The organism is Oceanisphaera psychrotolerans, from assembly GCF_001870485.1.
In the GTDB taxonomy this organism is placed as follows: Bacteria; Pseudomonadota; Gammaproteobacteria; order Enterobacterales; family Aeromonadaceae; genus Oceanimonas; species Oceanimonas psychrotolerans.
In genome coordinates, this window is sequence record NZ_MDKE01000044.1 from 57672 (window position 1) to 113376 (window position 55705).

At 57.2% G+C, this 55705-nt stretch carries 58 protein-coding genes and 2 tRNA genes (2 of these 60 only partly in view); 27 read left to right on the forward strand and 33 right to left on the reverse strand.

The features are described 5' to 3' along the window. The 3 genes from BFR47_RS13560 to BFR47_RS13570 form a co-directional block, all read right to left on the reverse strand. Positions 1-697, reverse strand: partial view of a carbon starvation CstA family protein gene (locus BFR47_RS13560; RefSeq protein WP_071473565.1) — the start only. Its footprint begins 731 nt before the window's first position; only the first 697 of its 1428 coding nucleotides appear in the window; the start codon lies at positions 695-697; its stop codon lies off the left edge, out of view. Positions 698-843: 146 nt separating this feature from the next. Beyond that, positions 844-1557 (reverse strand): two-component system response regulator BtsR, encoded by a 714-nt coding sequence (gene btsR / locus BFR47_RS13565; protein ID WP_071473566.1) that lies wholly within the window; start codon positions 1555-1557, stop codon positions 844-846. Beyond that, positions 1554-3230 carry a sensor histidine kinase gene (locus BFR47_RS13570; RefSeq protein ID WP_071473567.1) on the reverse strand — a complete coding sequence of 559 codons (1677 nt, stop codon included), beginning with the start codon at positions 3228-3230 and terminating at the stop codon, positions 1554-1556. Before BFR47_RS13570 ends, btsR begins: the two co-directional genes overlap by 4 nt. A gap of 227 nt (positions 3231-3457) precedes the next feature. Between BFR47_RS13570 and BFR47_RS13575 the strand changes: the two genes are divergently transcribed. After that, positions 3458-3664 carry a dodecin gene (locus BFR47_RS13575; protein ID WP_071473568.1) on the forward strand — a complete coding sequence of 69 codons (207 nt, stop codon included), beginning with the start codon at positions 3458-3460 and terminating at the stop codon, positions 3662-3664. Between the two features lie 45 nt (positions 3665-3709). Here BFR47_RS13575 and BFR47_RS13580 read toward each other — a convergent pair whose 3' ends face one another. Together BFR47_RS13580 and BFR47_RS13585 are read right to left on the reverse strand one after the other, a co-directional pair. Then, the gene (locus BFR47_RS13580; RefSeq protein WP_071473569.1) at positions 3710-4555 is read right to left on the reverse strand and encodes a DnaA ATPase domain-containing protein; all 846 of its coding nucleotides are present in this window, start codon (positions 4553-4555) and stop codon (positions 3710-3712) included. Then, on the reverse strand, positions 4539-5219 hold the full coding sequence (locus BFR47_RS13585; RefSeq protein WP_071473665.1) for a DnaT-like ssDNA-binding domain-containing protein: 681 nt from the start codon (positions 5217-5219) through the stop codon (positions 4539-4541). Before BFR47_RS13585 ends, BFR47_RS13580 begins: the two co-directional genes overlap by 17 nt. A 117-nt stretch (positions 5220-5336) precedes the next feature. Between BFR47_RS13585 and BFR47_RS13590 the strand changes: the two genes are divergently transcribed. After that, positions 5337-6332 (forward strand): response regulator, encoded by a 996-nt coding sequence (locus tag BFR47_RS13590; RefSeq protein WP_245748931.1) that lies wholly within the window; start codon positions 5337-5339, stop codon positions 6330-6332. Here BFR47_RS13590 and galU read toward each other — a convergent pair. From galU to rbsD, 10 genes are all read right to left on the reverse strand, one after another. Continuing rightward, positions 6326-7246 (reverse strand): UTP--glucose-1-phosphate uridylyltransferase GalU, encoded by a 921-nt coding sequence (gene galU / locus BFR47_RS13595; protein WP_071473667.1) that lies wholly within the window; start codon positions 7244-7246, stop codon positions 6326-6328. The two genes, BFR47_RS13590 and galU, sit on opposite strands and share 7 nt — an antisense overlap. Before the next feature lie 89 nt (positions 7247-7335). Then, complete coding sequence (locus BFR47_RS13600; RefSeq protein ID WP_071473570.1) at positions 7336-7626, reverse strand: ComEA family DNA-binding protein; 291 nt, start codon at positions 7624-7626, stop codon at positions 7336-7338. A gap of 166 nt (positions 7627-7792) precedes the next feature. Continuing rightward, positions 7793-8092: a YciI family protein gene (locus tag BFR47_RS13605; protein WP_071473571.1), complete on the reverse strand. Its 300-nt coding sequence runs from the start codon at positions 8090-8092 to the stop codon at positions 7793-7795. Positions 8093-8188: 96 nt separating this feature from the next. Continuing rightward, positions 8189-8725, reverse strand: a complete 537-nt coding sequence (locus BFR47_RS13610; protein WP_071473572.1) for a septation protein A — start codon at positions 8723-8725, stop codon at positions 8189-8191. A 149-nt stretch (positions 8726-8874) separates the two neighbouring features. Then, a complete protein-coding gene (locus BFR47_RS13615; RefSeq protein WP_071473573.1) occupies positions 8875-9876 on the reverse strand; it encodes a substrate-binding domain-containing protein in 1002 nt (333 codons plus the stop codon). Next, positions 9876-10787, reverse strand: a complete 912-nt coding sequence (gene rbsK, locus BFR47_RS13620; protein WP_071473574.1) for a ribokinase — start codon at positions 10785-10787, stop codon at positions 9876-9878. Before rbsK ends, BFR47_RS13615 begins: the two co-directional genes overlap by 1 nt. A 222-nt stretch (positions 10788-11009) precedes the next feature. After that, on the reverse strand, positions 11010-11891 hold the full coding sequence (gene rbsB, locus BFR47_RS13625; protein WP_071473575.1) for a ribose ABC transporter substrate-binding protein RbsB: 882 nt from the start codon (positions 11889-11891) through the stop codon (positions 11010-11012). Positions 11892-11924: 33 nt separating this feature from the next. Next, the gene (rbsC, locus tag BFR47_RS13630) at positions 11925-12893 is read right to left on the reverse strand and encodes a ribose ABC transporter permease (protein WP_071473576.1); all 969 of its coding nucleotides are present in this window, start codon (positions 12891-12893) and stop codon (positions 11925-11927) included. Then, positions 12890-14392, reverse strand: coding sequence for a ribose ABC transporter ATP-binding protein RbsA (rbsA, locus tag BFR47_RS13635; RefSeq protein ID WP_071473577.1), 1503 nt, complete (start codon positions 14390-14392; stop codon positions 12890-12892). The genes rbsC and rbsA overlap by 4 nt, the downstream gene beginning before the upstream one ends. Before the next feature lie 7 nt (positions 14393-14399). Continuing rightward, positions 14400-14819: a D-ribose pyranase gene (rbsD, locus tag BFR47_RS13640; RefSeq protein WP_071473578.1), complete on the reverse strand. Its 420-nt coding sequence runs from the start codon at positions 14817-14819 to the stop codon at positions 14400-14402. Between the two features lie 277 nt (positions 14820-15096). Here rbsD and miaE point away from each other — a divergent pair, with 277 nt between their 5' ends. Further along, complete coding sequence (miaE, locus tag BFR47_RS13645; protein WP_245748932.1) at positions 15097-15921, forward strand: tRNA isopentenyl-2-thiomethyl-A-37 hydroxylase MiaE; 825 nt, start codon at positions 15097-15099, stop codon at positions 15919-15921. A 44-nt stretch (positions 15922-15965) separates the two neighbouring features. Here miaE and BFR47_RS13650 read toward each other — a convergent pair whose 3' ends face one another. The 6 genes from BFR47_RS13650 to pspF are packed head-to-tail and all read right to left on the reverse strand — an operon-like array spanning position 15966 to position 22217. Further along, entirely contained in the window at positions 15966-16772 is an 807-nt protein-coding gene (locus tag BFR47_RS13650) for a peptide ABC transporter ATP-binding protein (RefSeq protein WP_071473579.1), read from the reverse strand. Continuing rightward, positions 16769-17770 (reverse strand): peptide ABC transporter ATP-binding protein, encoded by a 1002-nt coding sequence (locus BFR47_RS13655; RefSeq protein ID WP_071473580.1) that lies wholly within the window; start codon positions 17768-17770, stop codon positions 16769-16771. Before BFR47_RS13655 ends, BFR47_RS13650 begins: the two co-directional genes overlap by 4 nt. Then, positions 17770-18663 carry an ABC transporter permease subunit gene (locus BFR47_RS13660; RefSeq protein ID WP_071473581.1) on the reverse strand — a complete coding sequence of 298 codons (894 nt, stop codon included), beginning with the start codon at positions 18661-18663 and terminating at the stop codon, positions 17770-17772. Before BFR47_RS13660 ends, BFR47_RS13655 begins: the two co-directional genes overlap by 1 nt. Continuing rightward, complete coding sequence (locus BFR47_RS13665; protein ID WP_071473582.1) at positions 18647-19609, reverse strand: ABC transporter permease; 963 nt, start codon at positions 19607-19609, stop codon at positions 18647-18649. Before BFR47_RS13665 ends, BFR47_RS13660 begins: the two co-directional genes overlap by 17 nt. A 2-nt stretch (positions 19610-19611) precedes the next feature. Next, complete coding sequence (locus BFR47_RS13670) at positions 19612-21213, reverse strand: ABC transporter substrate-binding protein (RefSeq protein ID WP_071473583.1); 1602 nt, start codon at positions 21211-21213, stop codon at positions 19612-19614. Positions 21214-21215: 2 nt separating this feature from the next. After that, positions 21216-22217 (reverse strand): phage shock protein operon transcriptional activator, encoded by a 1002-nt coding sequence (gene pspF, locus BFR47_RS13675; RefSeq protein WP_071473584.1) that lies wholly within the window; start codon positions 22215-22217, stop codon positions 21216-21218. A 206-nt stretch (positions 22218-22423) separates the two neighbouring features. Between pspF and pspA the strand changes: the two genes are divergently transcribed. From pspA to BFR47_RS13700, 5 genes are read left to right on the forward strand one after another with little or no spacing between them, the layout of a single operon-like run. After that, positions 22424-23089, forward strand: coding sequence for a phage shock protein PspA (pspA, locus tag BFR47_RS13680; RefSeq protein WP_071473585.1), 666 nt, complete (start codon positions 22424-22426; stop codon positions 23087-23089). Next, the gene (gene pspB, locus BFR47_RS13685) at positions 23089-23322 is read left to right on the forward strand and encodes an envelope stress response membrane protein PspB (protein WP_071473586.1); all 234 of its coding nucleotides are present in this window, start codon (positions 23089-23091) and stop codon (positions 23320-23322) included. Before pspA ends, pspB begins: the two co-directional genes overlap by 1 nt. Next, positions 23307-23699, forward strand: a complete 393-nt coding sequence (gene pspC, locus BFR47_RS13690; RefSeq protein WP_071473587.1) for an envelope stress response membrane protein PspC — start codon at positions 23307-23309, stop codon at positions 23697-23699. The genes pspB and pspC overlap by 16 nt, the downstream gene beginning before the upstream one ends. Beyond that, positions 23696-25099, forward strand: coding sequence for a YcjX family GTP-binding protein (locus tag BFR47_RS13695; RefSeq protein WP_071473588.1), 1404 nt, complete (start codon positions 23696-23698; stop codon positions 25097-25099). Before pspC ends, BFR47_RS13695 begins: the two co-directional genes overlap by 4 nt. After that, complete coding sequence (locus BFR47_RS13700; protein ID WP_071473589.1) at positions 25096-26109, forward strand: YcjF family protein; 1014 nt, start codon at positions 25096-25098, stop codon at positions 26107-26109. Before BFR47_RS13695 ends, BFR47_RS13700 begins: the two co-directional genes overlap by 4 nt. Positions 26110-26312: 203 nt before the next feature. On the opposite strand, the gene BFR47_RS13705 is transcribed toward BFR47_RS13700, so the two are convergent. Together BFR47_RS13705 and BFR47_RS13710 are read right to left on the reverse strand one after the other, a co-directional pair. After that, a tRNA-His gene (locus BFR47_RS13705) sits at positions 26313-26388 on the reverse strand. A 6-nt stretch (positions 26389-26394) separates the two neighbouring features. Further along, positions 26395-26471: transfer RNA gene (locus tag BFR47_RS13710), tRNA-Arg, on the reverse strand. Positions 26472-26654: 183 nt separating this feature from the next. On the opposite strand from BFR47_RS13710, the gene folD reads away from it, so the two are divergent. From folD to BFR47_RS19195, 3 genes are read left to right on the forward strand one after another with little or no spacing between them, the layout of a single operon-like run. Next, positions 26655-27512 carry a bifunctional methylenetetrahydrofolate dehydrogenase/methenyltetrahydrofolate cyclohydrolase FolD gene (folD, locus tag BFR47_RS13715; RefSeq protein ID WP_071473590.1) on the forward strand — a complete coding sequence of 286 codons (858 nt, stop codon included), beginning with the start codon at positions 26655-26657 and terminating at the stop codon, positions 27510-27512. 49 nt (positions 27513-27561) lie between these two features. Continuing rightward, complete coding sequence (locus BFR47_RS19190; protein ID WP_281245973.1) at positions 27562-27894, forward strand: ion transporter; 333 nt, start codon at positions 27562-27564, stop codon at positions 27892-27894. Beyond that, a complete protein-coding gene (locus BFR47_RS19195) occupies positions 27894-28379 on the forward strand; it encodes an ion transporter (RefSeq protein WP_281245974.1) in 486 nt (161 codons plus the stop codon). Before BFR47_RS19190 ends, BFR47_RS19195 begins: the two co-directional genes overlap by 1 nt. Positions 28380-28495: 116 nt before the next feature. On the opposite strand, the gene BFR47_RS13725 is transcribed toward BFR47_RS19195, so the two are convergent. The 3 genes from BFR47_RS13725 to cysS all read right to left on the reverse strand — a co-directional run bounded on the left by BFR47_RS13725 (position 28496) and on the right by cysS (position 30948). Beyond that, positions 28496-28843, reverse strand: a complete 348-nt coding sequence (locus BFR47_RS13725) for a hypothetical protein (RefSeq protein WP_071473591.1) — start codon at positions 28841-28843, stop codon at positions 28496-28498. A gap of 287 nt (positions 28844-29130) precedes the next feature. After that, entirely contained in the window at positions 29131-29442 is a 312-nt protein-coding gene (locus tag BFR47_RS13730) for a hypothetical protein (protein WP_071473592.1), read from the reverse strand. A 126-nt stretch (positions 29443-29568) separates the two neighbouring features. Continuing rightward, on the reverse strand, positions 29569-30948 hold the full coding sequence (cysS, locus tag BFR47_RS13735) for a cysteine--tRNA ligase (RefSeq protein ID WP_071473593.1): 1380 nt from the start codon (positions 30946-30948) through the stop codon (positions 29569-29571). A 146-nt stretch (positions 30949-31094) separates the two neighbouring features. Here cysS and BFR47_RS13740 point away from each other — a divergent pair, with 146 nt between their 5' ends. The 4 genes from BFR47_RS13740 to BFR47_RS13755 all read left to right on the forward strand — a co-directional run bounded on the left by BFR47_RS13740 (position 31095) and on the right by BFR47_RS13755 (position 34334). After that, entirely contained in the window at positions 31095-31592 is a 498-nt protein-coding gene (locus BFR47_RS13740; protein ID WP_071473594.1) for a peptidylprolyl isomerase, read from the forward strand. A gap of 89 nt (positions 31593-31681) precedes the next feature. Continuing rightward, the gene (gene lpxH / locus BFR47_RS13745; RefSeq protein ID WP_245748933.1) at positions 31682-32419 is read left to right on the forward strand and encodes a UDP-2,3-diacylglucosamine diphosphatase; all 738 of its coding nucleotides are present in this window, start codon (positions 31682-31684) and stop codon (positions 32417-32419) included. 9 nt (positions 32420-32428) lie between these two features. Next, positions 32429-33103 carry a response regulator transcription factor gene (locus BFR47_RS13750; RefSeq protein ID WP_071473595.1) on the forward strand — a complete coding sequence of 225 codons (675 nt, stop codon included), beginning with the start codon at positions 32429-32431 and terminating at the stop codon, positions 33101-33103. A gap of 1 nt (position 33104) precedes the next feature. Continuing rightward, the gene (locus BFR47_RS13755; protein ID WP_071473596.1) at positions 33105-34334 is read left to right on the forward strand and encodes a sensor histidine kinase; all 1230 of its coding nucleotides are present in this window, start codon (positions 33105-33107) and stop codon (positions 34332-34334) included. Positions 34335-34338: 4 nt separating this feature from the next. Here BFR47_RS13755 and BFR47_RS13760 read toward each other — a convergent pair whose 3' ends face one another. After that, on the reverse strand, positions 34339-36045 hold the full coding sequence (locus BFR47_RS13760) for a phosphoethanolamine transferase (protein ID WP_083399157.1): 1707 nt from the start codon (positions 36043-36045) through the stop codon (positions 34339-34341). A 226-nt stretch (positions 36046-36271) separates the two neighbouring features. Between BFR47_RS13760 and BFR47_RS13765 the strand changes: the two genes are divergently transcribed. From BFR47_RS13765 to BFR47_RS13790, 6 genes are all read left to right on the forward strand, one after another. Beyond that, complete coding sequence (locus tag BFR47_RS13765; RefSeq protein ID WP_071473597.1) at positions 36272-36649, forward strand: diacylglycerol kinase; 378 nt, start codon at positions 36272-36274, stop codon at positions 36647-36649. 164 nt (positions 36650-36813) lie between these two features. Further along, positions 36814-38025, forward strand: a complete 1212-nt coding sequence (locus BFR47_RS13770) for a M24 family metallopeptidase (protein ID WP_071473598.1) — start codon at positions 36814-36816, stop codon at positions 38023-38025. Positions 38026-38215: 190 nt separating this feature from the next. Next, positions 38216-39811, forward strand: a complete 1596-nt coding sequence (locus BFR47_RS13775; RefSeq protein ID WP_071473599.1) for a BCCT family transporter — start codon at positions 38216-38218, stop codon at positions 39809-39811. Between the two features lie 14 nt (positions 39812-39825). Continuing rightward, positions 39826-40590, forward strand: coding sequence for a creatininase (locus BFR47_RS13780; RefSeq protein WP_071473600.1), 765 nt, complete (start codon positions 39826-39828; stop codon positions 40588-40590). Positions 40591-40651: 61 nt separating this feature from the next. Further along, positions 40652-42049 (forward strand): asparagine--tRNA ligase, encoded by a 1398-nt coding sequence (asnS, locus tag BFR47_RS13785; RefSeq protein ID WP_071473601.1) that lies wholly within the window; start codon positions 40652-40654, stop codon positions 42047-42049. A 51-nt stretch (positions 42050-42100) separates the two neighbouring features. Beyond that, complete coding sequence (locus tag BFR47_RS13790) at positions 42101-42544, forward strand: SLC5/6 family protein (protein WP_071473602.1); 444 nt, start codon at positions 42101-42103, stop codon at positions 42542-42544. A gap of 227 nt (positions 42545-42771) precedes the next feature. On the opposite strand, the gene BFR47_RS13795 is transcribed toward BFR47_RS13790, so the two are convergent. Next, entirely contained in the window at positions 42772-43674 is a 903-nt protein-coding gene (locus BFR47_RS13795) for a LysR family transcriptional regulator (RefSeq protein ID WP_071473603.1), read from the reverse strand. 270 nt (positions 43675-43944) lie between these two features. Here BFR47_RS13795 and BFR47_RS13800 point away from each other — a divergent pair, with 270 nt between their 5' ends. The 4 genes from BFR47_RS13800 to BFR47_RS13815 all read left to right on the forward strand — a co-directional run bounded on the left by BFR47_RS13800 (position 43945) and on the right by BFR47_RS13815 (position 48495). Next, a complete protein-coding gene (locus tag BFR47_RS13800) occupies positions 43945-44583 on the forward strand; it encodes a cysteine hydrolase family protein (RefSeq protein WP_071473604.1) in 639 nt (212 codons plus the stop codon). A gap of 326 nt (positions 44584-44909) precedes the next feature. Continuing rightward, a complete protein-coding gene (locus BFR47_RS13805; RefSeq protein WP_083399158.1) occupies positions 44910-46319 on the forward strand; it encodes a YjiH family protein in 1410 nt (469 codons plus the stop codon). Between the two features lie 194 nt (positions 46320-46513). After that, entirely contained in the window at positions 46514-47431 is a 918-nt protein-coding gene (locus BFR47_RS13810; RefSeq protein ID WP_071473605.1) for a DMT family transporter, read from the forward strand. An 11-nt stretch (positions 47432-47442) separates the two neighbouring features. Then, the gene (locus tag BFR47_RS13815; RefSeq protein ID WP_071473606.1) at positions 47443-48495 is read left to right on the forward strand and encodes an ornithine cyclodeaminase; all 1053 of its coding nucleotides are present in this window, start codon (positions 47443-47445) and stop codon (positions 48493-48495) included. A gap of 85 nt (positions 48496-48580) precedes the next feature. Here BFR47_RS13815 and BFR47_RS13820 read toward each other — a convergent pair whose 3' ends face one another. The 3 genes from BFR47_RS13820 to BFR47_RS13830 all read right to left on the reverse strand — a co-directional run bounded on the left by BFR47_RS13820 (position 48581) and on the right by BFR47_RS13830 (position 51760). After that, complete coding sequence (locus BFR47_RS13820; RefSeq protein ID WP_245748934.1) at positions 48581-49618, reverse strand: LysR substrate-binding domain-containing protein; 1038 nt, start codon at positions 49616-49618, stop codon at positions 48581-48583. Positions 49619-49977: 359 nt separating this feature from the next. Beyond that, positions 49978-51285 carry a DEAD/DEAH box helicase gene (locus BFR47_RS13825; protein ID WP_071473672.1) on the reverse strand — a complete coding sequence of 436 codons (1308 nt, stop codon included), beginning with the start codon at positions 51283-51285 and terminating at the stop codon, positions 49978-49980. Between the two features lie 208 nt (positions 51286-51493). After that, entirely contained in the window at positions 51494-51760 is a 267-nt protein-coding gene (locus tag BFR47_RS13830) for a DksA/TraR family C4-type zinc finger protein (protein WP_071473607.1), read from the reverse strand. A 236-nt stretch (positions 51761-51996) separates the two neighbouring features. Between BFR47_RS13830 and BFR47_RS13835 the strand changes: the two genes are divergently transcribed. After that, positions 51997-52644, forward strand: a complete 648-nt coding sequence (locus tag BFR47_RS13835) for a L,D-transpeptidase family protein (RefSeq protein ID WP_245748935.1) — start codon at positions 51997-51999, stop codon at positions 52642-52644. Positions 52645-52683: 39 nt separating this feature from the next. On the opposite strand, the gene BFR47_RS18800 is transcribed toward BFR47_RS13835, so the two are convergent. Both BFR47_RS18800 and BFR47_RS18805 read right to left on the reverse strand, forming a co-directional pair. After that, positions 52684-53292 (reverse strand): sigma-54-dependent Fis family transcriptional regulator, encoded by a 609-nt coding sequence (locus tag BFR47_RS18800; RefSeq protein ID WP_245748936.1) that lies wholly within the window; start codon positions 53290-53292, stop codon positions 52684-52686. Next, on the reverse strand, positions 53238-54404 hold the full coding sequence (locus BFR47_RS18805) for a sigma-54-dependent Fis family transcriptional regulator (RefSeq protein WP_245748937.1): 1167 nt from the start codon (positions 54402-54404) through the stop codon (positions 53238-53240). The genes BFR47_RS18800 and BFR47_RS18805 overlap by 55 nt, the downstream gene beginning before the upstream one ends. Before the next feature lie 239 nt (positions 54405-54643). Here BFR47_RS18805 and exaC point away from each other — a divergent pair, with 239 nt between their 5' ends. Further along, a protein-coding gene (gene exaC, locus BFR47_RS13845) for an acetaldehyde dehydrogenase ExaC (protein ID WP_071473609.1) crosses the window boundary here: on the forward strand, positions 54644-55705 show its 5' portion. 456 nt of this gene lie beyond the right edge of the window; 1062 of the gene's 1518 nt are visible here — the first part of the coding sequence; the start codon lies at positions 54644-54646; its stop codon lies off the right edge, out of view.

A 55705-nucleotide genomic window follows, 5' to 3' on the forward strand; every position in this document is an offset into this window, starting at 1 on the left:
TAAACAGCAGTGGCCACAGGGGCAGGCCTTCGGGGTGCAGGTTGGAGAAATCGATACCGCTCTGATAGAAGCCCTTGCCGCTATATACCTGGCCGATCAGCAGGCCGACCGACATGAACACCAGCAGGGCGCCGAACACTGGATAGAAGCGGCCGATGATCTTGTCGATGGGCACCAGGGTGGCCAGTATGTAATAACCAAAGATAACGGCGACCCAGGCAGTGACCGCAATGCCGGACAGGTTGCCGAGCAGCTTGGCCGGGCCCAGTACGAACACCACGCCGACCAGCAGCAGCAGGATCACGGCGAAGATATTCATGAAGTGCTTGGCAACACTGCCCAGCTGTTCGCCGACCACGGTCGGTACCGAGGCGCCCCTGGCGCGTACCGACAGCATGCCTGAGAAATAGTCATGAACGGCCCCGGCGAAGATACAGCCGAACACGATCCACAACATGGCAACGGGGCCGTAGAGGGCACCCAGAATGGGACCGAAGATGGGGCCCAGACCGGCGATATTAAGCAGCTGCACCAGGTAGATTTTCTTGTCCGACATGGGTACATAGTCGACGCCGTCGGCCATGGTGATGGCCGGGGTATCCAGTTCCGGGCGAGGTCCGAACAACCGCTCGATAAACTTTCCGTAGCTGAAGTAGCCGGCGACCAGCAGGCCGGCACAGAGTAAAAACCATAACATAAGCGCAACTCCTTGGCTGAATGGTAGTGTTGCGCCCAGTGTAAGAAAACGGTTAAAAAAATCCCGTCTTGTTTGAGTAAGCGGTCATATGTGGTGTTAAGCGGTTGTAATACATTTGTAATGGTGGAAGGCTGTGAGCCGGATCACTAGGATTGCAGGCCCAAACGGACTTTAAGCGCCTTGAGGTAGCGGCGGCTGACCGGCAGGGTATGCCCCAGCCGGGTTTCCAGCTCGGCACTGTGGTTATCCTGCAGGGTGATTTCCCGGATGGCGGAGGCAGACACCAGATATTGGCGGTGTACCCGCAGCAGGGCGGTGCGCTGCTCCAGCACCTTGAGGGTCAGCTGGGTATGATATTCACCCTTTTCAGTGACCAGATGGACCCCGCCCAGATCGGAATAGATGTATTCCACCTCCGCCAGCGGCACCAGCCGGATGCGTTGCTGCTGATAACCGGGGATGGTGGTCAGAGACGGGGTGACCGGGGCCAGATCCTGGGGCGGCAGCGCCTGTCCGAGCCGGTCCAGGGTTTTCTGCAGCCGGGCTTTGGACACCGGCTTGAGCAGATAGTCGAAGGCATTGTCCTCGAATGCCTGAATGGCATAGTCATCGTGGGCGGTGACGAACACCACCCGGGGGATCTGCCCGGGCTCCAGCATGGACAGCAGCTCCAGTCCGCTGATTTTCGGCATCTGGATATCGAGAAACAGCACATCGGGCTTGTGTTGCGGCAGCAGTGCCATGGCCTCCAGGGCGTTGGCGGCCTCGGCGAGGACGGTCACCCCACCCAGCTCCTGTAACAGCTCGGCCAGCTCGGCGCGGGCATAGGGTTCATCATCGACGATCAGGGCGCTGATCATGGCTGGCTCTCCTGCTGTGGAAGTGAAACGGTCACCCGGGTCCATTGTTCGGGCTCGACGCCGATATCGACCCCGAAGCGCTCACCATAGAGACACTTGATCCGTTTGTCGACCAGGCTCAGGCCCAGACCGTCACCGTCGGCCCTGGCCTGGTAGGTGCCGGCATTGTCGGTGACCCTGAGTCTGACCGTATCTGCCTCGGTGTCGGCGGTGACCCGGATCTGCCCCTGCTCGAGCAGGGTGGAGATACCGTGCTTGATGGCATTCTCGATGATGGGCTGCAGGGTAAAGGTGGGCAGCCGCAATCCGAGCAGCGATTCGGGAATGTCCACGCTGACCGTCAGCCGGTCGTTGAAGCGGGCCTGTTCGATGGCCAGGTAGGCGGCGACATGATCCAGCTCTTCCGCCAGGGTGGTCTGCTCGCAGGCGCGCTTGAGATTCTTGCGGAAGAAATTGGACAGATGTAGCAGCAGCTCCCGCGCCTTGTCCGGATCCCGGCGGGTGATGGCGCCGATGGTGTTGAGGGCATTGAACAGGAAGTGCGGATTGACCTGGGCATGGGCCAGCTTGAGCTCGGACTGGGTAAGCAGCTGTTGCTGCTGTTCGAGCCGGCCGGTCAGTAGCTGGTGGGCCAGCAGGCCGGCGATGCCTTCGCCCAGGGTGCGGTTGATCTTCAGGAACAGGCGTCTTTTGGGCTCGTAGAGTTTGATGGTACCGAGGATGCCGTCTTCTCCCCGGATGGGGATCACCAGTACCGAGCCGAGCTGGCAGTCGTCGGACAGGGAGCAGGCATAAGGCATCTGGTAGCCGTCGGCAAACTTGATCTCCTGATCGCGGATGGCTTCCAGAGTCAGGGGAGAGGCGATGGCGGTGCCCGGCTGGTGGTGTTCATGGCCCAGGCCGGTGAAGGCGAGAATTTTCTCCCGGTCGGTGATGGCCACGGCGGCCACTCCGGTTTCTTCATGGATGATGCGGCAGATTTTTCGGGCAGACTCGCTGTTCAGTCCCCGGCCCATGATGCCGACGGTACGCTGGGCGATGTTCAGCGCCCGGGCGGAAAAGCGGCTGGAGAATTTTTCGTACATGGCTTTCTGGTCGCGGATCATGCTGATAAAGAGCGCCGCCCCCGTGGCGTTGGCGAGCAGCATGGGCGCGGCGATGACCTGTACCAGCGTCAGCGCCTGCTCGAAGGGTCTGGCCACCAGCAGTATGGTGGTCATCTGCAGGGCTTCCGCCGCCAGGGTGGTGGCAAAGGCCACCCAGGGAGAAAACAGCCTGGCCATCTCGCCCCGCTTGACCAGATGGTAATGCACCAGGCCCCCCAGCAGGCCTTCGAGGGTGGTGGAGATGGCACAGGCCAGATCGGTGAAGCCGCCCATGGTATAGCGGTGCAGGCCGCCGGTCAGACCAACCAGGGTGCCGGTGACGGGGCCGCCCAGCAGGCCACCCAGCACGGCGCCCACCGCCCGGGTATTGGCGATGGCATCCTGCACTTCCAGGCCGAAATAGCTGCCCATGATGCAGAAGCCGGAAAACACCAGATAGATGACCATCTTGTGGGGCAGGCGGATGGAGTAGTTCACCATCGGCTTGAACAGGGGGGATTTCGACAGCAGGTAGGCGATAACCAGAAACACGCTCATCTGCTGCATCAGGGAAAAAATTAGCGACATGACAGGATCCCGGAATGCGTTCGGCGCCGCCGCACCGGCCGGTACAGCTCAGACGATGGCCGCAGGAAAGTCGTCAGGGTAGGTCAATAACGGGGCGTGAGCAAGACATGCGCAACCCGGGGGCGACAAACGTGACGCCTGTCCGGTGGCAAAACGGACCCTGACCGCCAATGCTTAACGGTGAGTGCCGCCGGCCGGTGGCAGTGGTTCCAACGACGAGGTTTGCCATGTCCCATCATGTTTACAAATTAATAGAAGTAGCCGGAACATCCCCGCACGGTTACGACGACGCCATCAAGCAGGCGGTGGCCAAGGCGGCCGAATCGGTGGACCACCTGGACTGGTTCGAGGTCACGGAAATGCGCGGTCATATCAGGGACGGCCAGATTGCCCATTTTCAGGTAGTGCTGAAAATAGGTTTCCGTCTGGAATAAGCGGGTACCGGACAGCACCGATGATAACGGTGCCGTCCTCGGGGGTCAGCTGCGGTAGTCGCCGATATCCGGGCGTCGGCTGGGGCCGAGCAGGGCCATGTCGACCGGATGAAAGGCCTTGATCGCCTCGAAACAGAAATCGCCTACCGCCCGGTGCAGCGCCTGCGGGTCATGGTTGGTGATGATGATCACGCTCTTGGACAGATTGCGGCGGCGACGCAGCAGATGACCGAGAAAACTGGACTGGCTTTCTGCCAGCCGGGTGCGGTTGGCAGCCACTTCATCGAGGATCAGCAGGTCGACTTCTTCCAGTGCCCGCCGATACTGGTTGCGGCTTTCCTGATCTTCGATGACGCCGAAAAACAGCCGGTCTACCACCGAGGCCCATTGTTGAAAAATCACCGACTTCTGGTGCTGCCGGATCAGGTCGTGGGCAATGGCCCCGGCCAGGGTTGACTTGCCGGTGCCGAAATTGCCGTAAATCAGAATGGCGGCACCGCCTTTTTCTTCCCAGTGATCGAAGGCATTGATGAAGTGATGGGCGGTATCGATATGATGGCTCAGCGCCGGGTCGTCGCGGTCCATGTTGTCGAAGATCCACTCCGAGTTGAGATCCGCCTGGGCCAGCAAGCGTTCGGTGCGCTGCTGTTTCGCTGCTTTCTGGGCCTGACGTACTTCGGTATTGGCCTGCTGCTCATACTGGCGCTTGAGGGTGAAGTAGTCATACTCGGGCAGGTTGCCGCCGGCGCGCAGCCGCTGCAGCCGGTTCAGCAATCCCTTCACATCACCACCGACGGCGGTCGGAGAGACGTCTTTCTGTGGTTTCGGGCGGCGCCGACGACGGGCGATGTCGTTCAGGTCGGCGGCAATTTCTTCAGCTGTCTTTTTCATTGCGGTCTTCCTGGTTATCGGAGCTGAGACGCTGGGCTTCGGCCATCATTTCACGAGCTCGTTTGCTGGGGCCGGTGTCGTTTTTGGCCGGTAGTTGCTGGTAGTGGCCGCTGTCCTGCGGTGGTGCCGCGCGTTTGACGCTGCGCTGGTTCTTAAGCTTGCGTACCAGTTTCAGCATCCACTGATGCTGGTTTTCGAACACTTCGGGCCGCCCCAGCCAGTAGGCGATAAACTCGCCCAGTTCGGTTTCATCAACGTGGCTGTCGAGCAGGCCGCAGAGCCTGGCCAGGCCATCAAACTGTTCATCCGGGCGCCATTGCGGATGCATGGCAAACTGGCGCGAGGGTAGTGGAGCCAATCCCTGAAGTCCTTTCAGTGGCAAAGAAAACACGGCACCGTGGTAGTGCTGGGGGTGAGGATTCTGCACCAGGCTCAGCAAACCGGCATCCAGCAACTCATCGACCAGTGCGGTCAGTTCGGCCGGCGTGACACGATAGCGGTATTCACCTTCACCCTGCACGGCCAGTGCCTTGCCCAACAAGGGGTAATCCAGCGCCTGGGTGATGTCACCCCGGGCATGGTGCCTGAGGTAGAGCTGATACAGGCTGCGTGCCGGATGAGACAGTCTGGGGGAGGTCAGTGCCTGATATTCTGCCGGTGTCATAATGCCACAGTGATCAAATGAGAGACCCATTATCCAATAAAGCCACGGCAGAATACAGCCGCCATGACGGAGCCTCTGTCGCTCTGCCGAAATTCGTCTAGGCTCAGAGTATATCCCATGACCTTGTTGCCTAATCTGATGTTTGACCGCGATCTACTTATTCTGCTGATCGAAGATGATGCCGTGTTCCGCCGGTTGATGGTGACGTACCTGGAGTTGTGGGGAGCCAGGGTGATCGAGGCGGAGCATGGCGAAGAGGGCATATGGCAGGCGCGTGAGCAGTCGCCCGATCTGGTACTGAGCAATCTGAAACTGCTGGCGCCGGACGGTCAGGAGGTGATTAGCTGCCTGAAACAACGTTATCCGGCGCTGCCGGTGATTGCCATTTCCGGCCAGAAGACAATGGCGGACGTTGCGCGGGCGTTGCGGGCCGGTGCCGAAGATTATCTTGCCAAGCCGATCCGCAACTGGTCGCTGGTAGCCGATGTCATTACCGCCTGCCTCAAGCCCGACCCGCGGCGATTGTTCGACGAGCTCAACGACCATCTGGCGTTTTTTCGCCGGGAAGACGTGGCCGCCAGCCGTCTGTGTCAGGGATGGCGTCAGCTACCCGAGCGTGAACTTGGGGCCTGGAAACTTCGTTGCCGGCAAAGTTCCCCCTGGCTGCTCGCCGAATATATCCGGCTGGATCAGGACCTGTTGCTGCTGCTGGCGGAGTTTGACCCGCTCGATATGGACACTCCGGTGATGATGTCACTGATGGCCTTTCTGCTGAACGAACCCTTGCGGCAGTACCAGAATCGGCCGGGGTGTCTGTTGAACAGCCCGGCCCGTACGCTGGAATACATCAATCGCCTGATCCTGGACGCGGGTCTTGGCTGTCGGGTGAATCTGGCCTTGTTCCGGTTGCAGGCCAACAGCAACAGGGTGATGATGGCCAATGGCGGCATGGTGGGCAACGACTGGCTGGCTCGCTGTAATGCCGGTCCGCTGGGGTTAAAAAAATTGTCCGCCAGTCAGCTCAGCTACGCCTGCTCCTTTCCTTTCGATCTGAGCCTGCATGGTGGTTTTGGCGGTAAAATGCAACTTACCGCCAGTCACGGCAGTTACTGAGCGTCAAGCCGCTGCTGCAGATAGCGGGTGAGGGCAGGCCCCAGCTCCCCATGGCGCAGGCCAAACTCGATATTGGCGATCATCAAGCCGAGTTTGCTGCCGCAGTCGTGGCTCTTTCCCGTAATATGATGGGCGTCTACCGGCTGCTGTGCCATCAGCATGGCGATGCTGTCGGTCAGTTGAATTTCATCCCCCTTGCCGAGCGGCGTTTTCTTGAGCAGCGGCCAGATGTCGGCCGACAGCACATAACGCCCCACCACCGCCAGGTTGGAAGGCGCTTCCTGCTGCTGCGGTTTTTCTACCATGGCGACAATGGCAGCCGACTCGCCCTGACCCGGCTGCGCCCCTCCGATATCAACAATACCGAACTGGTCGACCAGGTTATCCGCCACCGGCTCCACCAGGATCTGGCTGTGGCCGTTATGACCAAAGGCCTTGATCATGGCCGCCAGGTTGTCCTGTTGCAGGTTGCAGCCCGCATCGTCGATGAGTACATCTGGCAGCAGCACGGCAAAAGGGGCATCCCCTACCAGCGGACGGGCGCAGAGAATGGCATGGCCCAGCCCCCGGGCTTCGCCCTGACGGACATGCATGATGGTCACGTCGGAGGGGCAAATATTCTGTACTTCTTCGAGTAACTGGCGCTTGACCCGTTTTTCCAGGGTGGCTTCCAGCTCGAAGCTGGTGTCGAAGTGGTTTTCGATGGAGTTCTTACTGGCATGGGTCACCAGTACAATTTCCTTGATCCCGGCCTGTACGGCTTCGTTGACGACATACTGGATCAGGGGTTTGTCGACCACCGGCAGCATTTCCTTGGGAATGGCCTTGGTGGCGGGCAGCATACGGGTACCCAGTCCGGCGACCGGGATCACCGCTTTACGGATCAATGGCTGTGAAGGCGTGTTTTGAGGCATGAGTATCATCAAAAAAACAATGGGAGCTAATCATAACCAATAGCGGCCCTTCCGACCATGCCGGGAGGGCCGGGTGCTGAAGCCAGGGGTTAATTGCTCAGTAAATGGCGGTTTTTGTCTATGGTGGCCGAGCCGATACCACTGACCTTGGCCAGGTCGTCAACCGAAGCAAAGGGCCCATTGGCTTCCCGATACTCCACGATGGCCGCGGCCTTGGCCGGACCGATTCCGGTCAGCATGGCCAGCTGATCCTGGTTGGCGGTGTTGATATCGATGCTGGTGATGACAGCGCTTTGCTCGGTAGCCGGTTCATTGGCCATGCCCGGCGCAGTCACCGCCAGCAACGCCACCAGTAAGGTGGATAACAGTACCTTGTTCATTCCCGTCTCTCCTTGTCTCAGGTTGTTTGAATTTTGTCCAGCGGACTCTATCAAGACTTGTCCAAAGAAGCGTTTTTTGCCAGCAAAGAGATCGAGTATTGCGAAAATATTGAAGAAGGGCGGGAGGTGGGAACGAGATGAAAAAACCGGCCGAAGCCGGTTGAAATCAGGGCAGCACTTTTTTGAAGGGTTTGACGATGACCGAGGCATAAACGCCGGCCGCCACATAGGGGTCGGTATCGGCCCAGGCCTGTGCCGATGCCAGCGAGTCGAATTCGGCAATCACGGTGCTGCCGGTAAAGCCGGCTTCTGCGGGGTCCTCGGCATCGATGGCCGGGTTGGGGCCCGCGACCAGCAGCCGGCCTTCATCGGCCAACGCCTGCAGTCGGGCCAGGTGGGCCGGACGGGCCTCTTTGCGCAGGGCAAGGCTGTTGGCGTTGTCTTCGGCGAATATGACATACCACATGGTTTATTCCTTTTTATATGGCGGATATGGATAGAGGGAAGCAACTCGTGCCCTGGCTCCCCTTGTTGTATAACCGGAGTGTACCGATGACGGCAGTTATTTTTCCAGTGCCTGCTGCTGACGATAAAGATAAATGGCGGTGGCAAAGGTAAACAGCAGCGTCAGCCCCAGCAGCCCGAAGACTTTGAAGTTGACCCAGAACTCCTGAGACAGATTGAAGGCCACATAGACATTGAGGGCGCCGCAAAAGCTGAAAAAGCCGGCCCAGGCCAGATTGGCCTTGTCCCAGACCACATCCGGCAGCGTCATTTCCTTGCCCAGCATCTGTTTGATCAGGTTTTTACGGAAGCCGTAACGGCTGATCAGCAGCCCGATGGCGAAGAGACCATTCACCGCGGTCACTTTCCATTTGATGAAGGCATCGTCCTGAAAAAACATGGTGAGACCACCGAAGAACAGCACCAGTACCAGAGTGACCAGGTGCATTTTTTCCAGCTTTTTGTGCTTTAGCCAGACCACCAGCATCTGGATGCAGGTGGCGGCCATCAGCGCGCCGGTTGCCGCGTAGATATCGACGGTTTTGTACACCACGAAGAAGATGATCAGGGGGATAAATTCGGCAAACTGCTTCATAGAAGAACTGACTCGTACAACTAAAGATATAAGGCAGTGTACCCATAGCGCCGGCAGCTGGCAAAGCATTGCTGAGAATAAGAAGTGGCGTGGTGGTTTTTATCCGGGCCACCGCCCACGCCCCTTTGTTGGCACCGTTCCGGCCAGTGTCAGGCCGGCGTCCGGCTGCTGTCCCTGACCACCAGCTCGGGCGTCAGGGTCAGTACTTGGCGCGGGGTGTCCGGTGCCTTGATACGCGCCAGCAGGGTATCTACCGCCAGGGCACCGAGCCCGGCCTTGGGCTGCTCGATACTGGTCAGTGCCGGCACCAGATAGTGGGCCAGTTCGATGTTGTCGTACCCGACCAGCGACATCTGCGCCGGCACTGAAATACCCGCATCGGCCAGGGCCCGCAAGGCGCCCACCGCCATCATGTCGTTGCCGACGAACACCGCCGTGGGTCGTTCGGGCCGGGTGAGCAGCGCCGCCATGGCACTGCTGCCGCCGGCCAGCTCGAAGTCGCCCTCGACTATCCATTCCGGACGTATCGGTAGCCCCGCCGTTGCCATCGCCGCCCTGAAGCCTGCCAGTCGCTCGTCCGCTGCCCGTTTGCCCAAAGGACCGGTGATGCAGCCGATATCACGATGACCGAGGTGTATCAGGTGTTCGGTGGCCAGCCGGCCGCCTTGCTCGCCGCAGTCTTGGATAAGATCCGCTTCCATGTCCATGGGACCCCAATCCGCCAGTACCAGAGGCACACTGGGATAGCGGTCAAAGACCTCCGCACCCAGGTGAGCCTGGGTGTACATCAGGATAATGCCGTCTACCCGCTTTTGCAGCAGCATTTCCATGCTGGCATTGAGTCGTTGTTTATCGTCACGGGTATTGCACAGTACCAGGCTGTAGCCCAGCTCGAAGCAGCGCTGCTCCACTCCCTGTACCACCTCGGCAAAGAACGGATTGGCGCTTGAGGTCACCAGCATGCCCAGCGTACGGGTCTCGTTGCTCTTGAGGCTGCGCGCCAGCGCCGAGGGGGCATAGTGGAGCTCGTCGATGGCCTGCTGCACCCGCGCGGTGATCTCGGGGCTGACGAAGCGGGTCTTGTTCAATACATGGCTGACGGTGGAGGTGGACACCTGCGCGTGCCGGGCCACATCCTTGATGGTTGCCATCAGCGAGATTCCAGCAGGGCGTTAATCTCGTCCTGGTAAGGGACCGATGTCTGGGCGCCGGGTCTGGTGACGGACAGCGCCGCCGCGGCCTGGGCGAAGCGCACCGCCTGCAGCAAGGGCTGCCGTTGCTGTAATGCTGCGAGCAAGGCCCCGTTGAAGGTATCGCCCGCCGCCGTGGTGTCTACCGCCTTGACCTTGAAGCCCGGGATAAGCTGCCCCCGGCCTTGTTCGCTCAGCCAGACGCCGCGCGCGCCCAGGGTGATGATGACGGTAGCGATACCCTTGGCATGCAGCGCCCGTGCGGCGGCGTCCGCACCCGCATCGTCGTTTACTGTCACTCCGGTCAGTCGCTCGGCTTCGGTTTCGTTGGGGGTGATCAGATCCACCAGCGTCAGCAGTTCATCTGGCAATGACTGAGCCGGCGCGGGGTTGAGTACCACCCGGGCCCCCTGGACCTTGGCCTGGCTGGCGGCGGCGATATTGGTGGCGAGCGGGATTTCGAGCTGCAGCAACAGCTGTTCACAGTGCAGACCTTCGGTATGCCGGCTCAGCTGTTCGGGCGTCAGCCGGCCGTTGGCACCGGCGGCGAGCGCGATGCTGTTTTCGCCCTCAGCGTTGACCTGGATCAGCGCGACCCCGGTATTGATGCCTTCGATACGCTCGATGGCCGCGGTATCGATGCCGTCGGCGGCAAAGCCGTCGATCAGGCTCTGGGCCAGGGTATCTTCACCCACGCAGGCGATAAAACGGGTCGTGGCACCGGCACGGGCCGCGGCCACCGCCTGGTTGGCCCCCTTGCCGCCGGGCACGATGCGATAGTCGCTGCCGGTCAGGGTTTCACCGGGGCGGGGGAACTGCGGCAGCCGGATCACATGATCGATATTGATGCTGCCAACTACGGTTAATGTCATGGAGTTTGCCTTCAAATGCCTTGGCTAATATGTCATGCCCGCGAAGGCGGGCATCCAGGGGCCGACGGCACCGGGGTTGAACCGGTGCCCCCCCATGGACTCCCGCTTTCGCGGGAGTGACAGGTTTCTGTACGGGAAAGACAAGTTTCTGTGCGGGAATGACAACTTTTGTGCTCGGGAGTGGCGTTGTCGATACAGGGACAATGCCATTCCGCAGATGCCTTACTCGCTGATCACCTGCAGCGGAACCGGAATATGGCTGGCCACGGTTTCACCCTTCAGCACCTTGTCTGCGGTTTCCACGGCGATGGCGCCGATGGCATCGGGTTGCTGGGCGATGGTGGCTGCCAGACGGCCGCCTTGTACCGCCTTGATGCCGTCTTCGGTGCCGTCAAAGCCGACGATTATCACCTCTTTCTTGTTGGCTGCCTGCAGCGCGCGCAGGGCACCCAGCGCCATTTCGTCGTTCTGGGCGAAGACTGCCTGTACCGTCGGGTTGCCGGTCAGCAGGTTTTCCATCACGTTCAGGCCTTTGGTGCGATCGAAGTCGGCCGGCTGGCTGGCCAGCAGTTCAAAACCGTGCTCGGTCACGGCCTGGGCGAAACCTTCACCGCGCTCACGGGCGGCGCTGGTGCCGGCAATGCCTTCCAGCTGGATCACGCGAGCGTTGGCACCCACCTGCTCGGCGATATAGTCACCGGCCATCTTGCCGCCGGCCACGTTGTCGGAGGCGATATGAGACACCACCTCACCGCGAGTGGCGGCGCGGTCCAGAGTCAGTACCGGCAAGCCGGCCCCGTTGGCCAGACGAATGGCGTTGGTCACCGCATCGGAGTCGGTGGGGTTAATCAGCAGTACCTTGGCGCCGCGGACGCTCAGGTCTTCCACGTTGGCCAGCTCCTTGGCGGGGTCGTTCTGGGAGTCCAGCACGATCAGATCATAGCCAAGCTCTTCTGCCTTTTGCTCGGCGCCTTCCTTCATGGTCACGAAGAAAGGGTTGTTGAGGGTGGAGATCACCAGCGCCAGGGTATCTTTGGCATAGGCGCCGGAGGTCATGGTGGCGCTTATCAGGGCGGCGGAGAGCAGGGTCGTCATTTTTTTCATGATTCAGCTTCCTTTTGGTATCGTGGTGTGAAGTTATCTGTGTTTGTTGTCGACCAGTACTGCCAGCAGAATTACCGCAGCCTTGGCGATCATCTGATAGTAGGAGGATACATCCAGCAGGTTGAGGGCGTTGTTCAGAAAACCGATGATCAAGGCGCCGATCAGGGTGCCCATGATGGCGCCCTTGCCGCCGGCCAGGCTGGTACCGCCCAGTACCACGGCGGCGATGGCGTCCAGCTCGTAGCTGGTGCCGGCGGTCGGCTGGGCCGATGACAGCCGGCTGGTGACGATGATGGCCGCCAGTGCCGACAGCATGCCGCAGATGGCATAGACGCCCATCTTGACCCGGGCGACGTTGATGCCCGACAGTCGCGCCGCCGCTTCGTTACCGCCTACCGCATAGATGTAGCGGCCGAAGCGGGTGTGGTTGAGCAGGTACCAGGCGCCGAGAAAGGTTACGGCCATCAGCCACACCGGTACCGGAATGCCGAATACATAGCCGGTGCCGAACCAGGCGAAGATATCGCCGGCATCGGTAAAGCCGGTGGAAATGGGGCGACCCTCGGTATAGACCATGGTCACGCCGCGCAGCAGGGTCATGGTGACCAGGGTGGCGATAAAGGCCTGTACCCGGCCTTTGGCAACGATGATGCCGCTGACGCCGCCCAGGGCAAAACCGGCCAGCAGCACGGCCGGCAGGGTAATGAAGATGGACAGCTCCATCGACACCATACTGGCGGCAAAGGCGCCGCACAGGGCCAGCACCGAGCCGACGCTGAGATCGATGCCGGCGGTGAGGATCACCAGGGTCATGCCCACGGCGATGATGGCGTTGACCGAAGTCTGGCGCAGAATGTTGAGCAGGTTGTCGACGGTGAAAAAGTTGGGGCTCAGCGCAGAGACCACCGCAATCAGCACCAGCAGGGCGATCAGCGATTTCTGGGCAATCAACCATTCCTTGCTGAACCAGCGGCGGCTGCCGTCAAGGGCGGGAGAGTTCATGTATTTTCCTCTTGTTGAGTCTGACCCACGGCGGCGGCCAGCAGTTGTTCCTGGGTCGCGGTGGTGGCGTTGAATTCACCGGCAATGCGACCTTCGTGCATTACCATGATACGGTCACTGATCCCCAGTACTTCCGGCATGTCGGACGACACCAGAATAATGGCCATGCCTTCCTGCTTGAAGCGGTTGATCAGCTGATAGATTTCTTTCTTGGCGCCCACGTCGACGCCACGGGTGGGTTCGTCGAGGATCAGAACACGAGGGCGGGTCATCAGTCCCTTGGCGATGGCCACCTTCTGCTGGTTGCCACCGGACAGGTTGCCGATCAGCTGCTCCCGGCCCGGGGTACGGATCTTGAACAGCGAAATGAACTCGTCCACCGCACCGCGCTCGGCCTGGTGATCGAGCTGGGGCCCCCGGCTCAGTTCGGCCAGCGCCGACAGGCTCATGTTGATCTTGACCGATAAGTCCAGCACCAGACCATCGCCCTTGCGGTCCTCCGAAATATAGGCGATACCGGCGGCCAGCCCCTGCTGGGGACTATTGGCATGATAGGGGTTGCCGGCCAGCCAGACGGTGCCGGCGGTACGGGGCAGGGCACCGTACAGGGTTTTCACCAGTTCGGTGCGACCGGCGCCCATCAGCCCGGAAAAGCCGAGGATTTCGCCCTGATGCAGGCTGAAACTGACGTCTTTTACCCCGTCGGCGGCGAGGTGTTTCACCTTCAGCACTTCCGGTCCCTGAGTCACGGTGACGCGAGGGTATTGCTCGTCCAGTTTGCGGCCGACCATCATTTCGATCAGCCGGTCTTCGTCGATATCGTTCACCGCCTCTTCGCCGATCCACTTGCCATCGCGCAATATGGTGACCCGGTCGCAGATCTCGAAGATTTCCGCCAGTCGGTGGGAGATATAGACGATGCCGCACCCATCGGCGCGCAGCTCTTCAATCACCCGGAACAGGGCCCGGGTTTCGGTATCGGTCAGGGCATCGGTAGGTTCGTCCATGATGATGACGTCGGCCTTGAACGACAGTGCCTTGGCAATCTCCACCATCTGCTGGGCGCCGATGCTCAGATCACCGACCCGGGTTCTGGGTGAATGACGGATTTGCAACCGATCCAGCAAAGCCTGGGCGTCGGCGTAGAGCCGGGTCCAGTCGAGTTTACCGAAGCCATTGACCGGCTCGCGGCCGAGAAAGATATTCTCGGCGATGGTCAGCTCGTCCAGCAGGTTAAGTTCCTGATGAATGATGCCGATACCGGCCTGTTGCGAGTCGCGAGGGCCCTTGAAGCGACAGGGCTGGCCACGATAGCGGATCTCGCCGGCGTCCGCCTGGTAGATGCCGGTGAGCACCTTCATCATGGTGGACTTGCCGGCGCCATTTTCGCCCATCAGCGCCATGACCTGGCCTGGATACACATTGAGCCCGGCCTGATCCAGCGCCTTGACGCCGGGAAAGGCCTTGTCGATGCCGGAGAGAGACAGTATGGGTTCCATGTTCACCTCAGAAAGGAACGCCGCAGCGCAGTATGATGTTGGCGTAAGGGGTGCATTCGCCGGTGCGAACCACGGCTTTGGCCTCGGCATTTTGCTGCTTGAATGCCGCGTGGCTGATATAGGTCACCGGGATGTCCCGGCCCTGGATGGCGGCGGCTTCGGCCAGTTGCGCCAGTAGTTGCCGGTGCAGATCGGGGCTGACGGTTTTTATTTCTTCCGCCAGTACCACCGCTTCCAGCTGCAACTCGCTCAGCAGTGCCGCCAGCATCGGCTGCAATCCGGGCAGCCCGGGGCTCACCGCCAGATCGATACGCTGGGGGCCGGCGGGTATGGGCAGCCCGGCATCGGCCAGCACGATTTCGTCGGTATGACCTACGCTGGCGACCAGTGCCGATAAATGACTGTTAAGTAAGGTGGTTTTCTTCACGATATTGCCTTGTTCTGGAGCCGCTAGCTCCGAAAATGAACCAGAAATGGTGAGCGAAACGGTTACGCAATCGATTCGATGGCCGCATTGTAGACAAGAAATCGGTTTTCTGTGCGCGTGGAGCAGGGAAATGTGAAACCGTTCACAGAAGTAAAGTTACCGGACAGGGACGTCGGCGGCGGGTATTTTTGGCTGTGGTCATGCTCGTGACTTGATAAAATAGTGCCATTACCCACCCGGCAGGGTGTCATGCAGAACCATTTTATAGGTGCTTACTTTGCTTCCGAATTTCCTGACGACCGAGTTTAGCCAGTTGCTGGCGCCCATTCACGCTTTTTTGCATTGTGAGACGCCGGATGCCTGGGTTGCAGAAGCACGCAAACCGGAACACCTGCCCGCCCTGCTGGTGGATCATGCCAACTGCGAGATGAAGGCGGCGATGAGCGCCCACAGCCTGGTGCGGCGTTACTGTCTACCGAAAGAAAAACGCAAGTTGTTGCCTAACCTGGATTTTTACAAGTCGCTCGACGCCTTGCCGGAGAAGGGCGAGGTGCTGGGCAAGCAGGCGCTGATCGGCGATAACCGGCGGGTGTTTGACGAACTGGACAAGAATGACTTGCTGGTGAAAATGGTGCGTTTGATCCAGGAGGAACTGCACCATTTCGAGCAGGTACTGGAGATCATGGCTGCCAGAGGCATCGAATACAGCACCCTGTCGGCATCCGGTTATGCGAGGGGGCTGTTACAGCACGTGCGTACCCACGAGCCGGCGGCCATCGTCGACCGGCTGATCATCGGTGCCTATATCGAGGCCCGCTCCTGCGAGCGTTTCGCCCGGCTGGCGCCTTATCTGGATGAGGAGCTGAGCCGCTTCTATGTGTCGCTGCTGCGCTCCGAAGCCCGCCATTACCAGGATTACCTGACCCTGGCCGCGGACTACAGCGGCCAGAATATCGATGAGCGGGTGGCGTTTTTCGGCGCCCGGGAGGCGGAGCTGATACAGGCAACCGACGAAGAGCTGCGTTTTCACAGCGGCGTACCTGTAGGCCATGGTTCCAGAGGCAACACAGCCGCCATGAAAGGATTCACGGCGAGTCGGTAGAGCGGACCCTTTGGCCGAGGTGTCACGCATCAACCCGACGGCTATCAGCGCTTGGCATCGTCGTGATGCCAGCGATATTCGTTGTGGTAATTCTGCAGCAGGCGCAGGCCCTGTTCGCTCTGGGGGTTGGTCAGCACCTTGTGGGTGGGGCCGGCTTCCACTACATAACCCTCGTGCATCAGGATCACCTGATCACTGATATGGCGTACCACGCCCAGGTCGTTGGCCACCAGCACGTAAGATAACCCCAGCCGACTCTGCAGGCTGAGCAGCAGGTTTATGATTTGGGAACGCACCGAAATATCCAGGGTGGAGATGGCCTCGTCGGCGACGATGATTTTGGGAGACAGGATCAGCGCCCGGGCCAGCGCGACCCGCTGTTTCTGGCCGGCGGAAATCATTTGCGGGTAGAAATGGTAGTGATCCGGTAATAATCCCACCATGCGCAGGGTATCCAGCGCCAGGGTTTCGCGCTGCTCTGCATCCAGGCTGGTATTCAGGCTGAGCGGGGTTTCCAGGATCTGGCCGATGCGGCTACGCGGATTGAGCGAGGTATTGGAATCCTGGAAAATCATGCGCAGCAGTTTGCAGCGTTTCTTGTCGTCGCCCGGCCCGATTTTTTCACCGTCGATATAGACACAGCCCTTGGTCGGCGCCAGTACGCCTGCCAGCACCTTGGCCAGGGTACTTTTACCCGAGCCCGAATCGCCCATTATCGCCAGCGTCTGCCCCTGCTCCAGGGTAAAACACAGCGGATGAAAGGCGGTTTTGGTGACCTTGCGAAACAGTCCGCTGTGGGTCACGAATGCCTTGCTGAGATTATCGACCTTGAGCAATGGGACCTGGCTCATCTGGACTTACCTTTTGGCATATTGAGCGGAAAATGGCAGTAATAGGCATGACCCTTGACCTTGGCCAGGGGCGGGGTGATCACGCATTGTTTCTGGGCATTGGGGCAGCGGGGTCCCAGCCGGCAGCCGATGGGCAGGCTTTGCAACGGCGGTACCACCCCCGGCAATATGTTGAGTCGTGATTTGTGCGGCAGGGTGCCGTCCAGTTCCGGCATCATCTTCAGCAGGGCGGCGGTATAGGGATGATGGGGGCGGGTCAGGATCTGCTCCCGGGTACCGGACTCCACCGTTTGGCCGCAATACATCACGGTGATGTTGTGGGTCAGCCGAGCAAAGGTGGTCATGTCGTTGTTGACCAGCAGAATGGTGGTGCCCGATAACTTGTTGACCCGCTCCAGCAACCGCAGGATCTGGGCCTGATTGGAGGCCTCCATGGCGTTGGTCGGCTCATCCGCCACCAGCAGCTTGGGCTGATTGGCGATGGCCATGGCGATCATCACCTTCTGGCAGACACCTTCCGACAACTCGAAGGGGTAGGCATTCATCACCATCCGGTGGTCACGGATCCCTACCCGGTGCAGCAGCCCGATGGCCTGTTTGCGGCGCCAGTGCCAGCGTTGCCACCACTTGCCCTGAAAGCTGCGGGAAGGAATGGCTTCCTCCAGCTGGGCGCCGATACGTTCGGACGGATCCAGGCAACTGGAAGGCTCCTGAAATACCATGGCGATATCCCGGCCCATGATGCGTCGTCGTTCCTTTGGAGACAGGCTGAGCAGGTCGATATTGTCGAGATACATGCGATCGGCGGTGACGCGCCAGGTGTCTTTTTCGATGCCGACGATGGTTTCGGCCACCAGGCTCTTGCCCGAGCCGGACTCACCGACCAGGCCGCGGATTTCGCCGTCGGCCAGGGTCAGGCTGAATTTGTCCACGGCCTTGACCAACCCCTGGGGGGTTTCTATTTCGATGGTGAGATTACGAATATCCAGAAGCGGCATCAGTCCATTACCTCGTTAATCGCCTGCCGCAGACCTTCACCGACCATGTTGATTACCAGTACCGTCAGCAGAATGGCCAGCCCGGGCAGTGTGACGGTCCAGGGGGCCAGATAGACCAGTTCCATGGCGTCCGACAACATGGCGCCCCATTCGGGACGAGGCGGCTGGGCGCCGAGGCCGAGAAACCCCACGGCGGTAATGTCCAGAATGGCGGAGGACAGTCCACGGGTAGTCTGGCTGACGATGGTGTCGCTCAGGTTGGGCAGGATGCCAAACCTGAGTATACGCCAGTGTTTGGCCCCATCGAGGCGCAGGGCGGTAATGTATTCCTTCTGCATCTCCTGAGACACGGCATTATAGATGGCACGAACAAACTGCGGGACCAGCGCCAGGGTGATGGCGATCAGGGTATTGAACAGTCCCGGTCCCAGAATGGCGACGAAAATAATGGCCAGCAGCAGTGAGGGGATAGAGAGCAGTGTATCGAGCAGGTGATTGAGAATACTGGCTTTCAGTCCTTTGCTCATGCCACCGATAATACCGATGCAACCGCCCACCAGCAGTGCCACCAGTACCGCCAGTACCCCGTTGCCGAAGGTGAGCCGGGCACCTAACACCAGCCGCGACAGCATGTCGCGGCCCAGATCGTCGGTACCGAGAAAGAAGTCGATATTGCCTTCGTCAGACCAAGAGGGCGGCATCAGCAATGCCTGGCTGAATTGCTCGTAGGGGGCATAGGGGGCCAGCCAGGGGCCAAACAGGGTCAGCAGAGACAGTAGCACTACCCCCCACAGGCCGATCATGGCCAGGGTATTCTTGCGAAACAGTCCCCAGGCCTGTTCGCGCGGTGAACGAACACGTAATTCCGGGTAAATATTAGCCCTGGGTGGCATAAAGCGCTTTCCTTCTGGCCGGGTAAATCAGGGTAGAGACCACATCCACGGTGACGCTCACCACTATGGTAAAGGTGGCGATGGCCAGGGTGCCCCCCTTGATGGCGGCATAATCCTGCAGCGCGATGCTGGTGACCAGCCAGCGACCGAGGCCGGGCCAGTCGAACACGATTTCGGTCATGATCGCCGAGGTCAGCACGGTGCCAAACTGCAGGCCCAGGGTGGGAATGGCCATGGGAAAGGCGTTGCGCAGGCCGTGGCGCAGTATCACATGGGTCTCACTCAGGCCCTTGGTCAGGGCGGCACGGATATAGTTTTGCTTGAGCACCTCCAGCAGGGCGCTGCGGATCTGGCGAATGACCTCGGTGGTCGGCACTATGGCCAGCACCAGCGCCGGCAGTATCAGGTGGCGAAGGGCGTCGAGAAAGGCAGGCCAGCGATAGTCGCTGTCGGACAGCAGCGTATCCACGGTCATGATGCCGGTCACCGGCTCTATATCATACAACAGGCTGATCTGGCCGGACACCGGCAGCCAGCCCAGATGGAGTGAGAAAAACATCACCAGCAGCAACCCCAGCCAGAATACCGGTACCGAATAGCCAATCAGGGTACCGGTAAGGATCACCGTATCCTGCCAGCGGCCCTGACGCAGGGCGGCGAGGGTGCCGGCGGGTACCCCCACCAGCAGCGAGAGGGTAAAGGCCGCCAGACACAGCTCCAGGGTAGCGGGAAAATACTGGTTCAGCGCGCCCAGCACCGGCAGGCCGGTGGCGCTGGAAATGCCGAAATCACCGGCCAGCAACTGCAGTACAAAGCGTTGATAACCGGGCCAGAAATCGACTTGTCCCTGGCTCAGCAAGTGGTATTCCAGGGCGTAGGCGATCAGGGTCAGGGTGATCAGGGTGGTCAACAGCAGGTAAACTCGCCGCAACAGATAAGGCAGCATGACTACTCCTTGTAGGCCTGATGAAGGGCGACACCGCCATAGGGTAGCAGACGGAATCCCTGAACCTGTTTGCGATAGGCCTGCAACCGCAGGCTGTGCACCAGGGGGATCACGGCCATGTCCTGAAAGGCCAGTTCCTGTGCCAGTTGATAATGTTGGATACGGCGTACCAGTTGCGGTTCGGCCAGCGCCAGATCCAGCTGTTGTTCGAACAGGGGATGACACCAGCGGCTGGCGTTGGTACCGGCGGCAATGGCCTGGCAGCTGAGCAGGTTACGCAGCATGTTGTCCGGATCCGACGTGTCGGCGGACCAGCCGGTCAGCACCGCATCCTGATGCCCCTCGAGCAGTTCCCGGCGCAGGATCTGTTCTTCCAGACTGAGCAGTTTGACGGTGATACCCAGCTCGCCCAGCCGACGCTGGATCAACTGGCCGGTCTTGAGCCCGTCCGGGTTGTAGGTCCGGGCGCCGGCGGGGACCAACAATGTCATCTCGAAGCCCTGACTCAGGCCGGCCTGCTCCAGCAACCAGCGGGCCCGGTCCTGATCCGGCAGTGGCATCAACAGATTGGGGTGGTAGCCCCAGGATACCGGCGGCAGCAACGACTCGGCCAGGGAGCCAATATCGAAGTACACGGCCTGCAGAATATCGGCCCGGTTCAGGGCCAGGCTCAGGGCCTTGCGCACCCGCACATCGTTAAAGGGCGGTTTTTCGGTATTGAACGCCAGCACCGCCACGTTCATGCCGGTGGCATGGCTTAAGGCCAGCTCGGAATGCTGCTTGATCACCGACAGCTGACTGGTGGCCGGATGGGCCATCACATCGCATTCGCCGGTGAGCAGCTTGGCCAGCCGTTTGGACGACTTGGGAGTAATGTCGAACACCAGCTGCGCCAGCCGGGCACTGCCGCGCCAGTAGCTTGGGTGGCGGTAGTAGCGGATGAATTCATCGGGCCGGTATTGGCTGAGCAGAAAGGGACCGGTGCCAACCGGTTGCTGATCGATCAGTTGTGGTGTGCCGGCCGTCAGCAGCTGCTGGCCATATTCCGCCGACAGTATGACCGCATAGTCGGTGGCCAGGTTGGTCAGAAAGGAGGCATTGGGGCGGCTGAGTACAAATTCCACCTGATGCTCGCCGAGGGCCCGCACTTCGCTGACCAGCTCATGCCAGCCGATGCTGTCGAAAAACGGATAACGGCCGCCACTGACACCATGATAGGGGTGTTGCCTGTCGATCAGGCGGGCGAAGGTAAAGACCACATCCTCGGCGGTCAGTGGGCGGCTGGGGCTGAACCAGTCGGTGTGATGAAAGGTGACCCCGGGGCGCAGGGTAAAGCGATAGCGCAGGCCGTCCTCGCTGCGCTCCCAGGCGGTGGCCAGCGCCGGTATCGGATGCTGACTGTCGGGCGTGATCTCCAGCAGCCGGTCGTAGAGCTGATGGGCGGTGGCGTCCAGGGTTTCGGTAGAGGTCACCAACTGCGGGTTAAAGGTGAGCGGCGATCCTTCGATACAATAGAGCAGGCTTTCGTTCGCCAGTTGTCGATTGCCGCTATCACAGCCCGCCAGCAGCAGGGTGGTCAACAGGCCGCAGAGCCATAAACGCATGCTTAATCCTTGTGTTCTGCCTGCTCGCCCATCGGCAACAGGGAGGCATATTTACGCAACAGGCCGCGTAGCTGATGATAACTCAGGCCCAGCAGCTCGGCGGCCTGTCGCTGATGATAGCGGGCCTGTTCCAGCGCGGCCTTGAGCAGCCGTATTTCTTCTTGTGCCAGATGGGCCTTGAGATCGAGCGGCAGCGCGGCATCGGTGCTGATCCGCGCCGGTGGCGCCGGGCGCCAGGGAGAGACGAAGGGATCCAGATACAACTCGTCCAGTGCCATCTCCGGCTGACCATGATGATACAGGCTACGCTCGACCACGTTCTTGAGTTCCCGCACATTGCCCGGCCAGTCATGGGCCAGCAGTTGCCGGCGCACGCCGGGAGAAAAACCGGCAAACAGCGGCCAACCCAGCTCCATACAAAGATTAACGGCAAAATGCTCGGCCAGGCGCAAAATATCGTCACCCCGGGCTCGCAGGGGCGGCAATGTAACCACATCGAAGGCCAGTCTATCAAGCAGATCGGCGCGAAAGTCCCCCTTTTGCGCCAGCATGGGCAGATCCTGGTTGGTCGCGCACAGCAGCCGCACGTTTGCCGATACCGGCTGGCTGCCGCCGACCCGCTCGAATTCTCCGTATTCGATCACCCTGAGCAGCTTTTCCTGCACCCGCGGGCTGGTGCTGGCCAGCTCATCGAGAAACAGGGTGCCGCCATCGGCCCGTTCAAAGCGGCCCTGGTGGCGTTTCTGGGCGCCGGTAAAGGCGCCGGCCTCGTGACCGAACAGTTCGCTTTCCAGCAGCGTCTCGGCCAGGGTGGCGCAGTTGAGAGAAACAAAGGGCTGCTGCCAGCGGGGTGACAGATAATGCAACCGGTGGGCGATCAGCTCCTTGCCGGTGCCGCGCTCACCCACCACCAGTATCGGCCTGTTCAGTGGTGCCAGCAGCGAGACCTGCTCCAATACCTGGAGCAGGGGATTGGATTGACCGATCAGATCATTGTCTGTCATGGCACATCAGAGTGGCGAAATTTACCAGATGATAGCGTTATTCGCCTGTAGTGGCCAACATCGACATCTCGGCGGCTGATAATTTTTATCGATATTTCAGATGATTAGTGGTTTTTGTCTGGTTGGCATGTAACTTGTTTATGTCATGGATAGTGGCACGTCACTTTCACGTTGCCCCTATCAACCTGTATCGAGGAGACAGCACCATGAGCATATTTTCCCGACTGGCGGACATCATCAACGCCAATCTCAACTCCCTGCTGGACAAGGCCGAAGATCCGGCCAAGATGGTACGGCTGATCATCCAGGAAATGGAAGACGAGCTGGTGCGCGAGCGTTCCAATCTGGCCCGTTTTCTGGCCGAGAAAAAAGATCTACTGCGTCAGATTGAGCGGCACCGGGAGCGGATGAGCGATTGGCAGGGCAAGGCCGAGCTGGCCCTGAGCCGCGAACGCGACGATCTGGCCCGGGCCGCCTTGCTGGAAAAGAGCAAGCAGAGCGAGCTGCTGAAGGCTCTGGAGCATGAGCACCTGGCGGTGGAAGAAGGCATCAACAAGCTGTCGGAGGCCATCGGCGCCCTGGAAGCCAAGCTGGTCGATGCCCGTTCACGCCAGCAGGCGATGCAGTTGCGTGAGCGCAGCGCCCAGAGCCGCATCAAGGTGCAGGAGCGGGTACGCCACAGCGAAACCTCTTCGTCGGTCGACAAGTTCGATCGGATGGAGCGCAAGATAGACGAGCTGGAAGCCCGGGCGGATTTGTACCACCAGAGCAAGGGTCTGGAGCAGTCCTTTGCCGAGCTGGAGGTGGACGACGCCATTACCCAGGAGCTGGATAAACTGAAAGCCAAAATGAGCAAGAATGAGGAGCACTGATGTCGGAGCTGGCCTGGGCCCTGGTGGCCCCCTTGAATATCTTTCTGTTTCTGGTGGTGCCCATCTGGCTGGTGCTGCATTATCGCAGCAAGCGCCGGCTCGACGAGGGGCTGGACGAGACTGCCCGTCAACGACTGGAGCAGAGTCTGGCGCAGGCGGAACAATTGGCCGAGCGGGTCACCACCCTGGAGCGGCTGCTGGATCAGGAGGTACCCGGATGGCGTCAACCTTGATAAACCTGTATCGCGACAAGCGTAACGCCAAGCTCGGCGGCGTCTGTGCCGGCATTGCGCGCAAGGCCGAAGTCGAGCCCTGGCTGGTGCGGGTGCTGGCGCTGACCGGTCTGGTGTTTGCCACTTTTCTGACCTTTGTACTCTACATCGCCGCCTGGCTGCTGCTGGAAGATCTGCCGGTGAAGGAAGAGGCGGAGCCGCAGTCTCATGTCAAAACCGCCGGCTGGCAGTCGGGGTTGTCGGCGCAAGAGGCACTGACCCGGCTCGAAGGCCGGTTGCAGCAGCTGAATGGCCGGGTGGCAAAAATGGAGCAACTGCTGACCTCACGGGAGTTTCGTCTGCGACGGGAATTCCATGATTTGGGTAAAGATCGATGAGCAGGACGCCACTGGAGCAGTGGCGTAACCGGGCCGGCGCCTGGGTGCAGCGGGGCCTGGACCAACGCTTGCGGCTAGCGGTAACGGGACTGAGCCGCAGTGGCAAGACCGCCTTTATCACCAGCCTGGTCAACCAGCTGGAACACGCCGGGCTGGATGCCCGTCTGCCGCATTGGCCGCCGGCGGCGGAGGGGCGGCTGCTCGGCATACAGCGGGTGCCCAGCCGACACCATCATGTGCCGGTCTTCGGTTACGAGGCGGCCCTGAACCAGCTGTCGGCCACGCCGCCCTGCTGGCCCGAGCCGACCCGGGGCATTAGCGAAATAACCCTCGCCATCCGTTACCGGCCCAAAAACCGGCTCAAGCGCAAGCTGCAGGATACCGCCACTCTCTATCTGGAAATCGTCGACTACCCGGGTGAATGGCTGCTGGATCTGCCACTGCTGGGCATGAGTTATGCCGAGTGGAGCGAGCAACAGCGGCAGCTGCTGCAGACCCCGGCGCTGGCCGGGCTGGCTACGCCCTGGTTGCAGGCCGGCGCTTTACTTGCCGCCGACAGCCCCGCCGACGATGGCAAACTGGCACCGTTGGCGGCGGCCTATACCCAGTGGCTGCACGACATCAAGCGCGAGTGCGGCGCCTATCTGGTGCAACCGGGGCGTTTCATTCTGCCCGGCGAATACCGGGATGCGCCCATGCTGCAGTTTGTCCCCTGGGTATGGGGCGAGGCGCCGGGCGGACTGAATGACAGCCACCATTACGGCATGATGGCCGCACGCTTCGAACATTACAAAAAGCATCTGGTGCAGGGCTTTTATCGGGACTTCTTTGCCGGTTTCGATCGCCAGATAGTGCTGGTGGACTGCCTGACGCCGCTCAATCGCGGGCCCGACAGCTTCGCCGATCTGCGCCGGGCGCTGAACGCCATCTTGCAGAGCTTCGAATACGGCAAAAGCGGCTGGTGGCAACGACTGTTTTCCCCGCGCATCGACAAGTTGCTGTTTGCCGCCACCAAGGCCGATCATCTGACGCCGGATCAGCATGGTCGGCTGGCTACCCTGCTCGGCACCCTGGTGCGGGGCGGGCATCGGCATGCGCGCTTGTCCGGCATCGACATCCATACCCTGGCACTGGCGGCGATTCGCGCCACCAGCAGCGGCCGGGTCAGCCACCGGGGCGAAACCATACCGGCACTGCAAGGCCGGCGACGGGACAATCTGGACGCGGTGGCCCTGTATCCGGGCGAGGTGCCCGAATCATTGCCCGATGCGGCCTTCTGGCAGCAGCAGGGCTTCGACTTTACCGAATTCGCCCCGCCCGAGTGGCAGCCGGAACAGCCGCTGCCCCATTTGCGCCTGGATCAGGCGCTGGCGTTTCTGTTGGGAGACAAATTATCGTGACATTGAAAGGCAAGGTGATCCTGGATCAACCGCTGAAATCATCGCAGCAACAACCGGAGTCCGCCCCCCTGCGTCCCGGTCAGCTACTGGAGCAGGATGACTTTATCGCGCTGGACGAGACCCCGGAGCCGATGCTGGCCGAGAGTCTGCGGCCCGGTCGCCGGCACTGGCTGTGGTGGAGTGGCCTCGGCCTGTTGCTGACCTTGTTGCTGGTGCATTCCGCCCTCGGTCTGTGGCAGACCTGGCAGGACAACCGCCTGCTCGGGGTGGCCTGGAGCCTGACCATCATACTGCTGGCGCTGGCGGCGCTGGGCCGGTTGTGGCGGGAGCTGAGGCTGTTGCGCACCCTGGATCGGGTGTCGCGTCAGCAGGCGAGAGCCGAACAGTTGCTGGCGGAGCAGGGCAGTGGTCAGGCGCGGCCATTCTGCGAGCAGCTGGCCGCGCGCAGCGGCCTGGACAGTTCCGATGCCTTCCAGAGCTGGCAGCAGGGCCTGACCGACCAGGAACTGGACGCCGAGGTGCTCACCCTCTACAGCCGGCAGGTGCTGAGCGTGCAGGACCGACAGGCCCGGGCAAGGGTGCTGAAATGGTCCGGCGAGGCGGCGGTGATGGTGGCGGCCAGCCCCCTGGCGGCGGTGGACATGCTGCTGGTGCTGTGGCGCAACCTGAAGATGATTGAAGACATCAGCCAGTGCTACGGCATTCGTCTGGGCGGTCTGAGCCGGTTGCGGCTGATCCGCCAGGTGTTGCATCACATGCTGTATGTGGGCGTATCGGAGGCGGCCATCGATGCCGGTATGGACCTGCTCGGGCTGGAGCTCGCCGGGCGACTGTCAGCCCGGGCCGGGCAGGGGGTGGGTGCCGGTTTGCTCACCGCCAGGCTGGGCCTGCAGACCATGAGCTTGTGTCGCCCCGTGCCCTGGCAGGGTGATGAGAAAAAACAGCTGGGGGGTATTCGCCGGGCGCTGGTCGACAAGGTGGCCCGATTGATGACCAACAGCGGACAATAAGTCACGGTCGACAAAACACTCGCTAGGCCAAAAATGTAAGCGCTTTCATAAATTGGTTGTCGTTTGTGTAAACTGCCGTATATAGTGTGGCTTACAGGAAGGGTCAGGCAGCCGGACGGAAAGTCGGCGTGTTAACGACGGTTTGGGATCGACGTGGTGTTGCGGCACAGTCTGGCTGGCCTTGAGGGTGGTGAGCCGGAAGCTGGGGTGACCGACGGGGCTCGAACCCGCGACAACCGGAATCACAATCCGGGACTCTACCAACTGAGCTACGGTCACCAAAGATGGCGCGCCCTGCAGGACTCGAACCTGCGACCACCCGCTTAGAAGGCGGGTGCTCTATCCAGCTGAGCTAAGGGCGCTTTTGGGCGTATCCGCTGCAGCAGGGCTGCGACGTAACGGGGCGGGATAATACCTATTTGCTTTACGGGGGTCAACGGCTTTATCCGACCGGCGTGACGGATAAAGCCACGGGCGCTTGCTTACCAAAGTCGGCAAAAAGTGCGACAATTGCCGCAGATTTTTAAAGGGGAGAATAAACGCAGATGTCAGCTCAAATCATCGATGGAAAAGCGATTGCAAAGGCGGTACGCAGTCAGGTGGCCGAACGTGTGGCCGAACGGATCAGCGCGGGTAAACGCGCGCCGGGCCTGGCGGTGATACTGGTTGGTGCCAATCCGGCCTCTCAGGTCTATGTCGGCAGCAAACGCCGGGCCTGTGAAGAGGTCGGTTTTGTTTCCAAGTCTTACGATTTACCTATGGACACCACAGAGCAGCAATTGCTGAAACTGATCGATGAGCTGAACGAAGACACCAGCATCGACGGTATTCTGGTGCAGTTGCCATTGCCGGCCCATATCGACAGCACCCTGGTGATCGAACGCATTCATCCCCACAAGGATGTGGACGGTTTCCATCCGTACAATGTCGGCCGTCTGGCCCAGCGTATTCCCGCGCTGCGTCCCTGCACCCCCAAGGGCATCATGACGTTGATTGAGCGCAGCCACATCAAGACCCACGGTCTTAACGCCGTGGTGGTGGGCGCATCCAATATCGTGGGTCGGCCCATGACCCTGGAACTGCTGCTGGCCGGTTGCACCACTACCACCTGCCATCGTTTTACCGAAGATCTCCAGGCGCAGGTGGAAAGAGCCGACCTGCTGGTGGTGGCGGTAGGTAAACCGAACTTTATTCCCGGTGACTGGGTCAAGCCCGGTGCCGTGGTGATCGATGTGGGCATCAACCGGCTGGACGACGGTCGACTGGTGGGCGATGTGGAATATGCGGTGGCCGCCGAGCGCGCCTCCTATATTACCCCGGTGCCCGGCGGCGTGGGTCCGATGACGGTGGCCTCGCTGATTGAAAACACCCTGATCGCCTGCGAGCGTTATCACGATCTGTAAGCCGAGGTCGTCAGCAGGAATCTGGTAACAGCACCAATAAGGACAACCCATGCAGTGGCCCGACAAGGATATGCTCTACACGGTAATCTTTGGTACCGAAACTCCGGCGGGCCGCCGCTTCGATATTGCCCTTATCGTGACCATTCTGCTGTCTATCGCCGTATTGCTGTTGGACTCGATAGGTTCGGTGCGGGCGCAATACGGTGATGTCCTGTACGGGCTGGAGTGGTTTTTTACCCTGGCTTTTACCCTGGAATACGGCGTGCGGGTCTATTGCTCCCAGAACCGGCTCGCCTATGTCCGCAGCTTTTACGGCATTATCGACCTGCTGGCGGTGATGCGACCTATCTGGCCATCTTCATTCCCGGTGCCAGCCTGCTGATGATGATACGTCTGCTGCGGGTATTGCGGATTTTCCGCATTCTCAAGCTGATGCGTTACGTCAACGAGGCCAATGTACTGCTGCGCTCGCTCAATCAGAGCCGGCGCAAGATCCTGGTGTTCTTCAGCAGCCTCTTTATCCTGGTCACCCTGTTCGGCTCGCTGCTCTATGTGGTGGAAGGGCCGGAAAACGGGTTTACCAGCATCCCCCTCAGTATTTACTGGGCCATCGTCACCATCACCACCGTCGGCTTTGGCGATATCACGCCGCAGACCCCGCTGGGTCAGGCCATTGCCGCCGTCACCATGCTGATGGGTTACGCCATTATTGCGGTGCCTACCGGTATTCTCAGTGCCGAGCTGGGGCGGGAAATGCGGCGGGAATACGATCATCGTCATTGCCCCCAGTGTGACAAGGGCGGGCATGATCAGGATGCCAGTTATTGCAAGTATTGCGGGGGAGAAATGGAGCTGCCGCAGGATTAATATCAATCCCGGGAAGCACCTGTGCACCTTTGGGGACTCGGCCCGGAGGCGATACCCTCAGCTACCACGGCGCACATGAATACCAATAAAGGGAGCCTCGGCTCCCTTGTCAGTGATTATTGCTCTTTGCTGTCGTCCATCAGGGCGTCCAGCTTGCGGTCGGCTTCGGCCGCGGCGTCATCCATGGCCTGCTCCATTTCTGCCGCCTGTTCGCTGACGGTGTCCTTGAGGCTGTCGGCAGCTTCATCCAGCTGCTCGCCCATTTTTTCCATGGTGCCCTGTTCTTCCATACCCAGAGCTTCTTGTGTTTCGTCAGCCATTTCCTGGCTCTGCTCCTGCACATTTTCGATGGCTTCATCCATCTTTTCGCCAGCCTGCTCGGCGCCGCCCTTGTTATCACAGGCGGCCATGCCAAAAGCGGTCACAGAGGTCAATAACAACACATTAAGCCATGATTTCTTCATCTTCTGCTCCTCGCTGGGGATAGTTGGCGGCCGGAGCCGCTATTTTGTTTTACCTTACTAGTAATAGCGCAGACACCGGGGAAACAACAGTAGGTCAAGGATTTAAAAATACCGGGCTATTTTAAAATAGGCATATAAATCAATTATTAATGGATGATTGCGAATCAGGTTGACGCAGGTCTCGCGGCAGATGGTGGTGACAATATGACGAGGGTTGTCATTTGTTGCTCCGAAAAGAAGCGACACCGGGATTGAAAAGGCCGCAACCGGTGGCTGCGGCCTGCCTGTCAGGGCTCCAGGGTGTGTTCCAGTATTTCATCCAGACGTTCCTGCGCTTCCTGCGCTTCCTGCGCTTCCTGCGCTTCCTGCGAGGCCTCCTGTACGGTCTCCTCGATCTGCGCTTTCTGCTGCTCGATCACTTCAGGCTCCGGCTGGCTGTCCGCTGTCTCGGTGGCATGCTGCGAAGGTGGCGCAGATGGCACGGTATTATTCACCACCTCATCGATGTTATCGCCGATATCACTCGCCGGACCTTCCGGCTCACAGCCGGTCAGGCCGAGCAGGGCGGACAGGAATACGGCGGGAAGAAAGGTTCGCATTGCAAGGCTCCTTGAACAAGTTGGTGTTGGCCGTAATGGCTTGCCAAAAAAACAGGGCACCAATTATGGTGCCCATGATGATGATTTCAAGGTCTGCCGCCGCAGGCAAATAGCCGCACGGGCGTGTTATTTACGGCGCCAGCGGGTGCCCTCGGGGCCGTCTTCCAGCACGATGCCCATGGCGGTGAGGCTGTCCCGTGCCGCGTCGGCGGCGGCCCAGTCCTTGTTCTTGCGGGCATCCAGACGTGCCTGGATCAGACGCTCGATTTCGGCCACCTCGTCATCGGCGCCGGCATCGCCGCGCAGAAAGGTCTCGGGATCCTGCTGCAGCAGGCCCAGCACCCCTGCCAGTTCGCGCAGTCGACCGGCCAGCCCGGCGGCGGTGGCGTCGTCCTTGCCCTTGAGTCGGTTGATTTCACGAGTCAGATCAAACAGCACCGAGTAGGCTTCGGGCGTATTGAAGTCGTCGTTCATGGCGGTCTTGAAGCGAGTCACAAACTCCTCGCCACCCGCCGCCTCGATCACCGGCAGTCCGCGCAGGGCGGTATAGAAGCGCTCCAGCGCGGTGCGGGCCTTGTTCAGGTTGTCGTCCGAGTAGTTGAGCTGGCTGCGATAGTGGCCGGAGAGCAGGAAATAACGGATGGTTTCGCCGTCAAAATGCCCCAGCACGTCGCGGATGGTGAAGAAGTTGCCCAATGACTTGGACATTTTTTCCTGATCCACCATCACCATGCCCGAATGCATCCAGGTGTTGACATAGGGGCTGTGGTTGGCACAGCAGCTCTGGGCAATTTCGTTTTCGTGGTGCGGAAACTGCAGATCCGAGCCGCCGCCGTGAATGTCGAAATGCTTGCCCAGGTGCTTGCCGTTCATGGCCGAACATTCGATGTGCCAGCCGGGACGACCCGGACCCCAGGGAGATTCCCAGCTCGGCTCGCCGGGCTTGGACTGCTTCCACAGCACGAAATCGAGCGGGCTGCGCTTGGCCAGCTCCACCTCGACCCGGGCGCCGGCCTGCAATTGATCCAGATTCTGGCCCGACAACTTGCCGTAGTCGTTGAAGCTGCTCACTTCAAACAGCACGTCACCGTTATCGGCCACATAGGCATGGCCGTCTTCGAGCAGGGTCTGCACCATGCTAATGATTTCGGGAATGTGCTGGGTGGCCTTGGGCTCGATGTCGGGACGGGCGATATGCAGGGCGTCGAAGTCGCGGTACATGTCGGCGGTGAGCCGCTCGGTCAGGGCGTCACAGCTTTCACCGTTTTCGGCCGCACGTTTGATGATTTTGTCGTCGATGTCGGTGATGTTACGCACAAACGTCAGGTCGTAACCCTGGTAGCGCAGGTAGCGGGTAACCACGTCGAAGGCGACGAAGGTACGGCCATGGCCGATATGGCAGAGATCGTAAATGGTGACACCACAGACGTACATGCCGACCTTGCCGGGTACCAGAGGGATGAATTCTTCTTTTTGTCGGGTCAGGGAGTTGTAGATTTTTAGCATGATTCCACGTCTTGGTGAGGAGTATTAGTCGATACGTATTGAACCTTTAATGGCCATTCGGTGCAAGCCTTGCGACCCTGGGGGTTCGCTAAAGCGGCCGCTTGCGTTAAAATCGGACCCTGAACCTACTTATCTGGATAATTATCATGGTCACACTGCACACTACTTATGGCGACATCACCCTGAACCTGTTCGCCGACAAGGCCCCGGAGACCGTGGCCAATTTCCTGCAATACTGCCGCGATGGCCACTACGACAACACCCTGTTTCACCGCGTCATCGACGGTTTCATGATCCAGGGCGGCGGTTACGGCCCCGGTTTTGAAGAAAAGGAAACCCGTGCTCCGGTCAAGAATGAAGCCGACAACGGTCTGTCCAACAAGGTCGGTACCGTCGCCATGGCACGTACCATGGAGCCGCACTCCGCCACCGCCCAGTTCTTTATCAACGTCAACGACAACGACTTCCTGAACTTCAAGTCCGCCACCAGCCAGGGCTACGGCTACTGTGTGTTCGGTGAAGTGGTTGAAGGCATGGACGTGGTCAACAAGCTGAAGGGTGTGGCCACCGGTACCCGTGGTTACATGCATCAGGACGTGCCGGTAGACGACGTGCTGATCACCGGCGTGACCGTCAGCGAATAAGTCTTTTGTCTGGCGAACATCGTCATGAATAAAAAATGCCCGCCCTTGAGCGGGCATTTTTAACCCTTTTTAAAATCATGAGCCTGCCCTTGAACCAGACCACTCTCTTTATTGCAGATTTGCACCTGAGCGCCGGGCGCCCGGACATTACTGCCGCCTTTCTGCGCTTCATGCGGGAGGAAGCGAACCAGGCCGAGGCGCTGTATGTGCTGGGAGACCTGTTCGAGTTCTCCATCGGTGACGACGAACCGAGCGAGCTGAACGACCAGGTAGCGGCGGCGTTCCGGGCCTGCGGCGAGCAGGGCACGCCGGTGTATTTCATTCACGGCAACCGGGATTTCATGGTCGGTCGCCGCTTTGCCCGCGAAGCCGGCATGACGCTGCTGCCCGAGCATCAGGTCATTGACCTCTACGGCGAGCCGACCCTGATCATGCACGGCGATACCCTTTGCATCGACGATGCCGGTTATCAGCGCTATCGCCGCATCACCCGCTGGCGCTGGCTGCAATGGCTGTTTCTGCGGTTGCCACTCAGCCGGCGGATGCGGATTGCCGACGGCATTCGTGGCAAAAGCGCCGAATCCAAGGAAAACAAGGTGATGCAGGTGATGGATGTGAATCAGGCCGAGGTCGAGCGCCAAATGCAGCATTATCAGGTGCGTTCGCTCATTCACGGCCATACCCACAGACCCGCCATTCATCAGCTCTGTATCGAGGACGAGCCCGCCCGGCGCATCGTGCTGGGTGATTGGTACACTCAGGGCAGCGTACTGGTGGTCACCCCCAAAGGGGTGGAATTGCAGAGCAGAATCCTGCCGGCAGGCTGAGGAGCCACAATGCGTATTCTGGTGGTGGAAGACAATCCGGATATTCTGGTGAATATCGTCGATTACCTGACCCTGAAACACTGCGTGGTGGATGCCATGTACAACGGGGCCGCCGCACTGAATCAGCTCCGGCAACAGGAATATGATCTGCTGGTGCTGGATTTATCCCTGCCGGGAATGGATGGCCTGGCGCTGTGCCGGCAGTTGCGTGCCGAACAGAATCCGCTGCCGGTGGTGATGCTGACCGCGCGGGATACCCTGGACGACAAACTCGGCGGTTTCGAGGTGGGAGCCGACGATTATCTGGTGAAACCCTTCGCCTTGCCCGAGTTGTGGTCGCGTATTCAGGCGGTACTCAAACGCAGCCAGAAACAACAGGTGCGGCGGTTGCAGGTGGCGGAGCTGAGCCTGGATCTCGACCTCCGTCAGGCCAGCCGTGGCGGACAATTGCTCAGCCTCAATCCCAAGTGCCTGAAGCTGCTCGAGATACTGATGCGCCATTCACCCCATGTGGTGAGCCGTGAGACCCTGATCGCCGAGCTGTGGGCCGATGATCCGCCCGACAGCGATGGCCTCAAATCCCACATTTATCTGTTGCGCAGCCAGCTGGACAAGCCCTTCGACAGTGCCTTGCTGCACACCGTGCACGGCCTGGGTTACCGGCTGGTGGCCGGGGACGACTAAGATGCCGATGACCATCAAATCCCGGCTGCAACTGGCGTTGAACCTGGTGATAGTGGCCATCAGCTCTCTGGCGGCGGTGGGCATGGTGCTGCTGATCTTCTGGTTTGAAGACACCCTGTTTTACAACCACCTGCAAAGCGATCTGAGTGACCAGATCCGTAACCATCAGGCGGTCACCACACCGCTGGTATTGCCGATGACCGATACCACCTATTACAAGCTGCCCAGGGCCGATCAGCAGCGGTTGCCGGAGGCGTTTCGCGGTTATCCCCAGGGCGGGCACGAGGTGCTGCTGCCCGGCAAGGCCTATAACCTGTTCGTGCGTCATGACGGCGGCTGGATCCATGTGCTGGTGCAGGATCAGAGCGAGTTCGAGCGTTACGAGCTGATGGTGTTGGCCGGGGTCAGCCTCGGCGTTCTGCTGGTGTGGGGGCTGGGCTTCATCTTGTCCCGGCGTTTGAGCCGGCAGATCTTGCAGCCGGTGTCGCGACTCGCCGCCGAGGTGGCCACCTTGCCGCAACAGCCCGGCCGCCGACTCGAGATGAACTACCCGGCGGATGAAACCGGCCGGCTGGCGCGCAGCTTCGACCGTTATGTGCTGCGGGTGAATGAGTTGCTGCTCAGGGAGCAGCAGTTTTCTGCCAACGCCAGCCATGAGCTGCGTACCCCCATGATGGTCATTCGGGGGGCGGTCGACATGCTGAAGGAAAGCGAGCCGCATGCGGCCGGGCTGCGCCAGTTGCAGCGAATCGACGGTGCCCTGCAGCAGATGCAGCAGCAGACGGAGTTGTTTTTACAGCTGTCCCGCACTCCCGACTCGCTGTCCGGCAAAGATGACGAGCAACCGCTGACGGACATCGCCGCCCGGCAACTGGCCCACTGGCAACCGCTGGCCGAGGCCAGGGGGCTGGCGTTGCAGCTTGAAGACAACGGCGAAGTGGGGCAGCGCCCGGCGACCATGATGATAGCGGTGCTGAACAACCTGCTGCGCAATGCCATGCAGCACACCGCCGAGGGTGAAATCCGTGTTCGGCTGGATGCGCATTATCTGCAGGTATCCGATACCGGCAGCGGCATTGCCGCCGGTGTGCAGGACCGGGTACGCACCCGTGGGGTCAGCGAAGCCAACCCCGCCGGTTTCGGGCTGGGGCTGGCCATCGTCGAGCGCATCTGCGAGCACCAGGCTGGCGGCTGGCAATCGAGGCCAATGCGCCCGCCGGCACCCGGGTGACGGTTTATTTTGACGCGGTCTGATTCAGTGCCAGCCGGCCCTGGCCTCGGCAGTCATTGAACAGATCCATTTCCGGCCGGTAGAGCTCGGTCGAGATGTCCATCAAGCCGAGAATGGAGTCAAACAGGTTGTCGTGCGAATAGGCGTTGGTATTGGCCGCTTGTCCCAGACATTGTTCATCCAGCTGTTTGTCGGCCACAAAGGCGTCGGAAAACCAGGTCAGCATGGGCACGTGGGTCTGCTCTGTGGGGGCCAGCGAATAGGGCATGCCATGCAGATACAGGCCCGACTCACCCAGCGACTCCCCATGATCCGACACATACAGCATCCCCGTGCTCAAGTCCTGCCGTTGCTGCAGTAACTTGATCACCTCACTCATGATGTAATCGGAATAATACAGGGTGTTGTCATAGGTATTGTTCAGCTGGCGGGCGTCGCAATTCTGGATGTCGCTGCGCTGGCAATCCGGCTGAAAGTGGGAAAATTCGGCGGGGTAGCGTTTGTAATAGGTCGGACCGTGGCTGCCCACCATGTGCAGCACCATGATGTTGTTTTGCCCGCTGAGCTGGTCGAGCTGGGCGCGTAGTCCGTCCAGCAGCACCTGATCCTGGCAGTAGTCACCGTCACAGACCGGATTGGTGGCATCGGGTTTGAACTCGATGGTCTTGATGTGGCCGCAGACGCCTTTACAGCCGCCGTCGTTTTCCAACCACAGGGTGTTGACGCCGGCCCGCTGCACGATATCCATCAGGTTATCCTGATTGGCAGCCTGGGTGTCGGAAAAATCCCGGTGCGACAGGCGCGAGAACATGCAGGGCACCGACACCGCGGTGGCGGTACCGCAAGAAGACACCTGCTCAAAATAGGTGACCCCCAGTGGCTGGGTAAAGGCATTGGTGTCGCGCTCGTAGCCGCCGAGTTGAAAATTGTCGGCCCGGGCGGTCTCGCCCACCATCAGCACCAGCAGATGTTTGCGGCCGTCTTGCGCCTGAGCGGTCAGCGTGGCGTCTTCCCCCAGCGTCCGGTAGGGAATGTCTTCCTTGAAGTATTTCTCGTTTACATAGCCATAAAGGCTGTGGGAGAAGTGGGTTGGAATGATCATCTTGTCGAGATAGTGATTGTTGCGCCCGACCGAGGCGTAGTCCTTGTAGTAAAACGCGGCGACGAGCAGGATCACCACGATCGACACCGTGACGGAAGCGAACTTCATCCCCAGCTCACGAACGACGGTGCTGCGCCGAATGTTCAGCTTCAGGATGAGCGCCGCCGGCAGAAGGCCGGTCAGCACAAACCAGAGCACGGCGGTGAGGTTGAGATAGGATTTGGCCTCGCCGCTGTTGGTTTCCAGGATATTGACGATCATGTCCCGGTCCACAATGGTGCCGTAGTTGTACATGGCATAATTCAGCAGGGATGACACCAGAATAAACAACACCAGTACCGGTTTTTCGCCACGAAAAACGGTGAGCAGGCTGAAAATGACGTTGAAGCAGGCGACGAAAAACAAGGGGATGGTGAGCAGGAAGCCGAGACGAACCTGCTCCAGGCTGCCGATAATGGTAACCAGTCTGGTCAGCAGAGCCACATTCAGCACCAGAAAAAAGTAGCAGGAGACCAAAAAGACCAGGCGGGTCGGTGTCAGTGACAGCCCGGTTTTTGATGATATTTGCCTGGGTGTCGGCTTGTTTGATGACTCGGTTAATGAGGCCATGGGCGGCTCCCTGTTAGAGGTAAAATGATGACGATTACCCCATGCTATGCCCGACCAGGTAAAAAAAAGGTCAAATCCGGCCGCCGTTTTTCGACCTTTTTTTCACCGGGCCCGAAGCATGATGAGACCCTTGCTGGCTGGCGCAGGACGCTTCGACATATAATCGACGGCCTCGTGAAGGCTGACCAGCCGAAACAAACCACACCAACAAAATGGAACTGCTCTTATGAAACCAGGAAAAACAGGACTGGCGCGTATCATTGCCGCCGGTGGCTATTCGTTGCAGGGGCTGAAGAGTGCCTATCGGCATGAAGCGGCCTTTCGTCAGGAATGCTGGCTGGTGGCGGTGTTGCTGCCGGTGGCGCTGATCTGGCACCCGGGAGTGGTGGAAACCCTGTTGCTGATTGGCAGCCTGATGCTGATACCGATAGTGGAGCTGCTCAACTCGGCGCTGGAGGCGGTGGTGGATCGCATCGGCCCCGAGCATCACGAGCTGTCGGGCCGGGCCAAGGACATGGGCTCGGCGGCGGTGCTGCTGACCATGCTGCTGATGGGGCTGGTCTGGGGGCTGGTGTGGCTCGATACGGTGTTTTTATTCCGGTGACACCCATCGGCGCTTAACATACCATTAACGTTGTTAATGGCAGGATTTAAATTATTCATTTCTGTTATGACGAGGCCGAACTTAGTATCAGGTCATGCGCCAGGTCCGGTTGTTTCAGCGGCGCAGTCAACCCTGTTACTGTCATAGAGGAAGGAAGCCTTATCATGCAAATGCCACAGACCCTGAATATTCCCAACGGCGAAAAAGTCCGGGGCATGTTTTCCAACGAAGAAATGACCTCACGTCAGTCCAGACTGCGCGGCTACATGGCCGCTCACGATGTCGATGCCGTGCTGTTTACTTCTTATCACAACATCAACTATTTCAGTGACTTCGTCTATTGCCGCTTCGGCCGTGACTACGGCCTGGCCGTGACCCAGCACATTCACACCACCATTACCGCCAACATCGACGGTGGCCAGCCTTACCGTCGCAACGCCCTGGGCGACAACCTGGTGTATACCGACTGGCAGAAAGACAACTTCTTCCATGCGGTCAAGTCGCTGATCGGCGGTGCCCGGCGCGTGGGCGTGGAATTCGACCACCTGAGCCTGCAAAACCTGGACAAGCTGAAGGCCGCCTTGCCGGACGCCGAATTCGTCGACATCGGCGTGCCCACCATGAAGATGCGCATGATCAAGTCGGCGGAAGAAATCGCGCTGATCAAGCAGGGTGCCCGGGTCGCCGATGTGGGTGGTGCCGCCATTCGTGACGCCATCGGCGTGGGCGTGCCGGAATACGAAGTGGCGCTGGCCGGTACCCAGGCCATGGTGCGCGAAATTGCTAAAACCTTCCCCCATGGCGAGCTGATGGACACCTGGGTCTGGTTCCAGTCCGGTATCAACACCGACGGCGCCCACAACCCGGTCACCAGCCGCAAGATTGAAGCCGGCGACATTCTGAGCCTGAACACCTTCCCGATGATCGGCGGCTACTACACGGCGCTGGAACGTACCCTGTTCAGCGAGCATGTTTCCGACCGTCACCTGGAGTTGTGGGAGCTCAACTGCAAGGTACACCGTCGTGGTCTGGAACTGATCAAGGCCGGTACTCGCTGCTGCGACATCGCCCACGAGCTGAACGAAATTTTCGCCGAGCAGGATGCGCTGCAGTACCGCACTTTTGGCTACGGTCATTCCTTCGGTACCCTCAGTCACTACTACGGTCGTGAAGCGGGTCTGGAGCTGCGTGAAGATATCGAAACGGTACTGGAGCCGGGCATGGTGGTCTCCATGGAGCCGATGATCATGCTGCCGGAAGGCATGCCGGGTGCCGGTGGTTATCGTGAACACGACATTCTGGTGATCAGCGACAGCGGCGTGGAAAACATCACCCGCTTCCCGTTCGGGCCCGAGCACAACATCATTAAAGGCTAAGGAAAAAGCCCATCTCTCATCAGATGGGCTTTTAACTTTGAAGGTATATCGTTATTTTTGGTTGAAAATGAGGTGGGGAATTAAAATTTATATACGATATAGAAATACAGCATAAATCATTATGCTGATATATCTAAAAACAGGGAAAGGCCTATTGAATGTCACTTCTAAGGATAAGGAGTAGAAAGTTATGGTTCTTAATGAAGGCCCTTTAAAGGGTATAAATCCCCATATAATGTTTATATCTCTAGCTATTACAGTGGCACTGGTTGTATTCGCACTTGCTTTTCCTAGTCAATCATCACTGATGGTTGACCAGGTAAGAACCGTGATTACGATAGCAGCCAATTTCTGGTATATCTCGCTGGCGGCATTCTTTCTGGCCTTTTGTATTTGGATCGGATTCAGCAAATACGGGAAAATACGGCTTGGGCGAGACGATGATAAGCCCGAGTTTGGATACTTTGCCTGGTTCGCCATGGTTTATGCGGCGGGTCAGGGTATTGGTATCATCTTCTGGTCGATAGCCGAGCCAATGTTTCACTTCTCCAGTGGTTCGCCATTTTCTACAGATGTGACTAATGAGGCTGCTGCAACTTCTGCAATTGCCATTTCATTTTTCCACTGGGGTTTGAATGCCTGGGCTATATATTGTGTAGTTGGGCTGTCTTTAGCCTTTGTCTGCTACAGATTAGATAAACCACTCAGTATTCGATATACCTTGTACCCCTTGTTTGGTGAAAAAGTGACCGGGAAATGGGGGGTGTTAATCGATGTTATCGCTGTTTTTGCAACCTTGTTTGGTATCGCTACTTCATTGGGTATGGGAGCGCAGCAGATCAATGCCGGCTTGTCCGAGGTATGGGGTATCCCCCAAAGTTCCTCTGTTCAGCTGATTTTGATCGTTGTTATCACCCTGTGCGCCCTGATCTCGGTGCTTACCGGTCTGAAAAAAGGCGTGAAATATCTTTCGATAGGAAACATGTGGCTGACCATTGTCTTGTTGCTGTTTTTCTTCCTGTTCGGCCCCACCCTTTACATTGTAAAAACCTTCTTTAGCGGCACTTTTGAATACATCATGCAGTTCTTCAACTTCAACGTTTTCGTCGAAAGTTCATCCAGCAGGGTAGGTGATGAAGATGCAAGCTGGAAAAGTATGTGGCAAGGCTGGTGGACCGTATTCTATTGGGGCTGGTGGATGTCCTGGGCTCCTTTCGTTGGTGTTTTTGTGGCGAGAGTATCCAGAGGCCGGACTATTCGAGAATTTATATGGGGTGTAGTAGGTGTATCCTCGCTTCTGTCATTTGTGTGGATAGCAGCTTATGGTGGCACAGCCTTATACCTTGACTTATTTAAAGATGCAGGCATAGCCGCAGTCGTCAGCAGTGATGTTTCCAAGGCACTGTATGCCACCTTTGCCGGTATGGATCTCGGTTATCTGTCAACAGGCGCCATGATTGTCGGTACCATTCTGGTAGCCACCTACTTCATAACATCATCCGATTCGGGTACATTGGTGTTGACAACCATCATGAGCGAAGGTTGTGAAAGTCCTTTGAATCGACACAGAATAATATGGGGTGTCATGCAAGGTGTTGTTGCTTCTGTTTTGTTGGTCGTCGGAGGAGATGCTGCTCTTAGTTCATTACAAACGGCTTCAATCGCCGCAGCATTGCCCTTCTCAGTCATCATGTTGCTGATGTGCTGTTCGCTATACAAAGGTGTCAGGGATGAGTTAAAAATCATGGCTGAACGCCCGGTTTATAAAGCGTCATTATCAGATTAATAGAGGTATAGTGTATGGTTAATTTAGAACTGATGGATTGGCAAACCTACGCAGAAAAAACGAAAGAGGGTCATGCCATCATTATGTTGCCAATTGGAGCTATTGAGCAACACGGGCCTCATATGTCAATGAATCCCGACGTTTTGATCCCCAAGGCAATATCGGAGGGAGTGGCAAGGAATTCCGACTCCATTCTGGTCGCACCACCTATCTCTTATGGATACAAGTCCCAGGTTAAGTCAGGGGGAGGTAACTTCTTCCCTGGAACAACCTGCATCAATGGCAAGACGATGATCGATACCGTAAAGGATGTCATTGTCGCTTATGCCAAACATGGAAACAGAAAGTTTGTTCTGGTGAATGGTCACTTTGAAAACTCGATGTTTCTGGTCGAAGGCATAGAGCTGGGACTAGAACATCTGAGACACGAAGGCATCGATGCCCAGGTCATGTTGCTGTCATATTGGGACTACGTGACTCAGGAAACCATTGAGAAAGTGTTCCCAGATGGTTTTACCGGCTGGGATGTCGAGCATGGTGGGGTTCTTGAAACTTCCCTAATGCTGTACTTGCATCCCGACTGTGTGAATATGGATAAAGTGGTTCATCACGAGCCGGCAACCTTTCCTCCATATGATATATTCCCGGCAGATCAGAGCTGGGTGCCTTGTACGGGTACCTTGTCATCGGCAAAAAATGCCACTCGAGAGTATGGCGAATTGTTGTTCAATGTTTGCGTCGATGGTATTTATCAGTCTATTACTGAAAGGTTTAGTTAATTAATGAAAGGCAAGCCAAATCCATGGCTTGCCTTTATTTTATGATATTAGAGAGCATGTTATGGATGTTTCAATTTCTGATATTTCAACGTCATCTCTTCCAGAAGGTACAGAGATAACGGTCAAGGGATGGGTGAGGACAAGGCGAGATTCAAAATCTGGCGTTTCTTTTATTCATTTATCAGATGGCTCCTGTTTTAATTCGTTACAGATAGTTGTTCCTGATGAAATATCTAATTATCAATCTGAAGTTATTAAAGTAACGGCTGGATGTTCAATTATTGCACGTGGGTGTCTTGTTCAATCCAAAGGAAGTGGGCAGAGTGTTGAACTGAGGGCAAGAGAGGTACATGTTGTAGGCTGGGTCAAAGATCCCGAGACATATCCCATGTCTTCAAAAAGACATAGCATGGAATATTTACGTGAACATGCCCATCTCAGGCCTCGCACCAATATAATAGGAAGCATGACTCGGGTTCGTAATTGCATATCTCAAGCTATTCACCGATTTTTCAACGAACAGGGTTTTTTGTGGGTTTCAACACCCATTATCACCGCATCCGACTGCGAAGGTGCGGGAGAGATGTTCCGTGTTTCAACTCTTGACCCTAATAATATCCCTTTGGATTCCAATGGTCATGTAGATTTTAAAGAAGACTTTTTTGGAAAAGAAACCTTTTTGACCGTCTCGGGGCAGTTGAATACTGAAACATATGCTTGCGCCTTGAGCAAGGTTTATACTTTCGGTCCTACTTTTCGAGCGGAAAACTCTAATACCAGCCGTCACCTGGCCGAGTTTTGGATGGTAGAACCTGAAATTGCCTTTGCGGATCTTGAGCAAAGTGCTCAACTTGCAGAGTCATTGCTTAAATATATTTGCAAGGCAGTCCTTATCGAGCGGCAAGATGACATGAGTTTTTTTGTCAAGCATATTGACAGTAATGCAATCTCCCGATTGGAGAGGCTGATAAATATGGATTTTATCACTGTTGATTACGCAGAGGCTGTTGATATACTAATTGACTCCGGTAAGAAGTTTGAGTTTCCTGTCTATTGGGGAGTGGATCTTTCTTCCGAGCATGAGCGCTATCTGACTGAGATCCATTTTAATTCTCCCGTTATAGTCATTAACTATCCCAAAGAAATAAAAGCTTTCTATATGAAAGTGAATGATGATGGAAAAACAGTCGCAGCCATGGATGTATTGGCACCAGGTATAGGCGAAATAATAGGGGGGTCACAACGCGAACACAGGATAGATGTTCTTGACGAAAGAATTGTTGAGGCGGGGATGAATCCAAAAGATTACGGTTGGTACAGGGAACTCAGGACATATGGTACTGTACCTCATTCCGGGTTTGGACTCGGACTTGAAAGAATGGTTGCCTACGTAACAGGTATAAGCAACGTGCGAGATGTGATTCCTTTCCCCAGAACACCGAAAAATGCAAGTTTCTGATGATGATTTAGCCATTTTTTATCAGGGCCAATGTCAGGTATACAGAGTCCTATGACTTTTAACAACGCCCATACGGTGTCGAGTGCTGCGTCTCACGATCTGCGTACCGCGCTGTTCCCCAACAGCGGCGCCAGCAGCAGTCGTGTCCTGTGGATCAACCGCAGCTGGGTGGCCATTCTTGGTTTCGTCGGCTTCCTGATGATGCTGTACGCGCCGCCCTTCATGCTGTCCTGGCTGGGCATTCTGGGCTCCGGCACCCTGCTGGCGGTGATGATAGGCCCGGTGTTTATCTCTTCTTTCTGGCAGGGGAATGCCTGGGGCGCGCTGGCGGCCATGTTTACCGGTCTGTTGACCAGCGGCAGTTTCCTGCTGTTCACCGATGTGGGCTGGGTGGAAGGGCCGCTCTATGGTTGCCTGGCCTCGTCCGTCATCTATGTGGCGGTGAGCAAGCTGACTCAGGGAGCGGCGTCTTCCGCCGTGGCACGGAGCTGCTGATATCACCACCTGGCAGAATAAAAGTGACGGAGCCTTCCGTTATGCTGGTCAGTTGAGGAGTTATTGACCGGTTCTGTATCGCTGACATCATCCGATGACCACGGGTCATCGGATGATTTATGTAATGCGACCAGGTACTTGCTGCCATTCATCAGTTCACGCCAGAAGCACGATCTGCCTCTGGGTGAACGATGTCAGCTATACGCCCACAGCGCATGAGGTCGGGTTCAGGAGGCGCCAAAGTCGATGTTGGCAAACTGTTCCATTAACCAGCTCTGAAAGGTTGCAACAGGGGGATGTTGCATCTTGTTGTTATCAGTGGCCACGCTGTACCAGGTGCAGCGAATGGCCCGGTTATCAAGCCTGACCAGCGAGCCTGATTCGATTTCTTTTCTGCAAATGATGTTGTCCGCCAATATGATTCCTTCGCCGTCCACTGCCGCATCGATGGCCAGCGACAAGTCGGAATATACCTTGCCTTTCTCCCACTCTCTACGCTCCGGAAGATACTTCGAAAACCACTGCTGCCAGGTCTGTCTTCCGCTGTCGTGGAGCAGTGGCAGGTCGTAGAAGAGGGCAACAGCATCTGCATACACTATTTTTTTGTAAAGCTCGGGTGAGCAGGCAGGAAAGCCATCAATCGGAAACCATCGCTGCTGAGAGGTTGAGTTGGCGGGAATTCGCTCCTCGAAATGAATGACAATGCTGGAAGATGGATCTCCTGTCACCAGAGGGGTCCAGACCGGTTTGAGATCAACCTCGATTCTTGGGTACTCGCCGCAGAACTCTGTAATTTTCCTTCTTAGCCACCGTGATGCAATGGCCGGCTCGGCACACACGGTGACCGTTCCCGTCTGGTTCTGATGAAGCAGACTCTCACATGCATCTCTCAGGATCTGGAATCCATTTGCTACCTGGGGCATCAGCATACGACCGTCGTCACTGAGCTCGATACGATTGCCGTATCTGACGAAAAGCTTGGTACCAAACCAGAGTTCGAGGTTCTTGATGTGCTGACTGACAACACTGTGGCTGACGTTGAGTTCCTGTGCGGCCTTGGCAAAGCTGCAGTGCCTGGCTGCGGCTTCGAAGGCTCGTAGCGAATTCAAGTGTCTAAGGGAGCTGTTCATCGGCTCAGCATAGTTAAAACCTTCGCTGAGAGCAAGATCTATCTAATTTTCAGCTGCCTTCAGTGTGACTAAGATATGACAACAGCAATGAGGAATACGCTCATAGAGGCAAACGTAAATAAGAGTAGATAGCACTTGTGTTGCACAAGTGACTTTTCTTGAAAGCATTAATTTTGAAGGTTTTATTAATGATGAGGTGCAGCTTGATATCGCACCTCACTATGTTTCACGTTTACATAACCGTCGCAGTATATAGGGATTGACATAAAAATGACTACTACCAAGAAACGTAATCTTATTGAAGGTCGTGCGGCATTGATTGTTATAGATATTCAGGGCAGCACTTTCGTAGAGAAAGAAGTCAGATCTATTGCCCATATGCCTGATTACGACAAACGTATGGCAAGAACCAGAGTGGCCATCGACAAGGCGCGTGAGTGTGATATTCCCGTTATTTTCATTCAGGAAATTCACCGGGCTAACCTGGTTGATATGGGAAGAGAGCTGGATGGCAGTGAAGATGTACATTGTCTGGACAATAACCCGGAAACCGAGTTGGCAAAAGAGGTGCTTGGTTTTCAACCAGATGATTACCATATTCAGAAACGACGTTACTCGGCATTTTTTGGTACCGATTTCGAAATTCTGCTACGCGGGTTGAAGGTCGACACCTTGATCCTGACCGGTGGGCTGACAGATGTATGCGTTCACTATACATTCGTCGATGGGCACCAGTCGGATTACTTTTGTCGCGTGATTGAGGATTGTGTTGCCGGCTCGAGTATCGAGGCACACAATGCATCCCTAAATGCCATGGAGTATCTGCAAACAGGAGCGATACGTTCACTGGATGAAGTCCTTCAGTCGATGGATCTCACATGTCGATCCGATATCGCCGTAAATGGTTAAGGTTAATTACATTTCAAGGTTTGATAACTCAAGGGGATAGTGCGAATACGTATTGAGTGCGACAGTAACACGCGGTGAGTTTGTCCAGCAATAAGGTGCGTCGCTCGGAAGTCTATTCTGAAGCCAGAGTTTCATTTGGCTTCAATCCAGGCTCGCACCTGAATTAATGATGTATATGCTGATAATGTATGAATCAAGCCACTGTTGTTGAGCTGGTGATGGTATGTGTCGGCAGTATCTGACTGTGTTTATATAGTTCAGGCATGCCGACAACGACAATCGCTGCCGGGTCAATAAGCAGGTCTAAAAAGACAAGGATCAGAGAGATGGAACTAGAAAAAGAATCATATGGTGCAAGTGTGGATATATTCGATTCCACAGGAACTGCCAATCAACCAATGTCAAAAGCCAGACTACTTCGCTTTATCATTCCATCTTTGATGGGCGTCATGATGTTTATGACGCCGGTTGTTATAAATGGCAGTTTGATGATCCCCATTGTTTACCTTATAGAGTTAATTAATGGTTTTATTAAACCTTATATGTTGGAAGTGTCGGTTGCAGTTGCTGTTATTCCGTCAATATTAACCGCCGTTGTCAGCTTTAACTCGCGACTTAAAGCAATAGATAACCGTTTTCTTCAACTGTTAAACCCCGGTATGAAGTGGACGATAATACGTTTGCTTGGTGCCGCAACCATGTTGCTGGTTTATTTTCAAGTTGGTCCCGAATGGATATGGGACAGGGATACTGGCGGGGTACTGCTGTATGATGTGGCACCTGTGGTTCTGGCTATGTTTTTTGTCAGCTCGGTACTGCTTCCGCTCTTGACTGATTATGGCCTGATGGAGTTTATCAGTGTGCTGGTGCATAAGATTTTCAGTCGTATTTTCGGCTTGCCGGGTCGTGCCGCCATCGATTGCCTGACTTCATGGTTATCCGATTCTACAGTGGGTGTCATCCTGACGACCCAGCAGTATCGCAATGGGTATTATACCAAACGTGAAGCTGCCGTTATTGCGAGCAGTTATTCCATTGTCTCTATTGCTTTTTCATATATTGTACTGAAGTTCGTCAGTATGGAGCATGTGTTTTTTTCCTGGTACTTTTCGGTAGCGGTATCAGGTGTTGTATGCGCCATGATAGTCCCCCGACTGATACCACTTAAAAATGTACCCAATACCTATTTCTCCAACAGGAGCAATGCGTCACAGGGATCTAGCCAAGGGGAGAATGAAAGTCACTTGAGGTGGGCGGTTCGGCGGGGAGTGGAGCGTGCAGACAGGGCCGAATCTCCAGCCAGGCAGGTCATGAACGGTATCCATGCCGCAACCGATGTGGCCATTACTATTTATCCGGCCATGATGCTCCTGGGTGTTATCGGACTGTCGATAATAAAATATACAACCGTGATACAGTTTTTGGCGACACCGCTGGTGCCATATCTCGAGCTGCTGCAACTGCCGGAAGCTTCTGTGGCAGCCACAGCCATTATGACAGGGTTCATCGACTTATTAATGCCGGTAATACTGGCCGAAGATATCGAGAGTGAGTTGACACGGTTTGTTATTGCGGGTGTCGCGGTAAATGGAATTATCTATCTGACTGAAGTGGCAATTATTATCCTGAAAGCAAATATTGGTCTTAATATTCTCCATCTGTTTGCGATTTGGCTTATCAGATTGATTATTTCTCTGCCGGTCATGACTGCGCTTGGTCATCTGTTTGTTGTTTGAGTTCTGCGCCGGAATTATTCTGGCTGAGTGAGATTTAATGTTTTTTGAAATGGTTCCTGGTTAAGATCGGGTCTGCACCAATAGTCCCTCGCATACCATATCTGGTATGCGAGGGGGAGTTCCGATTGAACCGATGCGCTCATTTAAAATAAATTCGCTATAAATAATTAATCTTGTTTTAGGAAGCTTCGACGATGACTAACAACAGAAACCTTAATGCTGCCTTGCTAGCGTTGGTGTCTACGGCAGTGTTAAGCTTCAGTGATAATTTTGTCTCAATGGTATCGGCAGAAGCTGGACTTTGGCAGTTCAACCTGATCAGGTCGTGTTTCGCCATTCCTGTTCTTCTTGTCTTGGCAAGTTTTTTTAATCTGTCATTACGAGTGGTGGATTTAAAAATGACGGTGTTACGTAGCCTGGCCGTGTCTACGGGGCTGCTTATCTATTTTGCTGCTTTGGGTTTTTTACCGGTAGCACAAGCTGGGGCTGGATTATTCAGCTCACCAATTTGGGTCCTTATTTTTTCTGCCGTTGTATTCGGCACCAAGATCAGGTTTCGCCAAGTCATTATTATTTCAATCGGTTTCGCGGGTGCACTAATGTTGTTGCAGCCAGATATGACCGATCTGTCGGTGCTGTCTGTTCTTCCGCTGACAGCAGGGGCTTTTTATGGCCTGGGCATGCTGGCAACCCGGCACTGGTGTGCGGAAGAGTCTGCGCTCACATTGGCCGTGGGAGTGTTTGTCACCCTGGGAGTCATCAGCTTTATCATGCTGACTGTTTTTACAATTTGGCCGGTGGCGGGAGGAAGCGAGAATTTTCTGCTCAGTGGCTGGAACAGGCCTACACCTATGTATTTGCTGCTGACCCTGGGCCAGGCGATTTGTTCGGTTATCGCTGTTTCCTTGATTACGCAGGCCTACCGTATAGGTGATGCTGCTCAGGTTTCTGTTTTTGAGTATTCTTTTTTAGTATTTGCAGCTCTGTGGACCTTTATTATCTGGGGGCAAGAGACAAACATATTAGCCATTTTAGGTATTGTTGTAATATTTATTTCCGGCGCTGCCGTCTCATTTATGAGCGGAGCCTCTATTAGAAACCCGTCAAATTAATTGGAGTTTTTATGATGTATCGTTCTCCTTCCAAACTTGCTATGGTACCTTTTGTCAGTGTCGAAAATATGATGAATATCATAAGAGACATTGGAGTTGAAACACTGCTGCTTGAACTCTCTCATTATATTGAGGAAGACTTCAAGAGGTGGGAGCAGTTTGACCGCACTCCTCGGGTCGCTTCCCACTCGGATGTTGGCGTGATCGAATTGATGCCGACAGCGGATAGTGAAATATATTCTTTTAAATATGTGAATGGGCACCCCAAGAACCAGGCAGAAGGATTTCAAACAGTGACAGCCTTTGGGGTGCTGTCCAATGTTAACAACGGCTACCCGGTCCTGCTGTCAGAAATGACCATATTGACAGCATTGCGCACGGCAGCAACATCTGCACTGATGGCGAAGTATCTGGCGCCTAAATCATCGAAAGTCATGGGCATGATAGGTAATGGTGCCCAGTGTGAGTTTCAGGCGCTGGCATTTAAGAAAATATGCGGTGTAGAGACAGTAAAGCTTTATGATATTGATCCTGCTGCCACCGAAAAAGCAGCCACCAATCTTAGAGACCTGGGGCTGAATGTTATTCCCTGCTCAACGGCAAAGGCTGCCGTCGAAGGTGTGGACATTATTACCACTTGTACGGCGGATAAAAGATATGCAACTATCCTGACCGATGACATGGTCCCGGCGGGTGTCCATGTGAATGCCATCGGGGGAGATTGCCCGGGAAAAACGGAGCTGCAGAAAGAGATATTGCAGCGTTCGGATATCTTTGTTGAGTACACGCCTCAAACCCGAATAGAAGGTGATATTCAGCAACTTGATAAAAATCACCCGGTAACCGAGATGTGGCAAGTCATCACCGGGCAGGCCGAAGGAAGGCAGACAGCCGATCAGATTACCGTCTTTGACGGTGTCGGGTTTGCCACCGAGGATTTCTCTGCCTTGCGTTATATAAGAGCGCAGTTGGAACGCACCGGGCATTATGTTGAGCTTGATTTTCTGGCCGACCCGGTGGATACACGTAATCTCTTCGGCATGGTCCAGAAATATACAGGTTAACCTTGTTTCTGATTAATGCGGTGTTTCCGGCTCCGATGTGCTCAACCATGACAGGGTAGGCTCGACCCGCCCGAAGGCATCCAGGTCATGGGGTGGAGCTGCTGATATCACCACTTGGCAGAATGAACATGACGAAATGACAAGGCCCGGTTCTTCCGGGCTTTTCTGTGGATGACGCTGAAGAATGCCGGTGGTCTGAGCGAGCTGTTTTGCCAGTTCTGGACCCAGCGCCTGAGTTCCTGAGCCTGGCTATCTGCGGCAGCGGGTTCAGAGTGCGCTGAGCCCGTGCTTGAGGTAGTCGAGCAGCATGCGCGAGGCCGGGGTGAGCTGGTTGGGGTCGTAACTGAAGCCGATGGACAGGTTGCCAAGGGGAGGGCAGGGGGCATAGCTGGTCGAGGCTTCCAGCTTCGGGGACCGTGCTTCTGGACAAGGCGCTGATCCCCAGCCCCGCCTTGACGGCGGCATGGATCCCCAACAGGCTGGAGGTGCTGTACACGATGCGCCAGGGCTGGTTGGCCTGGGTCAGGGCGTTGAGGATCGACTTGCGATACAGACAACCCTTGGGATAGAGGATCAGTGGCAGTGGCGCGTCCGGCTCCAGCATCAGATTGTTGCTGCGTACCCATACCAGGGGCTCTGTGATGTAATCGGTCAGCCGGGGATGAGGTTGATTGCTTTCTTCTATCGCCATCACCAGATCGTATTCGCCCTGACCATAGTCATGCAGCAGGTTGGCACTGATGTCGCTGCTCACATCCAGAGTCACGTTGGGGTAGGCCTGAGAAAAACGGCCAATGGTGGTGGCCAGAAACGAGACTTCGAAATCGTTGGGAATACCCAGCCGTACCGAGCCGCTGACCTTGGGTGAATCCAGCCGAGAGACGACCGTATCGTTCAAATCCAGCATCTTCTGGGCATAACCCAGCAGCAACTGACCCTCTTCAGTCAGCTGCAGACCGCTGGCGCGATGAAACAGCCGGATATCGAGCAGCTCTTCCAGCCGCTTTACCTGCAGGCTGACGGCGGGTTGCGAGCGGCCCAGCCGTTCACCGGCCTGAGTAAAGCCCCCCAGCTGACTGATGGTAACAAAGGTGCGCAGCAGATCCGTGGGCAGATTTTTCATCCTGAAATACCATCATTTTATAAGTTAATGACAGCATTATTAACATTAAATTAATAAATGAAAGCCCCGGCAAGGAAAAACCGACGAATCTGGCCGGGCTTTTGGCTGCCACCGGGTGATTGCGCCAAGATCGGTGTGAAGATAACCACCCGTAGGCGTCCGTTCATGCGGCGTAAACCTGCTGGCGACTGGGATACGGCGTCATGTCTGAACATGTCGGGTGTTTTGTGTTGCCCTGCGTTGCAGGGCCTGCCAACTGAAGTGACAGCTACGCGAGGGGGCGACGGCACAGCAACAAAAAGGCCGGGGCGCTGGTGCGCTCCGGCCTGTTGTTACCACGCCTGATTGGATGGCGGGATTCAGTCGTTGCTGGTCGGCTTCTTGCGCTTCAGCGGCGCCATGCCGTCGTCGGAGCCCAAGCCGGTGCCGGTTGGCAGTCGGTCGCTGCGATCTTTCAGTGCCTTGACGGGCTTGCCGGCCGGCTTGCGACTTGCCTTGCCCTTGTAGCCGGCCCCCTTGGCGGCCGGGTTCGCGGCGCCCTTGGGGCCGAATTTTCTGGCTGCGGGTTTTATGCCCTTGAACTTGCCTGCCAGCCCTTCGATGGTCACGAAGCCGATATCCTGCTGCAGGAAGCGCTCGACCCGCTTGAAGGCATCCCAGTCCTTTGGGCCCACCAGCGACATGGCGGTGCCCTTGGCGCCGGCGCGACCGGTACGACCGATGCGATGCACGTATTCTTCTGCCTGCTTGGGCATGTCGAAGTTGACCACCAGCGATACCTGCAGCAGGTCCAGCCCGCGCGAGGCCACGTCGGTGGTGATCAGCACCTTCTGCTGGCCACGGCTGAAGCTGTCCATGATGCGGTTGCGCTCGGCCTGGCTCATGTCGCCACTGAGGGCGGCGGTGCTCAGCCCCTGCTCCTGTAGCAGGGCCGCCAGTCGCTCGGTATCGGGCCGGGTGGCGGTGAAGATAATGGCCTGCTGGTAGCTTTCGGTGGCGAGAATGTGCTGCAACAGTGCCTGCTTGTGGTCCAGGTGGTCACACAGATAAAAGCGCTTTTCGATATCCAGATGCTCGGCGTTGGCCGCGCCCACCGCCACCCGCTTGGGGGACTTGAGCAGCTTGTCGGCCATCTCGTTCACTTCGGCGTGGTCCAGGGTGGCCGAGAACATCAGCGTCTGGCGACGGCGGTGATCGGCGGCCTCGTTGATCTGGTTCAGCTCCTTGGCGAAGCCCAGATCCAGCATGCGATCGGCCTCGTCCATGATCAGCAGCTCCAGGCCACCCAGCATCAGCGAGCGGGCATCCAGGTGGTTGGCCAGCCGGCCCGGAGTGGCCACGATAATATGGGGCTCTTTGCGCAGCGCCTTGATCTGGTCGTTGAAGTTTTCGCCACCCAGCACCAGGGCGATGTTGATGGAGCTGCCACTGGTGAGCGAGCGCAGCTGCACATATACCTGCTTGGCCAGCTCGCGGGTGGGCGCCAGGATCAGCGCGCGCGGATCGCGCTTGCTCAGCGCCCTTGTTTTCATCAGGCGATGAATGGCCGGCAGCAGGAAGGCCAGGGTCTTGCCGGAGCCGGTTTTGGAGGACGCGATCAGATCATGGCCGGTCAGTATCACCGGAATGGCCCTGTCCTGGATCTCGGTGGGGGTGTTGAAACCCATGTGATCCAATGCGGTTAAGAGACGGGAATCCAGACCAAAATCTTTAAACTGTTCGGGTTGTTGCGCCAACGTGCTGCTCCGGGTGTGTAATGAGTCAACTCAGGGTGCCAGTGGTGAGAGTTAACCGGGAAAAGAAGAAAAAGGGCGTCTATTGTATAGAACTTTTGGCCAGAAGTAATGACCCGACACGGCGTGGTCCGCTCAAACCTTACCTCAGTTGACTGTCTTTACTGCCGCGGCGATTGACGCCGTCTACCGCCTTGCGCTGCTTTTCCTGCCCGGCCTGACACGCGATGCACAGCCGCACGCCCGGCACCGCCTTGCGGCGCGCCTCGGGAATGGGGGCGTCACATTCCTCGCAGTGGCTCAGACTTTCGCCACCATTCAGGTGGCTTCTGGCATCCTGTACCGCGTCTGCCACGCTGGCATCTATCTGATCCTGAACGGCTCCATCCCGAGCCCAGCCTCCGGCCATCGTATCTTCCTCCTTTTACCTGACAATCCGACCATGTGTTGCTGCCCGCTGTGAGCCATGATAGGGCTCACCATCATATCCTTATCGCCCCTCATCGGACGACTTATTTGGTGGTATCAGATTACAACACCCCCCGGCTCGGGCTATGATTAGAGTATCATTCCGGTTTGGGTTTATTATCACTTATGCGTCTTTTAACTGGATTCACTGTCTCAACCCTGCTTTTGGCTACTTTAGTGAATTCAACCCCGGTCACCGCCAATTATAATGGCACCATAGAGAATGTGCTGGCGGATTATGGTCCTCTGGCCGAAATACGTATGAAGCCATATTTCATGCGGGCCGAAGTGACTTACCCACCCAAAGACATCGTGCTGCTGGCCACCAAGGAAGAAAAAGCCCTGGAGCTGTGGGCCCGCAACGACGGGGATTTTGCCTTTATTCGCAGCTATCCTATTCGCAAGGCCAGCGGTGGTCCCGGCCCCAAGCTGCGCGAAGGGGACAAGCAGGTCCCCGAAGGGATCTATCGCATCACTCATCTTAACCCCAACAGTCAGTTTCACCTGTCGATGCGGCTGAATTATCCGAATTCCTATGATCTGATGCGAGCCGCGAAGGAAGGACGTACCAATCCCGGCGGCGATATCTATATCCACGGCAAGGCCGAGTCCAGTGGCTGTTTGGCCATCGGCGATATTGCGGTGGAGGAGCTGTTTGTGCTGGTAAACACCATAGGTACCGATCGGGCCTCGGTGGTGATTGCGCCCCATGACCCACGGCGTCAGCCGCTGGACGGTTTTGCTTCCAATCTGCCCTTGTGGGCGGTCGAGTTGTATGCCGATATTTCCCGCGAGTTCGCCAAATACCCCAAAGGCGATATCTGAGTGACCGGCTAATGGTAACCCGGAACGTCAGAGCGGGGATTAACCGTCTCTGAGTGCCTTGAGCCGGGCATAGATGGTGGTCCGGCTCAGATTCAGGCGGCGTGCGGCGGCGCTGACGTTGCCGTTGCATTCCTTCAGCGTCTGCTCTATCAATTGATCGCCATGCGTTTTCAGGTCCTGGTTTGTCGGTGCCGGGCTGTTGAATGTCGGCAGCTCGGGCAGATGTTCCAGGCTTATCCGGTTCCCCTCGGCCAGCACGGTCGCGACTTCCAGCAGCTGCTTCAGCTGGCGAATATTGCCCGGCCAGGAGTATGCCTGCAGCCTCTGGCGTACCGCCTCATCCAATACGATATCGTCTTGCTGCAACTCGCTCAGCAAGTTGTGCAGCAGCCGGGTAAAGTCATCATCGGTATACTCCCGCAGCGGCGGCAAGGTCAGGGAAAAGCCGTTCATGCGAAAATACAGATCCTGACGAAACTCACCTCGTTCGACCATGATAGCCAGATCCCGATGACTGGCGGCAATCAGCTGAAAGTCCACCGCCTCCGGTAGATGGCTGCCCAGCGGGGTCACGGTTTTTTCCTGCAGTACTCTCAGTAGTCGGGTCTGAGCCGCCAGCGGCAGCTCGCCAATTTCATCCAGAAACAAAATACCACCGTGAGCGGCGCGGATATAACCGGGGCGCCCTGTTTGCTGCCGCCGGTAAAGGCCCCCGGCTGGTAGCCGAACAGCTCGGCTTCGAGCAGTTCGGCTGGCAGGGCACCGCAGTTGACTGCCACCAGCGGACCAGAAGAACGGCTGCAGCCCTGGTGCAGACGGCGTACCAGGTGATCCTTGCCGGTGCCGGTCTCGCCCTGGATCAGCAGCGGGATCTGGCGGGCCATCAGCTTGAGTGCCGTGCTTTCAGACTTGCTGCGGGTCGTGTCGGCGGGGACGGCGGCAGGAGGGCGCGGTACCTTCTGGCGGCTGAGCAGGGCCATGCCCTGACCCAGCGGCGTGAGTTCGCCCTGTTTCAGTCCGTTTAGCAGGTTGGGAATGTCGAGTTCTTTCAGCCAGTTACGGGCACTGCGGTTGGCCCCCAGCAATTCGCCGTCTTCACGCAGGGCAATAATGCCGGACCAGGGTTGTTGCAGGCTGCCCGCATCGGGGGCCAGATTGAGGATCCAGTGGGTATCCTGCTGGTTCATCACCAGTGCATTTTCTACCGACAATGCCATCAGCCGGGCCGTCAGCAGCATGTCCTGGCAGTGCTCGCCCATCTCGCTGGAAATATCGATCACCCCCAGCAGTTCGCCGGACGGGGACACGATCGGACTGGCGCTGCAGCTGATGCCGTGGTTGGCGGCCAGAAAATGCTGTTGCCCCAGTATGCTGACCTCCTTCTGTTCGTTGAGGGCGGTGCCGATAGCATTGGTGCCCATGTTCTGTTCGTGCCAGCTGGCGCCACTGGCCAGCGCCATTTTCTGCGCCTTGTTGCCGAAGTAAGGGTCACCGGCGCTAAACAGTATGGTGCCCTCGGCATCGGCGAACAGCAGCCGGCAACGACGGCCTTGCTGCAACTGTTCGAACAACGGCAGGCTGGCGTTGAGGTAACGCAGCAATCGCGCATGCTGCTGCTGTTTTTGTTGAAAATCCTGCTGGGACAGGCAGAGGGGGGCAAAGTGGCTGTGCCGGATCAGGCCGTAATCCCGGCTACGTTGCCATGAACGTTCAAGTAAATGCCGATCCTGAGTCTGATGAAGCATGGTCGTAATGGTCATGATGGTTACCTGTCAAGAAACTGAACACCTGTACTGAACACCCTGTCCCTCAATTGGACACCTTGATTGCCAACCGCGGAAATAATCTTCTTAGGGTAGCCTGTCGGTGTCGTCAATGTAACGGGTTTGTTGCTTTGTTTACATGATCTGCCGCAACTGGCATCGACTTTGCAACTCTCTGTGGGAAGCGCTGCTTAGCGTTAACGTCAATCACTTATTTTACCGCAAGGAGAGCCAGTATGATTTATCAGCAACCAGGACAAGTCGGTGCCGTGGTCAACTTCAAGCCCCGCTATCAGAACTTTATCGGTGGTGAATGGCGCGAGCCGGTAAATGGCCGTTATATGGAAAACGTTTCACCGGTTAACGGCGCCGTATTCTGCGAAGTGCCACGTTCCGATGCCGCAGATGTGGATCTGGCGGTGCAGGCGGCGCAACAGGCCTTTGTGAGCTGGAGTAAAACCGCGGTGGCCGAGCGGGCCAATGTGATGCTGCGCATCGCCGACCGTATCGAGCAGAATATTGAAATGCTGGCCGTGGCTGAAACCTGGGACAACGGCAAGGCGGTACGCGAAACCCTGGCCGCCGACATTCCACTGGTGGTGGATCATTTCCGATATTTTGCCGGCGCCATTCGCGCTCAGGAAGGATCGGCCGCCGAGCTGGATGCCACTACCGCCGCCTATCACTTCCAGGAGCCGGTGGGGGTAGTGGGGCAGATCATTCCCTGGAACTTCCCGTTGTTGATGGCGGCCTGGAAGCTGGCGCCGGTGCTGGCCTCGGGTTGCTGTACCGTACTCAAGCCCGCCGAACAGACCCCGGCTTCCATTCTGGTGCTGATGGAGCTGATCGGTGATCTGCTGCCGCCCGGCGTGATCAACGTGGTCAATGGCGTGGGCCAGGAAGCGGGTGAGGCGATTCTGCGCCATCCGGGCATCGCCAAGCTGGCGTTTACCGGCTCTACTCCGGTCGGTCAGCATGTGCTGAAGGCGGCGGCGGAGCGGTTGATCCCTTCTACCGTCGAGCTGGGCGGCAAGTCACCCAATATCTTCTTCGAAGACGTGCTGCGTTATGAGCCGGAGTTTGTCGACAAGTGCATCGAAGGCATGCTGCTGACTTTTTTCAATCAGGGGGAAGTCTGCACCTGTCCGTCCCGGGCGCTGGTACACGAGAGCATCTTCGATGAGTTCATGGAACGGGTACTGGTGCGTGCACGCCAGATCAAACAGGGCAACCCGCTGGATACCGAGACCCAGGTCGGGGCCCAGGCCTCCCGCGAGCAGTTCGACAAGATCCTGAGC

Coding starts and splice junctions, on each gene's coding strand:
- btsR (WP_071473566.1), bottom strand. CDS start 1,557: ATGATCAGCGCCCTGATCGTCGATGATGAACCCTATGCCCGCGCCGAG.
- BFR47_RS13570 (WP_071473567.1), bottom strand. CDS start 3,230: ATGTCGCTAATTTTTTCCCTGATGCAGCAGATGAGCGTGTTTCTGGTT.
- BFR47_RS13575 (WP_071473568.1), top strand. CDS start 3,458: ATGTCCCATCATGTTTACAAATTAATAGAAGTAGCCGGAACATCCCCG.
- BFR47_RS13580 (WP_071473569.1), bottom strand. CDS start 4,555: ATGAAAAAGACAGCTGAAGAAATTGCCGCCGACCTGAACGACATCGCC.
- BFR47_RS13585 (WP_071473665.1), bottom strand. CDS start 5,219: ATGACACCGGCAGAATATCAGGCACTGACCTCCCCCAGACTGTCTCAT.
- BFR47_RS13590 (WP_245748931.1), top strand. CDS start 5,337: ATGACCTTGTTGCCTAATCTGATGTTTGACCGCGATCTACTTATTCTG.
- galU (WP_071473667.1), bottom strand. CDS start 7,246: ATGCCTCAAAACACGCCTTCACAGCCATTGATCCGTAAAGCGGTGATC.
- BFR47_RS13600 (WP_071473570.1), bottom strand. CDS start 7,626: ATGAACAAGGTACTGTTATCCACCTTACTGGTGGCGTTGCTGGCGGTG.
- BFR47_RS13605 (WP_071473571.1), bottom strand. CDS start 8,092: ATGTGGTATGTCATATTCGCCGAAGACAACGCCAACAGCCTTGCCCTG.
- BFR47_RS13610 (WP_071473572.1), bottom strand. CDS start 8,725: ATGAAGCAGTTTGCCGAATTTATCCCCCTGATCATCTTCTTCGTGGTG.
- BFR47_RS13615 (WP_071473573.1), bottom strand. CDS start 9,876: ATGGCAACCATCAAGGATGTGGCCCGGCACGCGCAGGTGTCCACCTCC.
- rbsK (WP_071473574.1), bottom strand. CDS start 10,787: ATGACATTAACCGTAGTTGGCAGCATCAATATCGATCATGTGATCCGG.
- rbsB (WP_071473575.1), bottom strand. CDS start 11,891: ATGAAAAAAATGACGACCCTGCTCTCCGCCGCCCTGATAAGCGCCACC.
- rbsC (WP_071473576.1), bottom strand. CDS start 12,893: ATGAACTCTCCCGCCCTTGACGGCAGCCGCCGCTGGTTCAGCAAGGAA.
- rbsA (WP_071473577.1), bottom strand. CDS start 14,392: ATGGAACCCATACTGTCTCTCTCCGGCATCGACAAGGCCTTTCCCGGC.
- BFR47_RS13650 (WP_071473579.1), bottom strand. CDS start 16,772: ATGAGCCAGGTCCCATTGCTCAAGGTCGATAATCTCAGCAAGGCATTC.
- BFR47_RS13655 (WP_071473580.1), bottom strand. CDS start 17,770: ATGCCGCTTCTGGATATTCGTAATCTCACCATCGAAATAGAAACCCCC.
- BFR47_RS13660 (WP_071473581.1), bottom strand. CDS start 18,663: ATGCCACCCAGGGCTAATATTTACCCGGAATTACGTGTTCGTTCACCG.
- BFR47_RS13665 (WP_071473582.1), bottom strand. CDS start 19,609: ATGCTGCCTTATCTGTTGCGGCGAGTTTACCTGCTGTTGACCACCCTG.
- BFR47_RS13670 (WP_071473583.1), bottom strand. CDS start 21,213: ATGCGTTTATGGCTCTGCGGCCTGTTGACCACCCTGCTGCTGGCGGGC.
- pspF (WP_071473584.1), bottom strand. CDS start 22,217: ATGACAGACAATGATCTGATCGGTCAATCCAATCCCCTGCTCCAGGTA.
- pspA (WP_071473585.1), top strand. CDS start 22,424: ATGAGCATATTTTCCCGACTGGCGGACATCATCAACGCCAATCTCAAC.
- pspB (WP_071473586.1), top strand. CDS start 23,089: ATGTCGGAGCTGGCCTGGGCCCTGGTGGCCCCCTTGAATATCTTTCTG.
- pspC (WP_071473587.1), top strand. CDS start 23,307: ATGGCGTCAACCTTGATAAACCTGTATCGCGACAAGCGTAACGCCAAG.
- BFR47_RS13695 (WP_071473588.1), top strand. CDS start 23,696: ATGAGCAGGACGCCACTGGAGCAGTGGCGTAACCGGGCCGGCGCCTGG.
- folD (WP_071473590.1), top strand. CDS start 26,655: ATGTCAGCTCAAATCATCGATGGAAAAGCGATTGCAAAGGCGGTACGC.
- BFR47_RS19190 (WP_281245973.1), top strand. CDS start 27,562: ATGCAGTGGCCCGACAAGGATATGCTCTACACGGTAATCTTTGGTACC.
- BFR47_RS19195 (WP_281245974.1), top strand. CDS start 27,894: ATGATGATACGTCTGCTGCGGGTATTGCGGATTTTCCGCATTCTCAAG.
- BFR47_RS13725 (WP_071473591.1), bottom strand. CDS start 28,843: ATGAAGAAATCATGGCTTAATGTGTTGTTATTGACCTCTGTGACCGCT.
- BFR47_RS13730 (WP_071473592.1), bottom strand. CDS start 29,442: ATGCGAACCTTTCTTCCCGCCGTATTCCTGTCCGCCCTGCTCGGCCTG.
- cysS (WP_071473593.1), bottom strand. CDS start 30,948: ATGCTAAAAATCTACAACTCCCTGACCCGACAAAAAGAAGAATTCATC.
- BFR47_RS13740 (WP_071473594.1), top strand. CDS start 31,095: ATGGTCACACTGCACACTACTTATGGCGACATCACCCTGAACCTGTTC.
- BFR47_RS13750 (WP_071473595.1), top strand. CDS start 32,429: ATGCGTATTCTGGTGGTGGAAGACAATCCGGATATTCTGGTGAATATC.
- BFR47_RS13755 (WP_071473596.1), top strand. CDS start 33,105: ATGCCGATGACCATCAAATCCCGGCTGCAACTGGCGTTGAACCTGGTG.
- BFR47_RS13760 (WP_083399157.1), bottom strand. CDS start 36,045: ATGGCCTCATTAACCGAGTCATCAAACAAGCCGACACCCAGGCAAATA.
- BFR47_RS13765 (WP_071473597.1), top strand. CDS start 36,272: ATGAAACCAGGAAAAACAGGACTGGCGCGTATCATTGCCGCCGGTGGC.
- BFR47_RS13770 (WP_071473598.1), top strand. CDS start 36,814: ATGCAAATGCCACAGACCCTGAATATTCCCAACGGCGAAAAAGTCCGG.
- BFR47_RS13775 (WP_071473599.1), top strand. CDS start 38,216: ATGGTTCTTAATGAAGGCCCTTTAAAGGGTATAAATCCCCATATAATG.
- BFR47_RS13780 (WP_071473600.1), top strand. CDS start 39,826: ATGGTTAATTTAGAACTGATGGATTGGCAAACCTACGCAGAAAAAACG.
- asnS (WP_071473601.1), top strand. CDS start 40,652: ATGGATGTTTCAATTTCTGATATTTCAACGTCATCTCTTCCAGAAGGT.
- BFR47_RS13790 (WP_071473602.1), top strand. CDS start 42,101: ATGACTTTTAACAACGCCCATACGGTGTCGAGTGCTGCGTCTCACGAT.
- BFR47_RS13795 (WP_071473603.1), bottom strand. CDS start 43,674: ATGAACAGCTCCCTTAGACACTTGAATTCGCTACGAGCCTTCGAAGCC.
- BFR47_RS13800 (WP_071473604.1), top strand. CDS start 43,945: ATGACTACTACCAAGAAACGTAATCTTATTGAAGGTCGTGCGGCATTG.
- BFR47_RS13805 (WP_083399158.1), top strand. CDS start 44,910: ATGGAACTAGAAAAAGAATCATATGGTGCAAGTGTGGATATATTCGAT.
- BFR47_RS13810 (WP_071473605.1), top strand. CDS start 46,514: ATGACTAACAACAGAAACCTTAATGCTGCCTTGCTAGCGTTGGTGTCT.
- BFR47_RS13815 (WP_071473606.1), top strand. CDS start 47,443: ATGATGTATCGTTCTCCTTCCAAACTTGCTATGGTACCTTTTGTCAGT.
- BFR47_RS13820 (WP_245748934.1), bottom strand. CDS start 49,618: ATGAAAAATCTGCCCACGGATCTGCTGCGCACCTTTGTTACCATCAGT.
- BFR47_RS13825 (WP_071473672.1), bottom strand. CDS start 51,285: ATGGGTTTCAACACCCCCACCGAGATCCAGGACAGGGCCATTCCGGTG.
- BFR47_RS13830 (WP_071473607.1), bottom strand. CDS start 51,760: ATGGCCGGAGGCTGGGCTCGGGATGGAGCCGTTCAGGATCAGATAGAT.
- BFR47_RS18805 (WP_245748937.1), bottom strand. CDS start 54,404: ATGACCATTACGACCATGCTTCATCAGACTCAGGATCGGCATTTACTT.